Source organism: Nitrospira lenta (assembly GCF_900403705.1).
In the GTDB taxonomy this organism is placed as follows: domain Bacteria; phylum Nitrospirota; class Nitrospiria; order Nitrospirales; family Nitrospiraceae; genus Nitrospira_D; species Nitrospira_D lenta.
Genome location: NZ_OUNR01000001.1, coordinates 341,328 through 395,460, shown reverse-complemented (window position 1 = coordinate 395,460; position 54,133 = coordinate 341,328). Strand labels below are relative to the sequence as shown.

The 54,133-nt window shown below is 58.4% G+C and carries 62 protein-coding genes and 1 riboswitch (2 of these 63 only partly in view); of the genes, 29 read left to right on the top strand and 33 right to left on the bottom strand.

Going from position 1 to position 54,133, the window contains the following annotated elements; all coding sequences use genetic code 11:
* The 5 genes from NITLEN_RS01905 to NITLEN_RS01885 form a co-directional block, all read left to right on the top strand.
* On the top strand, positions 1–146 hold the 3' portion of the coding sequence (locus tag NITLEN_RS01905) for a hypothetical protein (protein WP_121987887.1). The gene continues 115 nt to the left of window position 1, outside the view; the window shows 146 of its 261 coding nt (coding positions 116–261); the start codon falls outside the window, past its left edge; its stop codon occupies positions 144–146.
* A gap of 31 nt (positions 147–177) precedes the next feature.
* Positions 178–570, top strand: a complete 393-nt coding sequence (locus NITLEN_RS01900; RefSeq protein ID WP_181416579.1) for a response regulator transcription factor — start codon at positions 178–180, stop codon at positions 568–570.
* Positions 571–631: 61 nt separating this feature from the next.
* The gene (locus NITLEN_RS01895; RefSeq protein ID WP_121987885.1) at positions 632–1,024 is read left to right on the top strand and encodes a nuclear transport factor 2 family protein; all 393 of its coding nucleotides are present in this window, start codon (positions 632–634) and stop codon (positions 1,022–1,024) included.
* 258 nt (positions 1,025–1,282) lie between these two features.
* A complete protein-coding gene (locus tag NITLEN_RS01890) occupies positions 1,283–1,516 on the top strand; it encodes an addiction module protein (protein ID WP_121987884.1) in 234 nt (77 codons plus the stop codon).
* On the top strand, positions 1,513–1,812 hold the full coding sequence (locus NITLEN_RS01885; RefSeq protein ID WP_121987883.1) for a type II toxin-antitoxin system RelE/ParE family toxin: 300 nt from the start codon (positions 1,513–1,515) through the stop codon (positions 1,810–1,812). The genes NITLEN_RS01890 and NITLEN_RS01885 overlap by 4 nt, the downstream gene beginning before the upstream one ends.
* A gap of 161 nt (positions 1,813–1,973) precedes the next feature.
* On the opposite strand, the gene NITLEN_RS17980 is transcribed toward NITLEN_RS01885, so the two are convergent.
* On the bottom strand, positions 1,974–2,210 hold the full coding sequence (locus tag NITLEN_RS17980; protein WP_181416578.1) for a hypothetical protein: 237 nt from the start codon (positions 2,208–2,210) through the stop codon (positions 1,974–1,976).
* 27 nt (positions 2,211–2,237) lie between these two features.
* Here NITLEN_RS17980 and NITLEN_RS01880 point away from each other — a divergent pair, with 27 nt between their 5' ends.
* The 3 genes from NITLEN_RS01880 (at position 2,238) to NITLEN_RS01870 (ending at position 4,666) form a co-directional block, all read left to right on the top strand.
* The gene (locus NITLEN_RS01880) at positions 2,238–3,794 is read left to right on the top strand and encodes an alkaline phosphatase D family protein (RefSeq protein ID WP_181416577.1); all 1,557 of its coding nucleotides are present in this window, start codon (positions 2,238–2,240) and stop codon (positions 3,792–3,794) included.
* 92 nt (positions 3,795–3,886) lie between these two features.
* Positions 3,887–4,144, top strand: coding sequence for a CBU_0592 family membrane protein (locus tag NITLEN_RS01875; RefSeq protein WP_121987881.1), 258 nt, complete (start codon positions 3,887–3,889; stop codon positions 4,142–4,144).
* Positions 4,145–4,183: 39 nt separating this feature from the next.
* Positions 4,184–4,666 carry a hypothetical protein gene (locus tag NITLEN_RS01870; protein ID WP_121987880.1) on the top strand — a complete coding sequence of 161 codons (483 nt, stop codon included), beginning with the start codon at positions 4,184–4,186 and terminating at the stop codon, positions 4,664–4,666.
* Positions 4,667–4,673: 7 nt separating this feature from the next.
* On the opposite strand, the gene ygfZ is transcribed toward NITLEN_RS01870, so the two are convergent.
* The 5 genes from ygfZ to thiC all read right to left on the bottom strand — a co-directional run bounded on the left by ygfZ (position 4,674) and on the right by thiC (position 9,675).
* A complete protein-coding gene (gene ygfZ / locus NITLEN_RS01865) occupies positions 4,674–5,765 on the bottom strand; it encodes a CAF17-like 4Fe-4S cluster assembly/insertion protein YgfZ (RefSeq protein WP_121987879.1) in 1,092 nt (363 codons plus the stop codon).
* A complete protein-coding gene (locus NITLEN_RS01860) occupies positions 5,762–6,145 on the bottom strand; it encodes a response regulator (RefSeq protein WP_121987878.1) in 384 nt (127 codons plus the stop codon). Before NITLEN_RS01860 ends, ygfZ begins: the two co-directional genes overlap by 4 nt.
* Positions 6,146–6,151: 6 nt before the next feature.
* Positions 6,152–6,667 carry a tetratricopeptide repeat protein gene (locus NITLEN_RS01855; protein ID WP_121987877.1) on the bottom strand — a complete coding sequence of 172 codons (516 nt, stop codon included), beginning with the start codon at positions 6,665–6,667 and terminating at the stop codon, positions 6,152–6,154.
* 155 nt (positions 6,668–6,822) lie between these two features.
* The gene (locus tag NITLEN_RS01850) at positions 6,823–7,623 is read right to left on the bottom strand and encodes a sulfide-dependent adenosine diphosphate thiazole synthase (protein ID WP_121987876.1); all 801 of its coding nucleotides are present in this window, start codon (positions 7,621–7,623) and stop codon (positions 6,823–6,825) included.
* A 147-nt stretch (positions 7,624–7,770) separates the two neighbouring features.
* The gene (gene thiC, locus NITLEN_RS01845) at positions 7,771–9,675 is read right to left on the bottom strand and encodes a phosphomethylpyrimidine synthase ThiC (protein ID WP_121987875.1); all 1,905 of its coding nucleotides are present in this window, start codon (positions 9,673–9,675) and stop codon (positions 7,771–7,773) included.
* Positions 9,676–9,773: 98 nt separating this feature from the next.
* Positions 9,774–9,876: riboswitch (TPP riboswitch) on the bottom strand.
* Between the two features lie 142 nt (positions 9,877–10,018).
* Here thiC and nadA point away from each other — a divergent pair.
* From nadA to lspA, 3 genes are all read left to right on the top strand, one after another.
* Positions 10,019–11,122, top strand: coding sequence for a quinolinate synthase NadA (gene nadA, locus NITLEN_RS01840; RefSeq protein WP_181416576.1), 1,104 nt, complete (start codon positions 10,019–10,021; stop codon positions 11,120–11,122).
* Between the two features lie 82 nt (positions 11,123–11,204).
* Complete coding sequence (gene ileS / locus NITLEN_RS01835) at positions 11,205–14,018, top strand: isoleucine--tRNA ligase (protein ID WP_121987874.1); 2,814 nt, start codon at positions 11,205–11,207, stop codon at positions 14,016–14,018.
* A complete protein-coding gene (gene lspA / locus NITLEN_RS01830) occupies positions 14,015–14,551 on the top strand; it encodes a signal peptidase II (protein WP_245924361.1) in 537 nt (178 codons plus the stop codon). Before ileS ends, lspA begins: the two co-directional genes overlap by 4 nt.
* Positions 14,552–14,664: 113 nt before the next feature.
* On the opposite strand, the gene NITLEN_RS01825 is transcribed toward lspA, so the two are convergent.
* Positions 14,665–15,540, bottom strand: a complete 876-nt coding sequence (locus NITLEN_RS01825) for an undecaprenyl-diphosphate phosphatase (protein WP_121987872.1) — start codon at positions 15,538–15,540, stop codon at positions 14,665–14,667.
* Between the two features lie 279 nt (positions 15,541–15,819).
* On the opposite strand from NITLEN_RS01825, the gene NITLEN_RS01820 reads away from it, so the two are divergent.
* The 4 genes from NITLEN_RS01820 to NITLEN_RS01805 all read left to right on the top strand — a co-directional run bounded on the left by NITLEN_RS01820 (position 15,820) and on the right by NITLEN_RS01805 (position 19,992).
* A complete protein-coding gene (locus tag NITLEN_RS01820) occupies positions 15,820–16,524 on the top strand; it encodes a hypothetical protein (protein ID WP_121987871.1) in 705 nt (234 codons plus the stop codon).
* Positions 16,525–16,672: 148 nt separating this feature from the next.
* Positions 16,673–17,959, top strand: coding sequence for an efflux RND transporter periplasmic adaptor subunit (locus tag NITLEN_RS01815; protein WP_121987870.1), 1,287 nt, complete (start codon positions 16,673–16,675; stop codon positions 17,957–17,959).
* 57 nt (positions 17,960–18,016) lie between these two features.
* Entirely contained in the window at positions 18,017–18,757 is a 741-nt protein-coding gene (locus tag NITLEN_RS01810) for an ABC transporter ATP-binding protein (RefSeq protein ID WP_121988534.1), read from the top strand.
* Positions 18,757–19,992, top strand: coding sequence for an ABC transporter permease (locus NITLEN_RS01805; RefSeq protein WP_121987869.1), 1,236 nt, complete (start codon positions 18,757–18,759; stop codon positions 19,990–19,992). Before NITLEN_RS01810 ends, NITLEN_RS01805 begins: the two co-directional genes overlap by 1 nt.
* 75 nt (positions 19,993–20,067) lie before the next feature.
* On the opposite strand, the gene NITLEN_RS01800 is transcribed toward NITLEN_RS01805, so the two are convergent.
* The 6 genes from NITLEN_RS01800 to NITLEN_RS01775 all read right to left on the bottom strand — a co-directional run bounded on the left by NITLEN_RS01800 (position 20,068) and on the right by NITLEN_RS01775 (position 23,913).
* Positions 20,068–21,315: a cyclic di-GMP phosphodiesterase gene (locus NITLEN_RS01800; RefSeq protein ID WP_121987868.1), complete on the bottom strand. Its 1,248-nt coding sequence runs from the start codon at positions 21,313–21,315 to the stop codon at positions 20,068–20,070.
* A 90-nt stretch (positions 21,316–21,405) separates the two neighbouring features.
* Positions 21,406–21,795, bottom strand: a complete 390-nt coding sequence (locus NITLEN_RS01795) for a RusA family crossover junction endodeoxyribonuclease (RefSeq protein WP_181416575.1) — start codon at positions 21,793–21,795, stop codon at positions 21,406–21,408.
* Between the two features lie 192 nt (positions 21,796–21,987).
* Entirely contained in the window at positions 21,988–22,428 is a 441-nt protein-coding gene (locus NITLEN_RS01790; protein ID WP_121987866.1) for a division/cell wall cluster transcriptional repressor MraZ, read from the bottom strand.
* A 14-nt stretch (positions 22,429–22,442) separates the two neighbouring features.
* Positions 22,443–22,640, bottom strand: a complete 198-nt coding sequence (locus tag NITLEN_RS01785) for a helix-turn-helix domain-containing protein (protein ID WP_121987865.1) — start codon at positions 22,638–22,640, stop codon at positions 22,443–22,445.
* 107 nt (positions 22,641–22,747) lie between these two features.
* A complete protein-coding gene (locus NITLEN_RS01780; protein ID WP_121987864.1) occupies positions 22,748–23,092 on the bottom strand; it encodes an FmdB family zinc ribbon protein in 345 nt (114 codons plus the stop codon).
* Positions 23,093–23,094: 2 nt separating this feature from the next.
* Positions 23,095–23,913, bottom strand: a complete 819-nt coding sequence (locus tag NITLEN_RS01775; RefSeq protein WP_121987863.1) for a ComF family protein — start codon at positions 23,911–23,913, stop codon at positions 23,095–23,097.
* Positions 23,914–24,055: 142 nt separating this feature from the next.
* Here NITLEN_RS01775 and NITLEN_RS01770 point away from each other — a divergent pair, with 142 nt between their 5' ends.
* Positions 24,056–24,754 (top strand): ABC transporter ATP-binding protein, encoded by a 699-nt coding sequence (locus NITLEN_RS01770; protein WP_219999366.1) that lies wholly within the window; start codon positions 24,056–24,058, stop codon positions 24,752–24,754.
* Positions 24,751–25,680, top strand: coding sequence for a dihydroorotate oxidase (locus tag NITLEN_RS01765; RefSeq protein ID WP_121987861.1), 930 nt, complete (start codon positions 24,751–24,753; stop codon positions 25,678–25,680). Before NITLEN_RS01770 ends, NITLEN_RS01765 begins: the two co-directional genes overlap by 4 nt.
* A 2-nt stretch (positions 25,681–25,682) precedes the next feature.
* Here NITLEN_RS01765 and NITLEN_RS01760 read toward each other — a convergent pair whose 3' ends face one another.
* A complete protein-coding gene (locus NITLEN_RS01760) occupies positions 25,683–25,952 on the bottom strand; it encodes a LuxR C-terminal-related transcriptional regulator (protein WP_121987860.1) in 270 nt (89 codons plus the stop codon).
* Positions 25,953–26,119: 167 nt separating this feature from the next.
* On the opposite strand from NITLEN_RS01760, the gene NITLEN_RS01755 reads away from it, so the two are divergent.
* A complete protein-coding gene (locus tag NITLEN_RS01755) occupies positions 26,120–28,732 on the top strand; it encodes an FtsX-like permease family protein (RefSeq protein ID WP_121987859.1) in 2,613 nt (870 codons plus the stop codon).
* A 7-nt stretch (positions 28,733–28,739) separates the two neighbouring features.
* Here NITLEN_RS01755 and NITLEN_RS01750 read toward each other — a convergent pair whose 3' ends face one another.
* From NITLEN_RS01750 to rplU, 9 genes are all read right to left on the bottom strand, one after another.
* Positions 28,740–29,249, bottom strand: coding sequence for a DUF6714 family protein (locus NITLEN_RS01750; protein WP_121987858.1), 510 nt, complete (start codon positions 29,247–29,249; stop codon positions 28,740–28,742).
* A gap of 121 nt (positions 29,250–29,370) precedes the next feature.
* Positions 29,371–30,366: a biotin synthase BioB gene (gene bioB, locus NITLEN_RS01745; RefSeq protein WP_121987857.1), complete on the bottom strand. Its 996-nt coding sequence runs from the start codon at positions 30,364–30,366 to the stop codon at positions 29,371–29,373.
* Between the two features lie 78 nt (positions 30,367–30,444).
* A complete protein-coding gene (locus tag NITLEN_RS01740) occupies positions 30,445–31,845 on the bottom strand; it encodes a tetratricopeptide repeat protein (RefSeq protein WP_121987856.1) in 1,401 nt (466 codons plus the stop codon).
* Between the two features lie 3 nt (positions 31,846–31,848).
* Complete coding sequence (gene rsfS, locus NITLEN_RS01735; RefSeq protein ID WP_121987855.1) at positions 31,849–32,238, bottom strand: ribosome silencing factor; 390 nt, start codon at positions 32,236–32,238, stop codon at positions 31,849–31,851.
* A 28-nt stretch (positions 32,239–32,266) separates the two neighbouring features.
* Positions 32,267–33,007 carry a nicotinate-nucleotide adenylyltransferase gene (nadD, locus tag NITLEN_RS01730; protein WP_121987854.1) on the bottom strand — a complete coding sequence of 247 codons (741 nt, stop codon included), beginning with the start codon at positions 33,005–33,007 and terminating at the stop codon, positions 32,267–32,269.
* Between the two features lie 16 nt (positions 33,008–33,023).
* The gene (proB, locus tag NITLEN_RS01725) at positions 33,024–34,145 is read right to left on the bottom strand and encodes a glutamate 5-kinase (RefSeq protein ID WP_121987853.1); all 1,122 of its coding nucleotides are present in this window, start codon (positions 34,143–34,145) and stop codon (positions 33,024–33,026) included.
* Positions 34,127–35,152 (bottom strand): GTPase ObgE, encoded by a 1,026-nt coding sequence (gene obgE, locus NITLEN_RS01720; RefSeq protein ID WP_121987852.1) that lies wholly within the window; start codon positions 35,150–35,152, stop codon positions 34,127–34,129. Before obgE ends, proB begins: the two co-directional genes overlap by 19 nt.
* Positions 35,153–35,255: 103 nt before the next feature.
* Positions 35,256–35,519, bottom strand: coding sequence for a 50S ribosomal protein L27 (rpmA, locus tag NITLEN_RS01715; RefSeq protein ID WP_121987851.1), 264 nt, complete (start codon positions 35,517–35,519; stop codon positions 35,256–35,258).
* A gap of 24 nt (positions 35,520–35,543) precedes the next feature.
* Positions 35,544–35,858 (bottom strand): 50S ribosomal protein L21, encoded by a 315-nt coding sequence (gene rplU / locus NITLEN_RS01710; RefSeq protein WP_121987850.1) that lies wholly within the window; start codon positions 35,856–35,858, stop codon positions 35,544–35,546.
* Between the two features lie 235 nt (positions 35,859–36,093).
* On the opposite strand from rplU, the gene NITLEN_RS01705 reads away from it, so the two are divergent.
* Positions 36,094–36,438 carry a PilZ domain-containing protein gene (locus tag NITLEN_RS01705; RefSeq protein ID WP_181416574.1) on the top strand — a complete coding sequence of 115 codons (345 nt, stop codon included), beginning with the start codon at positions 36,094–36,096 and terminating at the stop codon, positions 36,436–36,438.
* Positions 36,439–36,581: 143 nt separating this feature from the next.
* On the top strand, positions 36,582–37,496 hold the full coding sequence (locus NITLEN_RS01700) for a branched-chain amino acid transaminase (RefSeq protein ID WP_121987848.1): 915 nt from the start codon (positions 36,582–36,584) through the stop codon (positions 37,494–37,496).
* Positions 37,497–37,676: 180 nt separating this feature from the next.
* On the opposite strand, the gene secG is transcribed toward NITLEN_RS01700, so the two are convergent.
* From secG to gap, 4 genes are all read right to left on the bottom strand, one after another.
* Positions 37,677–38,027 (bottom strand): preprotein translocase subunit SecG, encoded by a 351-nt coding sequence (gene secG, locus NITLEN_RS01695; protein WP_121987847.1) that lies wholly within the window; start codon positions 38,025–38,027, stop codon positions 37,677–37,679.
* A gap of 2 nt (positions 38,028–38,029) precedes the next feature.
* Entirely contained in the window at positions 38,030–38,803 is a 774-nt protein-coding gene (tpiA, locus tag NITLEN_RS01690; protein ID WP_121987846.1) for a triose-phosphate isomerase, read from the bottom strand.
* A gap of 43 nt (positions 38,804–38,846) precedes the next feature.
* Positions 38,847–40,046: a phosphoglycerate kinase gene (locus NITLEN_RS01685; RefSeq protein WP_121987845.1), complete on the bottom strand. Its 1,200-nt coding sequence runs from the start codon at positions 40,044–40,046 to the stop codon at positions 38,847–38,849.
* A gap of 76 nt (positions 40,047–40,122) precedes the next feature.
* Positions 40,123–41,136 (bottom strand): type I glyceraldehyde-3-phosphate dehydrogenase, encoded by a 1,014-nt coding sequence (gene gap / locus NITLEN_RS01680; protein ID WP_121987844.1) that lies wholly within the window; start codon positions 41,134–41,136, stop codon positions 40,123–40,125.
* 260 nt (positions 41,137–41,396) lie between these two features.
* Between gap and NITLEN_RS01675 the strand changes: the two genes are divergently transcribed.
* The gene (locus NITLEN_RS01675) at positions 41,397–43,811 is read left to right on the top strand and encodes an endonuclease MutS2 (protein WP_121987843.1); all 2,415 of its coding nucleotides are present in this window, start codon (positions 41,397–41,399) and stop codon (positions 43,809–43,811) included.
* A gap of 55 nt (positions 43,812–43,866) precedes the next feature.
* Here NITLEN_RS01675 and NITLEN_RS01670 read toward each other — a convergent pair whose 3' ends face one another.
* From NITLEN_RS01670 to NITLEN_RS01660, 3 genes are all read right to left on the bottom strand, one after another.
* Positions 43,867–45,210 carry a sigma-54-dependent transcriptional regulator gene (locus tag NITLEN_RS01670; protein WP_121987842.1) on the bottom strand — a complete coding sequence of 448 codons (1,344 nt, stop codon included), beginning with the start codon at positions 45,208–45,210 and terminating at the stop codon, positions 43,867–43,869.
* A gap of 107 nt (positions 45,211–45,317) precedes the next feature.
* On the bottom strand, positions 45,318–46,277 hold the full coding sequence (gene queG / locus NITLEN_RS01665) for a tRNA epoxyqueuosine(34) reductase QueG (protein WP_121987841.1): 960 nt from the start codon (positions 46,275–46,277) through the stop codon (positions 45,318–45,320).
* A 5-nt stretch (positions 46,278–46,282) separates the two neighbouring features.
* A complete protein-coding gene (locus NITLEN_RS01660) occupies positions 46,283–46,657 on the bottom strand; it encodes a hypothetical protein (protein ID WP_121987840.1) in 375 nt (124 codons plus the stop codon).
* Between the two features lie 84 nt (positions 46,658–46,741).
* Here NITLEN_RS01660 and NITLEN_RS01655 point away from each other — a divergent pair, with 84 nt between their 5' ends.
* Entirely contained in the window at positions 46,742–47,299 is a 558-nt protein-coding gene (locus NITLEN_RS01655) for an SRPBCC family protein (RefSeq protein ID WP_146216065.1), read from the top strand.
* On the opposite strand, the gene thiI is transcribed toward NITLEN_RS01655, so the two are convergent.
* The 3 genes from thiI to coaE all read right to left on the bottom strand — a co-directional run bounded on the left by thiI (position 47,283) and on the right by coaE (position 50,115).
* The gene (thiI, locus tag NITLEN_RS01650) at positions 47,283–48,461 is read right to left on the bottom strand and encodes a tRNA uracil 4-sulfurtransferase ThiI (protein ID WP_121987838.1); all 1,179 of its coding nucleotides are present in this window, start codon (positions 48,459–48,461) and stop codon (positions 47,283–47,285) included. The two genes, NITLEN_RS01655 and thiI, sit on opposite strands and share 17 nt — an antisense overlap.
* A 65-nt stretch (positions 48,462–48,526) precedes the next feature.
* The gene (gene trxB, locus NITLEN_RS01645) at positions 48,527–49,444 is read right to left on the bottom strand and encodes a thioredoxin-disulfide reductase (protein ID WP_121987837.1); all 918 of its coding nucleotides are present in this window, start codon (positions 49,442–49,444) and stop codon (positions 48,527–48,529) included.
* Between the two features lie 50 nt (positions 49,445–49,494).
* Positions 49,495–50,115: a dephospho-CoA kinase gene (gene coaE, locus NITLEN_RS01640; protein WP_245924360.1), complete on the bottom strand. Its 621-nt coding sequence runs from the start codon at positions 50,113–50,115 to the stop codon at positions 49,495–49,497.
* 65 nt (positions 50,116–50,180) lie between these two features.
* Between coaE and NITLEN_RS01635 the strand changes: the two genes are divergently transcribed.
* The 7 genes from NITLEN_RS01635 to NITLEN_RS18520 all read left to right on the top strand — a co-directional run.
* Positions 50,181–51,203, top strand: a complete 1,023-nt coding sequence (locus tag NITLEN_RS01635; RefSeq protein ID WP_121987835.1) for a right-handed parallel beta-helix repeat-containing protein — start codon at positions 50,181–50,183, stop codon at positions 51,201–51,203.
* Positions 51,204–51,348: 145 nt separating this feature from the next.
* A complete protein-coding gene (locus NITLEN_RS01630; RefSeq protein ID WP_121987834.1) occupies positions 51,349–51,534 on the top strand; it encodes a hypothetical protein in 186 nt (61 codons plus the stop codon).
* Positions 51,535–51,725: 191 nt separating this feature from the next.
* Positions 51,726–52,244: a GlcG/HbpS family heme-binding protein gene (locus NITLEN_RS01625; protein ID WP_121987833.1), complete on the top strand. Its 519-nt coding sequence runs from the start codon at positions 51,726–51,728 to the stop codon at positions 52,242–52,244.
* Entirely contained in the window at positions 52,244–52,696 is a 453-nt protein-coding gene (locus NITLEN_RS01620; protein ID WP_121987832.1) for a hypothetical protein, read from the top strand. The genes NITLEN_RS01625 and NITLEN_RS01620 overlap by 1 nt, the downstream gene beginning before the upstream one ends.
* A gap of 59 nt (positions 52,697–52,755) precedes the next feature.
* On the top strand, positions 52,756–52,965 hold the full coding sequence (locus tag NITLEN_RS01615; protein WP_121987831.1) for a DUF3565 domain-containing protein: 210 nt from the start codon (positions 52,756–52,758) through the stop codon (positions 52,963–52,965).
* A gap of 139 nt (positions 52,966–53,104) precedes the next feature.
* Positions 53,105–53,707: a methyl-accepting chemotaxis protein gene (locus tag NITLEN_RS01610; RefSeq protein WP_121987830.1), complete on the top strand. Its 603-nt coding sequence runs from the start codon at positions 53,105–53,107 to the stop codon at positions 53,705–53,707.
* Between the two features lie 3 nt (positions 53,708–53,710).
* A protein-coding gene (locus NITLEN_RS18520) for a type IV pilin protein (RefSeq protein WP_121987829.1) crosses the window boundary here: on the top strand, positions 53,711–54,133 show its 5' portion. 183 nt of this gene lie beyond the right edge of the window; only the first 423 of its 606 coding nucleotides appear in the window; the start codon lies at positions 53,711–53,713; its stop codon lies beyond the right edge, outside the window.

Genomic DNA, 54,133 nt, shown 5'->3' with positions numbered 1-54,133 from the left:
AAGGATGGGTTCTGACCAATCTGTCGAGCGATGAGCAGGCCTGTTTGCGGGCTGAGTCGATGATCGGAATTTACAAAATGGCGAGGCAATTCGGCGTGGGAGTTCCCTGGCCGCCTCAAGGTCTCAATCCAGATGCGGCTGGGTAATCATCACCGCTCAGAGGGAGGCCCGGTCAGGGTGTTGGTGGTTGACGACCATCAGGTCCTCCTCCGCGCTTTGGAGGGCTGGTTGCGCGGGGTGCCCCTGGTCAAGGTCGCCGGGATTTGCGGATCGGCCAAAGAGGCCCTCGGTTGCCTTTCTGAACGGCACCCTGATCTGGTGTTGATGGATGCCAATATGCCGGACATGGGTGGCCTCGAAGCGGTCGAACTGATCAAGCAATGGAATGCGTCCGTTCGAGTGGTCATCATGTCCTTCGATGAAGTCCATCTCGCCATTGCGCGGAGGATGCCACTGGTTGACCGGGCCATCGATAAGCACCATCTGCGAGAACAGTTCCCGCTGCTGATTCAAGAGGTCGCTCGGTCCAGGCGCTCCTCTGAGCTGCCGCCTTCTGGCCTCTGGACGTGATTCTCTCCTCGCCCTCCTGCTGGTGATTGCAGTATGATGCCTCTCTCACGGAGGAGGCCGCATGCTCGAACAACGCATCGACGAAGTCACTAAAGCCAATCAAGCTTTCTACGAGGCCTTCGGGAGCCTCGATATCGCCAAGATGGATCGTGTCTGGGCGCATCAGGAATATGTCACCTGCATTCATCCCGGCTGGACGCTACGGTCGGACTGGCCCGAAGTGCGCGATTCCTGGGTGCTGATTTTTAACAATACCTTCTCCATGCAATTTGAATTGTCCGAGGTCATGATCCAGGTCGCGGGCGACATGGCCTGGGTGATCTGCGTCGAAAGCATTACCAGTCAGCAATCCGACGAGCCGCAAGAGGCCAAAGTGCTCGCGACCAACCTCTTCGAACGCATCGGCGACGAGTGGCTCATGATTCATCATCATGGGTCGGCGGTCATGGGCTAGAGGGATGCGGGTTGTTGTGTAGTTTTCTGTGCTCGCTGAGCGCGCACGCAAGAGTCTATCAAAAGCTCACATTAAGGGCGGTGCTCGCTCAATGCGCGCAGGAGAAAACCACACAACGACCCGCTTGTTTGGATGGTCAGGGAGGAGAATGGTCTGTTTGAGGTAGGCTTGAGCCATGGTTTGACATCTTTCAACCTGCTGGGTAGAGTCCTCTTCATATAGAAAATGCGGGATTGAGTTGTGAACCTGGAGGTCGCTATGTCCAGCGATGTTGCCCAGATCGAAGCAAAGATCCGGTCGTTGAGTTTCGAGGACAAGACCGAGTTGTTGAAGGTGCTGATCGGTGAACTCGATGGCCCGGCTGACACGAATGTCGAGCAGGCCTGGTTGAGGGAAGCCCAACGTCGTCATCGAGAGATCGCCGAGGGGAAGGTGCAGCCAGTTCCAGCCCAACAGGTGTTTGATCATCTTCGCGCCCGCCTGAAGAAATGACGCTGGAGTTCCACCCCGAAGCGGAGTTGGAACTCATTGAAGCCGCTGTGTACTATGAACAGCAAGTGCCAGGTTTAGGCGAGCGATTTGAAGCTGAGATTCGCCGTGCAACAGATCTCTTGCTTGACCAGCCTGAGATTGGGACTCCAGCCGATCAAAATCTTCGGAAGTTCATTCTGACCCGCTTTCCGTTTACCCTGTATTACAACGTCGCTGGTGATGTTTTGCGCATTGAGGCAGTCGCGCATCAATACCGGCGTCCTGGTTATTGGAAAGTGAGAGGTGTGGGCAAGTAGAGAAGGTGGGGTGGTGTTCTGTGCTCGCTCACCGCGCCTGCGTGATTCAATCGTATGTCTAAATTACGGGCGATGCTCGCCCAACGTGCGCAGGGGATGGCTCTGCGATTGTGTTCGACCGCGGGATAGAAGGCCTGAGACCTTTTCAGCGGACCTGTCTGTTAACTCTTCGGAGAGTTGGAGGGGACTTCGTCAATTTGGATGGTCTTCTGCCATTCGGCGGAGACGGTGTCGCGCTCTTCCATCGTCATGGCGGCGTACTTCAGGAACATTTGCGGGCCACGGCGGCGGCGCCAGGTGAGGAAATTCAGGAAATGGTCCTTGCACAGGGACTTGGTGCCCGCCGGTGCGTAGGGATTGGATTGGCAGTTTGGTGCGCAGCAGTTGACGTCATGCATAGTGTGCCTCGTGTAATAGAGCGCAGTATGCCGGTGGGTGCCTCTCATTTTCAAGGCCTCAGTGCCGGGCTTGATCCCTCCAGCTTCATAGAAAAAGGACTGTCCATGCGATTTATTACCCCGCTGATTGCCACGATTCTGCTGTCTCTTATTCCGGCCGGTTGCACGTCTGCTTCACGAGAGGGATTGCCTCCAGGCAGTCCGTTTCAGGCTGAGGTGGTGATCAAGCCGGAGACGCTTCCGCAAGGGATCGCGGTCGGCGATGTCACCGGGCATAGCGCCGCGTTATGGACGCGAACGGATGGTCCGGCGATGGTGCACATCGAATGGGCGCCTGCGTCGGCCTGGGATGCGGCGGAGAAGATGGGAACGGTGGTGTGGCCTCTCTTGCGGACGAATCGAGTGACCACGACGGCGGAGAGCGATTTTACGGCGACGATTCCGCTGTCCGGCTTGGTTCCCCGCACGCACTATCGGTATCACGTGCTGGTGGGGCCTGTGGCTGTGCCGCATGAACATATCGACGCGGTGCTGGCGGCGCGCGGGGAGTTCATGACGCTGCCGGATGAGGGGACGTCGGTCCCGGTCACGTTTGCGTGGAGCGGCGATCTGGGTGGTCAGCAGCGGTGCCGGGTCGGAGCGGACGGGTATCCGATCTTTGATGTCCTGCGGCGACAGCCCCTCGACTTCTTCCTGTTTCTGGGGGACACGATTTATAGCGATGATGTCTGTCCTGCGCCTCCCAACGAACCGGGGGCTGATTTTAAAGCTACCACGCTGGACCAGTATCGGGCGCGGCATCGGTATCAGCGCGGGTCGCTGCCGTTGCGACGGTTTCTGGCATCGGTGCCGGTGTATGTGACCTGGGACGATCATGAAGTGAAGAATAACTTCGCCGGACCGTATGAAGCGCAGATGCCGGCGGGTCGTCAGGCCTTGCGCGAGTATTGGCCGATTGCGTCGCCCTCCGACGATCCGCAGCGGCTGTATCGGACGGTGCGCTATGGCGCGGATATGGAACTGTTCATTCTGGACGATCGCCAATATCGCAGCAGAAATTCGGATCCGGACGGGCAGGAGAAGACGATGCTCGGCAAGGAGCAGTTGCGGTGGTTGTTGCAGGGGTTGCGTCATTCGCAGGCTACGTGGAAGGTAATCGCGACGTCGGTCCCGCTGTCGATCCCCAAGGGGGGAGGGGCGACGGTCCCCGGTAACGATGGATGGGCGGGCGGGCCTGATGGGACAGGGTTTGAGTATGAACGGCAGCTGATCGTCGATACGATTCTCACGCAGCATCTCAAGAATGTGGTGTTCCTGGCGGGGGATGTGCACTACGTGCAAGCCAGTGCATACGACCCGAACGGGGACGGGGTGCCTGATTTTCATGAGTTTGTGGCGGGACCGCTTTCCGCAGCGCCAGGACGCATGTCGCCTCCGACGCTGGCGCTCAACGCGACGAATCTGATTCAAGAAGGCGGGTACTACAATTTCGGTCTGGTGCGGGTTTCCAGCTCTGCATTCGATGTGACCGTGCTCGACGATAAGGGAGCCGTTCGTTTCTCCCATCACCTCTCGGCGAAGTAGCTGGCCGGCGTTAATATCCCTCTTGCATTCCCGACCACGGGCCAGTTACCGTACCAGCTCGATTCGAGCCGGTATGCAGGAGCGTCCCCACTATGCTGTTCCAGGTGTTGTCGGTTGTCGGCGCGCTCATGGTGCTGACCGCCTATGCGTTGATCCAAAGCGGGATCTGGCGCGAACTGGATGCAGGCTACCTGGCCTTGAACATCATCGGATCGCTGCTGTTGGGCGTGGTGGCGATTGAGGATCAGCGGGTGGGGTTCATTCTGTTGGAGTTTGCCTGGGCCGGGCTCGGGGTCATCGGAGTGGTGCGGGCGATCAAGGCACGGAAAATAGCGGACGCAGTTTTATAAATCACGTCGGATAGCACGACATAGAGGGGAGATCACGTTATGGCAGGGTTGATGTCAGCAGATGAAATCTATCAGCGAGCGGAAGATGCGGCGGCAGCGGCAACGAGCCCGGATGAAAAAGCGTTACAGATCGACTATCAGGCGCTGAAAGAAAAGTTCCGCGCCGCCCTGGGCGATCGCAAAGTGGCCTTGTTCCATATCAATAAGTTTTTGCCGGAGGGGTACGAAGATCAGGGCCGGTTCAATCTGGTGTTGCTCACCGCCGGCAATGTCGTGTTCGATATCGTCATCGGCGATTCCTACTTCCGGTACGACGTGGTGTCGGTCGGGCAGTTGGATAAAGTGCAGGTGATCGATGCGATGTGGGACAACAAGGAAAAGCGCAAGGAAGAGCCGTTCCTGAGCCTGCGTTTGATGCACGGCGAAGAAGCGCATCTCTTATTGGCGTTGGACGACGCAGAGCGGGCGAGCCTGTTGGCCTTTGCCAAGGCAGTCTCGGCTGCGAGAAATCCAGAGAAGTAATTGTCTGCTAGGCGCGGCGGTAGAAGGGCAGATCCGCTACCGTCGCGTCGTGTTTCCTGCCTTCGACCTCGATCGATAACATCGTTCCTGCCTTACTGAAATCGCGTAGCGGAAATCCGAACACGATGATGCCGTTCTGCTGCGGTGATGCTGTGGCGCTGCTGATCCAGCCTACTTCGCGATCTCCGCTGAACAGCTTGGCGCCTTTGGGAGGAATGGTCCCATCGCCCACTACGAGCCCCGTCAATTTTCGGCGCACATTGCCGTAGGTGTCCATCCTGGCGACAACTTCCTGTCCAGGATAGCAGCCTTTGGTGAGGCTGAACGCCTTGCCTTCGAGATTCGCTTCCGGCGGGACGATCTCTTCGTTCAGCTCAGATCCTGCTTTGGGAATGCCGGCTTCCATGCGCAAGGCTTCGAGAGCCTGACTGCCGACCGGCTTGATGCCGAGCGGCGCACCGGTTTCCATAAGGCTGGTCCAGGCCGTGGCGAGCGCATCGGCGGGAAGCAGAATTTCCAGATCGACTTCGCCGGTTTCTTCTGTTCGAATGACCAGGGCCTGGTGTCCGCCGATCTGGGCGGTCACAAAATTGATCGGCTGCAAGTCGCTGCAATCGACGCCGAAGGCGGATTTCACGGTCTGCGCGGCTTTGGGACCGCTGACGAGCAGCAACCCCCAGCTCTCCGCACAGTTTTCCATCTTGGCTTTTGTTCCATAGAGAAGAAACTTCTTGAGCGCGGCATACGTCGCGTCGCCGATTTCTCCGACGTCTTCGAGCATGACGGCGTCGGTCAACACGTAGCAGCGGAAGTAGGTGAGCATCTTCCCCTTGTGCGTCAGAAAGCTGGAGTAGCGGCCCTGGCCGGGCTGTAGGGGGAGGAGGTCGTTGCTGATGACGCTTTGTAGCCACTTCACTCGATCGTCGCCGGTGACCCTGACTTTGCCGCGGTGGGAAAGGTCGGCAAGGCCGACGGCCTGACGGACTGCGTCATACTCAGCGCGCCAGTCTCCATAGTGGTCAGGCACCTCCCAGCCGGTGACCTCTCCAAACGTCGCCCCGAGTTGGACCTGTTGCGCGTGCAGACGGGATTGTTTCATCGGGCGCCCTTCTGTACTTCATCGACCAGATCCTTGGTCCTGGCCGAGAACTCGTTGCGGGAGACAATCTTTGTGACGCCCAGTGCCTTGGCCCTGTTCCAGGTATCGACTTCTTCATGGTTGGCATAGGCGAGAATGGGAATGGACTTCGACCGCGCATCGCCTTTCAGGGTTTCGATGGCTTGAAAGGCATCGATGATCAGGTCGTTCATATCCAGGATCACGGCTGTCGGCGCCGTGGCAGTCGTTTTTTCTGCGATGTCCTGTTGAGCCCTGGCCTTCTCGATGCGGTAGCCGCCGGTGCGCAAAGCATCGCGGACTTTCGTGTAGAAGAAGATATCGGTCACGGCGACGAGGATGGTGCGTTCGGTGTGGTCCATGCAATCCTAATTTAAGGAACTGATCAGCCGCCCCAGCGATTTTTTCGCGAGCGCATAGTTGGGGTTGAGCGTGAGCGCTTTCTTGTAGGCCTCGATCGCCTCGGTCCAACGGCCTTTTTTCTCGTAGACCCGGCCGATGTTCAGGTGCGGGAAGGCCGGACTTTCATAACGCCTGGCCTGCATGGCTTTCTGAAACCAGACAATCGCTTCGTCGAAGTCGCCTTTTTCGATCAGATAGGCGCCGATGTCATTGTAGGGGTTGCCGAAGTCGGGGTCCTGTGCGATGGCGTTATGGCATTCCTCGATGGCGTCATCCAGCCGTCCCATGAAACTGTAGGTCCAACCGAGAAAGGTGTAGGCTTCAGCTGTGGGATGCACGGTCAGCGATTTCTTGTAGAGATTGACGGCCTCTTCCAGGTCGCCCTTCATCTGGCGTTCATAGGCCTGCTGAAAGAGGTGCCAGGCTTCGCGCTTGTCCTCTTCACGGCCTTGGCCTTGCTCTAAAAAATCTTGTACATCCATGGTGGTCAGGCTGATGAAAAAGGTCCCCAGCTTCGTTCTCGTTCGTGCAAACTCCTCAACGTACTGAGAAGTACGCCTGCGGGTTCGCCCTCTCTGCGGCCTCGCCGGCTGACCTGTTTGATCAGCCTGTGAGGGGGTAGGGATTTCTCCCCTGTCTATTCCGGTTTGAGTTTCTTCTTAATCAGTTCCGCTCCGTAGCGTCCTGAGAGCAGCATCGAGCCGAAGGCTGGGCCCATGCGCGGGGTGCCGTACACGGCGGCGACGGCGAGTCCGATGACGAAGCAGTTCGGATAGACTTCGCCGGTCCGGTCCATCACTTCCTGCTCGGATCGTGAAACCCACATGGCGCCGTTGCCCGGTACGGCCTTGTAGAGGCCGCGTTTGTGGAGCAGGTCGACGACGATGGCATCGTGCCCGGTGGCATCGACCACGATCTTACCCTCCAGCGCGATGGGATCGACGTGGATGAAGTCGTGACCGGCCATCTCGGCGGTGGTGTTGTTCACCACGATGCCTTCGAGAATGCCGTCTTTTCTCAAGATCAAATCAACCACCCGGGTGAGGTTCAACACCTTCGCCCCGCCCCGGTAGGCGGCGGCGACGAGCGCGCCCGTCGCATGCGGGGGATCGACCATGTACATCCCTTCGCACTCGTTGATCTTCTTGCAAGGCACGCCGATCTCTTCAAGAATTTCATTGGCCGGCTCGCAGATGGTGGCCTTGTTCATCAGATAGCCGCCATGCCAGAAGCCGCCGCCGAGTGCGAGGCTCTGTTCAACCACGAGGGTACGGAAGCCCATCTTCGCCAGGTCGTGGGCGCAAATCAGACCGGAGGGCCCGGCGCCGACGATGATGACGTCGCTCTCGATGAGTGAATCGAACTCTTTATAATATTCCCGCGCGATCTGCCGGGTAATATCTCGTTCTCGTAATGGGGCTGGTTGCGGTTTACTCATAGCTATTTCTCCGTTCAACGGATGCTGAAAACGATCCCCAGCTGCGTTCTCGGCCCATCGAAATCCTCAACGTACCCCTGAGGGTACGCCTCCGGTTTCGATTCGCCTCACGCCTTGCAGGATGACCGTTTTGAGCATCCTCGCGTTCTAGCGATAAATTTCTGAACCGGACTTCTTAAACTCTTCCGATTTTTCCTTCATGCCGATTTGGATCGCTTTTTGTTCATCGACCTGCAATTGCGCGGCATAGTCCCGGACATCCTGTGTGATCTTCATCGAGCAGAAGTGCGGGCCGCACATTGAACAGAAGTGCGACACCTTCGCGGCGTTGTCCGGGAGTGTTTCGTCGTGGAAATCCTTGGCGGTGTCGGGATCGAGCGAGAGATGGAATTGATCTTCCCACCGGAACTCGAAGCGGGCTTTTGACAAGGCGTTGTCTCTGATCTGCGCGCCCGGATGCCCCTTGGCCAGATCCGCCGCATGAGCCGCGATCTTGTAGGTGATGACACCGGTTTTCACGTCTTCGCGATCCGGCAGACCCAGGTGTTCTTTCGGTGTCACGTAGCAGAGCATCGCACAACCGTACCAGCCGATCATCGCCGCGCCGATCCCGGATGTAATGTGGTCATAACCCGGTGCAATGTCGGTCGTCAGAGGGCCGAGCGTGTAGAACGGCGCCTCGTGACATTCCTTCAGTTGCTTCTCCATATTGACCTGAATCATATGCATCGGGACGTGGCCGGGACCTTCGATCATCACCTGCACATCGTGCTTCCAGGCGATCTTGGTCAGTTCGCCCAGCGTTTCCAGTTCGGCGAATTGGCCTTCGTCGTTCGCATCGGCGATGGAGCCGGGACGCAACCCGTCACCCAGGCTGAACGAGACGTCGTAGGCCTTCATGATCTCGCAGATTTCTTCGAAGTGGGTGTAGGTGAAATTTTCTTGATGATGGGCCAGGCACCATTTGGCGTGGATCGATCCGCCGCGGGAGACGATCCCAGTCATGCGTTTCGCGGTCATCGGCACATAGGCGAGGCGGACACCGGCGTGGATAGTGAAGTAGTCCACGCCCTGTTCGGCCTGTTCGATGAGCGTATCGCGGAAGATCTCCCAGGTCAGGTCTTCAGCTTTGCCGTTTACTTTTTCGAGGGCCTGATAGATTGGGACGGTGCCGATGGGGACCGGCGAATTGCGGATGATCCATTCGCGCGTTTCATGGATGTTCTTGCCGGTCGAGAGATCCATCACGGTGTCGGCGCCCCAGCGGATCGACCAGATCATCTTCTCGACTTCTTCCTCGATCGACGAGGCGACGGCGGAGTTGCCGATGTTTGAGTTGATCTTCACCAGGAAGTTGCGGCCGATGATCATCGGCTCGGTTTCCGGATGGTTGATGTTGGCGGGAATGATCGCGCGGCCCCGCGCCACTTCCTCGCGCACAAATTCCGGGGTAATGACCTTCGGAATGTTGGCGCCCCAGGCCTGCCCGGGATGCTGCGCGATGCCGCCGCCATGCCCGTTGCGGGAGGCGAGTTCGCGCGCCACTTCGCGGGATTGGTTTTCTCTGATGGCGATAAACTCCATCTCCGGCGTGACGATGCCTTTGCGGGCATAGTGAATCTGGGTCACGTTCTGGCCGGCTTTGGCGCGGAGCGGTTTACGGATATGTTGAAAGCGCAACTCATCGAGTTTCGAATCGGCTTTGCGCATTCGGCCATATTGCGAGGTGACATCCGAGAGTTCTTCGACATCCGCCCGGTCCAGTACCCACTGGCGGCGGAGCGGGGCGAGCCCGGCGCGCGCGTCGATGGTGACGGAGGGATCGGTGTAGGGGCCGGAGGTGTCGTAGATCGTGATGGGTTCGTTGGGAGTCGGCGCGCCGCCATTCATGGACTTGGTCGGGCTGAGGCTGATTTCCCGCATCGGCACGCGCACGCCGGGATGGGCGCCGCTGACGTGGATTTTGCGCGACGCCGGGAAGGGCGCGGTCGTCAAGGTGGCTGCGTTGTCCGCTGTATTCTGACCGTTCGATCCGGTGGTCGATTTTCCCATGGGGCTACCCTTCCTCTCGTCTATTTATGGGCGGAGCATGTGATGCAAAAAAAACCGCACCTGACAGGAGGGGTGCGGCTGAAAGTCGTCCCGGTGGTCCGGCGACGTGTCCGCTTCCCTACGCTGGTATTACCCAGGTCAGGTTGTGAGGGTCGTCCGATCATTCGGACTCTCAGCCTGATGGCCCCCCTAGCTATGAGAAAGATCGTATGCTCGGCCCCGGTCGTTGTCAACGGGCTAATAGGCCTACCGAGCCGCTAGGCCTTCTTCACGAAGCCGGTTCGTTGATTGTGAGATGGGGCTAACGTAGAATCCAGTCTCTTGGATTATTGCTGAGGTGTGTGTGAAGGCGACGATAACCGTACCCAGATCCATCACTGACTACCAAGGGATTTCGTCCGAGGAACTCTTTCGCCGAACAGCTGAGGCGAAGCGCGCCTTGGGTGATCGGGTTATGATCCTGGGGCATAACTACCAACGGGACGAAGTCATTGAGCATGCGGACTTTCGCGGCGACTCGTTGTTGCTGTCGAAGCTGGCAGCGGAGCGTTCCGAGCGGCCCTATATCGTGTTCTGCGGCGTTCATTTTATGGCGGAGACCGCGGATATCCTGAGCAGGTCGCAACAAACGGTGATTCTCCCTGACATGGCTGCCGGTTGCTCCATGGCGGATATGGCGGCGATCGAACAGGTCGATCAATGTTGGGAGACGTTGGGGCGCATCTTGCCGGTGGAAGAGACGGTGATGCCGGCGGTCTATGTGAACTCCGCTGCGGTTCTCAAAGCTTTTTGCGGTGAGCATGGCGGGATTACGTGCACCTCATCTAATGCGAGAGCGGTCATTGAGTGGAGCTGGGCCAGACGCGAGAAGATTCTCTTTTTTCCCGACGAGCATTTAGGCCGCAACACGGCCAACAAGATGGGGCTGCCGCGCGAACAGATGATCGTGTGGGATCCGTTTCAACCCAACGGCGGCAATACGCGAGAAGCCATTCAGCGGGCCAAGCTGATTCTCTGGAAGGGCCATTGTAGCGTGCACCAGATGTTTCAGCCGGTCCATATCGACAATTTCCGGAAGCAATTTCCTGACGGCAAGGTGATCGTCCACCCGGAATGCCACGAAGATGTGGTGAACAAGGCGGATCTCTCGGGATCGACCGAGTTCATCATCAAGACGGTGACGGCGGCGCCGGCCGGCACCGCCTGGGCGGTAGGCACAGAGTTGAATCTGGTGAACCGCTTGAAGCGCGATCTGACCGATAAGAAGGTGTTCTTCCTCTCTTCCACCGTCTGCCAATGCGCCACTATGTTCCGCATCGATGGCGCGCATCTTTGCTGGGCCATGGAAAACCTCGCTGACGGCCATGTTGTGAATCACATCGTGGTGCCCGACGAAGACAAGCGCTGGGCGAAGATCGCACTCGACCGCATGATGTCCGTCAGCTAGTTAGCACTGGTACCATCCCCCTTCCTTCCGGTATATTCACCCGTCAATTCACTTGGAACGACCTGGCGTCTGCTCTATTGCTATGGATTATAAAGCCACACTGAATCTGCCGAAGACTGATTTCCCGATGAAGGCGAATTTGCCGCAGCGGGAGCCGGAGATGCTGGCCTGGTGGGCGCAGGAGAAGCTCTACGAGCAGATCCAGGCGGCCGGCCAGGGGCGCCCGCGTTACGTATTGCACGATGGCCCTCCCTATGCGAACGGGCGCATTCACATCGGCCATGCGCTGAACAAGATTCTCAAAGACATCATCGTGAAGTCCAAGACGATGGCGGGCTTCCAGGCTCCCTATGTGCCGGGGTGGGACTGTCACGGCTTGCCGATCGAGCATCAGGTCATGAAGGAGTTGGGCGACAAGAAAAAAGAGTTGGATACGCTGGCCATTCGCAAACTCTGCCGCGATTATGCCGAGAAGTACGTCGCGATTCAGCGTGAGGAATTTCAGCGGCTCGGAGTCTTGGGCGAGTGGCAGCAGCCCTATCGCACGATGACGTCGGCGTATGAAGCATCGATCGTGCGCGAGTTCGGGAAGTTTGTCGAGCGTGGCGGGGTCTATAAAGGCCTCAAGCCGGTGTTGTGGTGCACGCAGGATCAAACCGCCTTGGCGGAAGCGGAAGTCGAGTACGACAACCACACCTCGCCGTGGGTGTATGTGAAATTTCCGATCGTGACATCGCCGTCGGTGCTCAGCGCCACATTCCCCGGCGTCGCATTTCCCGACGGCATCACGTCGGTGTCGGTCGTCATCTGGACCACCACGCCGTGGACGCTTCCGGCCAATCAAGCGGTCTGCCTCCATCGCGATTTCGACTATGCTTTTGTCCAGGTCGGCCACGAACTGCTGATCGTCGCCGAGAAGCTCTTAGCGAGCGTCGCAAAGGAGTGCAAGCTCGAAGACTATCGCGTCATCGGCGTGAAGAAGGGCGGAGAGGGTTTCGAAGGATTGGAAACGCAACGGTCGCTGTCGACCGGGTTGTCTCCGATTCTGCTCGGCGACTTTGTGACGCTGGATCAGGGAACCGGCTGCGTGCATATCGCGCCGGGCCACGGGATGGAGGACTATATTCTGGTCCTCAACCACAATGCGAGCGCGTCGGTCGGCGAGAAGCTGGAAATCCTGGCCCCGGTCGATAACGGCGGGCGGTTTACGGATGTGGTCAAAGAATTCGCCGGACAGCATGTGTTCAAGGCCAATCCGAAAATTGTGGAATTCCTTCAGGCCAATGGGCGGCTGCTGGGGCATGGCTCGCTCAATCATTCCTATCCGCATTGCTGGCGCTGTAAGAGTCCGGTCATTTTCCGGGCCACTGAACAGTGGTTTGTGTCGATGGAGACGAACGATCTCCGCAAGGAAGCCTTGGCGGAGATCGAGCGGGTTCGGTGGATTCCGGCCTATGGCCGCGATCGGATCAACGGCATGATCCAAAACCGGCCGGACTGGTGTCTCTCGCGCCAGCGCGTGTGGGGCGTGCCGATTCCCGGTTTTACCTGTGTGGCGTGCCGCACGGTGTTGGCCGATCCGAAGATTATCGATCACGTCGCCGATCTCATGGAGTCGAAGGGCGCGGATGTTTGGTTCGAGCGATCCGCCGCGGAACTGCTCCCTGCCGGGACTGCTTGTGCCACGTGCGGCGGGACTGTGTTTGAAAAAGAGCGGGACATTCTCGACGTCTGGTTTGAATCCGGCGTGAGCTTTGCCGCTGTGCTCAAGCCCAGAAAGTGGTGGCCGGCCGATCTCTACCTCGAAGGGTCCGACCAGCATCGCGGCTGGTTCCATAGTGCGTTATTGACCGGAGTGACGACCGATCATCGAGCCCCGTATAAGGCCGTGCTGACCCACGGATTTGTCCTTGATGGGCAGGGCAAGAAGATGTCCAAGTCGGCGGGCAATGTGGTCGCGCCACAGGATGTCATCAAGCAATCCGGTGCAGAGATTCTGCGTCTGTGGGTGTCGGCGCAGGACTATCGCGATGATCTCAGAATTTCACCTGAAATCCTGACCCATCTCATCGAGGCCTATCGGAAGATCAGAAATACTTCCCGTTTTCTGTTGAGCAATCTGTATGACTTCGATCCGGCGAAAGACCGCATCCCCTACGAGCAGTTGCCTGAGTTGGACCGGTGGGCCCTGCATCGGCTGAGCGAGCTGATCCCACGGGTGCGGAAGTCCTATGACGACTTTGAGTTTCATACGATTTTCCACGCGCTCAATAACTTTTGCTCGGTGGATCTGAGCTCTGTCTATCTCGACATTCTGAAAGACCGGCTCTATACATTCCGGACCGATTCTCCGCTGCGCCGCGGATCGCAGACCGTGCTGTTCGATATCGTAATGGCGATGACGAAACTCATGGCGCCGATCCTGAGCTTCACGGCGGAGGAGATCTGGCGGGTGGTGTCTGCGCAGGTCCCCGGAGGGCTCGGCGCGCAGAGTGTGCATTTGGCCTCATTCCCGGAGGTCGATCCGTCGTGGCGCAATGCGGAGTTGGCGGCACGCTGGGAGACCTTGTTGGAGTATCGCAGCCAGGTGCAGGGGATGCTTGAGACGAGCCGCCGCGACAAGGTGATCGGATCGTCGCTCGAAGCGCATGTTCAGCTCGAGGCGGACGCCACGGCCTATCAGTTCTTGGCCCCTTACGAGAAAGATCTCGGGACGATCTTCATCGTCTCAAAAGTGACGCTTTCCCGAAGTGCTGCCGGGCAGACGGGGATTCAGATAGCGGTGACGAAGTCGTCGGCCGCCAAATGCGAGCGCTGTTGGAACTATCGCGAGGCGGTCGGCGCCGATGCGGAACATCCGACGTTGTGCGACCGGTGTCTGGAGGCCATCCGTTGAGCGGTGCAACGTTGCGCAATCTGGTTCTGGCTTCGCTGACGGGCGGCGTGATCGTGACCGATCAGTTGTCGAAATTGCACATCGTGCAAACCATGCGGCTGCACGAGTCCATCCCGATTATTCCCAATCTGTTCAGCCTGACCTATATCCGCAATCCGGGCGCCGCGTTCGGGTTACTGGCCGGGAGCAGCAATGCGTTTCGGATGGTCTTCTTCGGGCTCACGTCGATTTTTGCGCTGGTGTTGCTCGGTACGATTCTCTACCGTATGCCTGAGCGGGATTGGATGGGCCGGTTGAGCGTGTCGGCGATTCTCGGCGGCGCGGTCGGCAATCTCATCGACCGGCTACGGTTCGGGGAGGTCATCGATTTCCTGGATGTGTATATCGACAACTATCACTGGCCGGCATTCAACGTTGCGGATTCTGCGATCACGGTCGGAGTGATCTTCCTGGTCATCTACTTCATGTTTGAAAAGCAGGATGTTCCGCCGGCGGTGCCGCAGGCTCCCTCGGTGCAGACTCCTGGCGCGTAAACGTTCGTTCCTCGGCGCCTCCCGCAGTCTTCCCTGTCACCACGATCGTCCCCCCAGCGGCTCGTTCCCACTGCCTGCACCACAAACTGCCCGGCGCAGCTGGCTAGGGCTGGCTAGCGCACGACGATGAACACGAGGATGCCGAGCGCAATGCGATAATAAGCAAACACCCGCAGGGTGTGCCGCTGGACGTAGGTCAGGAACGCCGCAATGACCGCCCAGGCCACGAGGAAGGACACGACCATGCCGATGCCGAGCGCCATATAGTCGGCCTGATTGAACGTGGCGTTCGCCTTCAGCATTTGATACGCGGTGGCGGCGATGATGGTCGGCAAGGCGAGAAAGAAGGAGTATTCAGTCGCCACCTTGCGATCGAGTCCGGCGAGGAGGCCGCCGATGATGGTGGAGCCGGATCGTGACATCCCGGGAATGAGCGAAGCACACTGCGCCACGCCGACCCAGAAGGCGGACGTGATCGAGACCCGGTCCAGTTGCGTGGTGTGGATTTTCGGTTGCCGGGCTTCGACCGCGAGAATGATCAGTCCGCCGATGATTGAGGTCGCGGCAACGGTTTGCGGCGTGAACAGCACGGATTTAATCCATCCGTGAGCGAGAAAGCCGACGCTTGCGGCGGGGAGGAAGGCGAGCCCCAACCCGATCACAAACCATAAGTGCGGATGAGCCTGCATGGACGTTTGGAGCAAGGCGCGCCAGGTCGGATGGCGGCCGCTCTGTCGCAAGATGTGCAACGCGGCTTGTTCCTGCCAGGCGCCGGTGAGCAAGCGGCGGATTTTCTCTCGTTCAAAGACGATGACGGCGAGGATAGCGCCGAGCTGAATCGAGATTTCCGCATTGGCGGCGGCATCGCCCGTGAATCCGAGTGCATGGCCCACGAGAATCAGATGTCCGGTCGAAGAGACCGGCAGAAACTCCGTCAATCCTTCCACAATGCCAAGGATAACCGCTAAGGCAGGTCCCCATTCAGTCATAATGTTCCTGTAGTGAAAAGTGTGCTGGTGGTGATGGCGTCTCGGTGCGATCATCACAGAGCTATCCGCTGCCGTCAAGCTCACAGACGCTTCTTGCCGGGTGCGTCGAAGCGAGATGGAGTCACCGCACCCGCCGCAAATATGTTGACAAAGAAGGACTGATGGCATACACACAAATTGGACATGGATCGTGAGACTGGAGATACGGGTTGCGCTCTGGGTGCAGAGCGGCGAGTGATCTCACGAATGCGTAGTTTATCGTAAGAGGGGGAGGTTCGTATGAGACGTGAGTGGATCTTGTCGGTGCTGGTGGTCGTCGCGATGATGACCAGCGGTTGCGTGGTCTCGAATAAGAAATATCAGGATGCGCTGGCGGATGCGGATAGCGCGAAGATGGAGCTGGAAAAGACGCGCCAGCAGAAGAACGCGATGGAACAACAGGTGAAGACGCTGAAGGAGCTGAACGTCAAGTTCGGCGGCGAGGCGCAAGCGGCGCGTGACGAATTGCAGCGCATTGAGCATGGCCGGGATAAAGAGCGCGGGTCGCTCGATACGCGCACGAAAGAATTGGAAGATAAGTTGAAAGCGGTGTCTTCACAGAATCGGAATGTGCGCGCAGAGTATGAAGATGTGAAGCGTCACAATGAAACGCTGAAGTCGTTGGTGGCCCGGTATCAGAAAGAGCTCAAGGACCGCTCCCGTTCGGTGACCGGTTCGCTGACGCCGTCCGCGGCACTCCCTCCGCTTCCTGGCGCGGCCCCGATGGCGCCTGCGCCGAGTGCTCCCGTAGCCGGCTCGGCGGCGATGAATGTGAACAAGGCGTCTGCGAGCGATATGGTGTTGTTCCTGGGGCTGAAGAAGGACGAAGCCGATCGGATCGTCACGAACCGTCCCTATCGTGTGAAGGGCGAATTGGTGGCCAAGAATGTGGTCCCCAAAGAAACCTTCGACATGATCAAGGATCGTATTTCCGTCAGCCCCTAACCGGTTCCAGGGCTGAGGGTGTGGTCGATGAAGGCCGTTTCCCTGCAAGGGGAAGCGGCCTTCGTGTTTTCATCGCCTGTCCCGTAATGAATCGTTCCGCCACTTCCTGATATGATGATTGTTCGTCTGATCGGATAAGGACCTCCCTATGCGACGATTCGGTATCGTGCTCGGTATTTTGGCGGTGGGGCTTGCCATCGGTGGGTATGTGTTCTTCACCGGAGAACGCAAGGCGCCGGTGCGGTACCGGACCGCCGCGGTCGAGCGCGGCTCCGTTGTCTCCGTCGTGAGTGCGACAGGCACGATCAATCCGGTGGTGTCGGTGCAAGTCGGCTCCCAAGTCTCCGGGATGATCAAAAGTCTTCATGCGGATTTCAATTCACGGGTGAGGGCCGGCGACGTCGTCGCCGTGATCGATCCGGAACCGTTTAAGGCCCGCCGGGACCAGGCTGCGAGTAATCTGGAAATGGCGCGGGCGAATGTGGCTCGGGCCAAGACCGACGGAGCGCAGCGCAAACGAGAACTTGAACGGGTCCGTTCTCTGATCGATCAGAACTTTGTCTCGCAGAATGATGTGGATGTGGCCGTGACCAACGCGCAGGGCGCGGAAGCGCAGGTGCATGTGGCCGAGGCGCAAGTCCGTCAGGCGGACGCGGCATTGAACTCGGCTGAGCTGGAGCTGAAATACACCACGATTCGCTCACCCGTCGATGGCATTGTGGTGGCCAGAAATATTGAGGTCGGGCAGACCGTTGCGGCCAGTTTCGCTACGCCGAATCTGTTCCTCATCGCACTCGACCTGACGAAGATGCAGGTGGATACCAATGTGAGTGAGTCGGATATCGGCGGGATCGGGGAGGGAAAGGATGCCACATTTTCCGTGGATGCGTATCCCGGTGTGCGGTTTTCAGGTGTGATCCGCCAGGTGCGGTTGGCGCCGATCAATGTGCAGAATGTGGTGACCTACAATGTCGTGGTCGCCGTCGACAATCAGGATTTGCGTCTGAAGCCCGGGATGACGGCGAATGTTTCCATTGTCGTGGCTCAAAAAGAGCAAGTTCTCAAGGTGCCGAACGCGGCGTTGCGTTTTACCCCGCCCAAGAGCGACCGTGCGGAAGGCGGATCGGCTGAAGGGAAAGGCGTGAAGGCCGAAGGCCGGCCGGCGGCGAGCCGACCATCGTCCGGTCCCGCGGACCCTGGAAATCCTACCCGTAGGGTGTGGATGCAGGAGGAGTCCGGTGAGCTGGTCTCCGTGTCGGTTCAGACGGGGATTTCCGATGGTGTTTGGACGGAGGTCGTCGGCGGCTCGCTTGGAGAGCAGGATACGGTGATCGTGGGGCTCGACATGCCTCGGGCAAATCGACAAGGGAGCGAGCTCCCGCCCGGTTTCGGTGGCGGCGGCGGACAGCGCCGTACGCGTGATCGGGGTGTGTAGTCGGAATGCATCCTCGCTCTGTTGCGGTGGTTCCCATGCCGAAGAGACTGAATGCCCATGACTAGCGGCAATGGTCGACAGGTCTCGTTGATTCAATGCCAAGATGTGTGGAAAGTGTATCGTCTGGGCGATGTGGAAGTGCAGGCCCTTCGCGGGTTGAATCTCACCATCGAACAAGGCGAGTTTGTCGCGATCATGGGTTCATCAGGATCGGGGAAGTCGACGCTGATGAACATGCTGGGCTGTTTGGATCAGCCCAGCAACGGCCATTATTGGTTGAACGGCGTCGATGTCGCGGCGCTTCACGCCGATGAGCTGGCGGAGATCCGGAACCGGCAGATCGGGTTTGTCTTTCAAAGCTTCAATCTGATCCCCCGCACCAGCGCGTTGGAGAATGCGCAGCTGCCGCTCTTTTATCGCGGCCTCCCGCTTCGCGAACAGCGGACGCTGGCGGCGGCGGCACTCGAGCGTGTGGGGTTGAAAGGACGGGAGCAGCATTATCCGACGCAATTGTCCGGCGGGCAGCAACAACGGGTGGCCATTGCCCGTGCGCTGGTCACGACGCCATCTCTGTTGCTGGCCGACGAACCGACTGGAAACCTGGATACGGAGTCGAGCCGTGAAATCATGACCATTCTTGATCGGCTGAATAAGGAAGCGGGGATCACGGTAATTCTGGTGACGCATGAACCCGACATTGCGACCTATGCCGCCCGTGAAATTGTGATCAAAGACGGCCAGGTCCTTACCGATCGACGCACCAAGCCCGCGCCTTCGACGTCGCTGGCGAGGCAGTGATGCCGGCCTTTCTCCTTCTCACGCTGATGACTGCGATCCGTGTTCTCAGTCGCAATCGGCTGCGAGCCGGACTGACGATGCTGGGGATCGTCATCGGGGTCGGTGCGGTGATTGCGATGGTCAGTATCGGGGAAGGGGCCAAGGCCGCCGTGCAGGCGCAAGTCGCCAGCATGGGCACCAATGTCATCATCGTGCTGCCTGGGTCGACGACCGTCGGCGGCGTTCGAGGCGGGCAGGGGGGCGCGGTTACGCTGACGGTGTCCGATGCGCTGGAGATGAAGAAGCGGATTCCGCTGCTGCAGGATACCGGCTGGGCGAAACGCGATGTCATGCAGAGTGTGAACGGGAACAAGAACTGGAACGGGCCCGTGAATGGAGTGTCCCCCAGCTATCTGACGATCCGGGACTGGTCCTTTACCAGCGGGGGCCCGTTTACTCAGGCGGATTTGGATGCCGCAGTGCGTGTGGCGCTGGTCGGGCAAACAGTGGTGGAGAATCTGTTTGAGGCGGGCGAGGAGCCGGTCGGTTCGGTCATTCGCATCAAGAATGTGCCGTTTCGCGTGATCGGGGTGCTGGCTCCGAAGGGGCAATCGGCTCAAGGGTCGGATCAGGACGATATCGTGTTCATCCCGTTCAGTACCGCGGAGCGGAAGGTGTTCGGGACGCAATTTATCGGATCGGTCGGCGCGTTGTTTGCCGCCACAGAGAGGCAGGAAGATTTATTTGCCGCCGTCGACCAGATTCGTGAGTTCTTGCGGGCCCGGCACCGGCTCCAGGTTGAACAAGGCGATGATTTTACGATCCGCACGCAGGTCGATATTGGGAAAGTTCAAGAAGGCACGAGCCAGACGTTGACGGTCATGTTGCTCTCCATTGCGGCGGTTTCGCTGCTGGTCGGCGGCATTGGTATTATGAATATCTTGCTGGTGTCGGTGACCGAGCGGACGCGGGAAATCGGTATTCGGATGGCGGTCGGCGCCAAGCGGCGGCATATTCTCATGCAGTTTTTAATCGAGGCGATGACGTTGAGTGTGGTCGGCGGGACGCTCGGCATTCTGTTCGGTATTGCGGGAGCCCGGTTAACCACGGTCATTGCCGGATGGCCGACGATCATCTCCGGGAATACAGTGCTGGCCGCGTTTCTCTTCTCGCTTGCAGTGGGTCTTTTCTTCGGTCTCTATCCAGCCCATAAAGCGGCGCGCCTCAATCCCATTGACGCGTTACGCTACGAGTAGCAATCCTTTCAGCGGGTCTATCGTCTGCATGCGCAGGTGATATAGGCGACGTGCCGATGCGCGCTCTGCTGCGGGCTAGGCTGCTCGTGAAGAAGGGGCGGGATGGAGGTGTTCCGGGGAATCCAGTACCGTATCAATAACACGCTCCGGGGCGGCATTCGCTGGGTCTGACAGGTCGACGACGAGGGGAGTGGGCGGTTCACTTCCGCTGGGAGTGTGCGTGATCGTGACAACGGGCTGGTGCAGCGTCGATGGATTCAGCTCCGTCACAACCGCTCGCTCATTGGTGTTCAATCGCACGCGGCTGTGGACGGGGTAGATGCCGATCAACTTGATGAACCGCGAAAGAATTACCTGATCGAAGGCGCCTTCCTGAGATTCTCGAAAAATCCGTTGGAGCGCTTGATGGGGCGCGAGTGGCGAGGCTCCGCCGAATCCGGTAAGCAGCTCGTCGTAGTAATCGGCAATCATCAGGATGCGCGATCGCTCTGACGTAAACTCGCCTTTGGTGCCTGGGGGATAGCCGGAATCATCGAGACGGATATGGTGTTCCCCGATCATCTGTAAGACTCTGGTTCCAAACCCTCCCTGGCGTTCGAGCGCGAGGATGCCCAAGCGCGGATGTGACTGAAGAATGCGTCGGTCGTGTGCGGGCAGTGGATTGGAGGTGTTGGCGCTTCGCTGAATGATCGCGTCTGGAATCTGGACTAAGCCGATATCGTGAAGCAGTGCCGCTGTGGCCAGCTCCTGGAGTTCGAGCGGGTTGTAGCCGAACGATTGTCCCACCACAAGGGCTAAGGTGCAGGTGGACAGGGCATGTTGGCTGAGCGACGAGTCACCTGCCCGCTGCTGGCTGAGCGCCATGAAGATGGCTGAGTTGGGGAGGGTCCTGGTGACGATCGCAACTTCCTGAACCGCTTCCGCCGCTACCTGAGGATCGACAGATCCCCGTTTCGATATTGCTGAGAAGACCGTATGAACGGTTTGTTCCAGTTGTTTTCTGGCAACCAGCGCCTGGGCGTATTCTTCGTTCAGCTGGCTGAGCGGCTTGGGAGCCGATTTCAAGGGAGGGGTTTGCGGTGCCAGGGTGATCGTTTGCGAGGAGACCGGCGGATCAAGATCAATTGGCGCTGCGACATCATCTCCGCGGAGTAGATCGATGACGATCTGTTTGGCTCCGGCGCGGCGTAGTTTTTCAATTTGAGGGGTCTGTTTGATGAGCAAGGAGCGCCGGAGGAATGGTGATCGAAACCAGGAGAGGTCGATTTTGGCGACGTACATTCCAATGCGCAGTTGATCGATCGAAATAGTCTTCGTGGCCATGGCTAGGAGTAAGATCAATAGATGAAAGAGTTCACACCCGTATCGGTCGGATTTGCTGGAATCTAAAGCTGCAGGGATGAATTGGGGCGACTATCGAGCGGCCAGGGAGAGGGCAATTCGGATGCGGGGATTGGCTCGATCGACATCTTTGTAGAGATGGGTTTCCACAATACGATTGTCATTGAGGCCGATGCCTTCACAGAGGGCGTCCTGGGCGATTTTGAGCCCGCCATCGACATCGCGGCGGAGCGGCGAGGTGAAATAAAAGCGGATAGAGAGGGCCAAGGATTCCGATTGAAGCCGATGCAGCAACGCTCGCTTATGGGGCGATCGAGACAGAGCCAGCCAGATCTGTTGCCCGACATGCTCCTTGTACGTTCGACCCGCTGAAGAGAGAACCCGACGGCCTTGGACCGTGGCGTATTGGTGATTGATGCTGGGGGGAACCGGCAGCGTGATGTCGAGGGATTCGCCTGTCACGACGGCGGATGACTCAGGGATGTGAAGGGGCACTCGTGGATGGGTTTGTCGAACCGTTGGGCGTAGATCGGAGGCGGACGGTTGCTTCGACACGGGCTCAGATTTGGCTGCCGGTCGATAGGAGACGACGCGAACGGAGACTTGTGAGCGGTGGGAGCCTGTGCGACGTCGTCCGGCAGGCATGGAGTGAACTTACAGGAGGTTCTGGATCTTCGACATGTTCTGTTCGTAGCGATCTTCGGTGCGGGCAATGTAGCGGCGCCACTCACTGGGGTTCCAGACTTCCATCCGATGATACATCCCGACCAGAATGATTTCGAGATCTTCATCCAGGGGGATCTGTTTGCGTAAACGGCCTGGAATGAGGATGCGTCCGGTCTTGTCGATTTCCGACGTGCCTGCCTCGGACACGACAAAGTGCATAAAGAGACGGCTCTGGTCTTCGTCGAGCGTCGTCTTGGTTCGGTCTAACACCTTTTCCCATTCCTTCAAGGAATAGATGAGGAGGGATTGTTCCGGGCCCTTGAGGAACGTGACGGCCTGGCCGTCGGCTTCAATCTGCTCGCGGATCGGGGAGGGGACGATAAAACGTCCCTTCTCATCCACTTTGCACAGATATTCGCCAGCGAACATAGGTCGATCCTAGTTTATGACGGGAGGGCGGTTCTGGTCCGGTCGCGGATCCACTGTTCCAGATCCGAACGTACGAATCGCCATTCTTTCCCAAGCTTGAAGGCTGGAATCTGTCTGTTCTGTATATAGCGATAGAGGGTGCGGGTCGTAATCTTCAGGTACAGACACGTCTCCGACACCGTCATCAATTCGCTCTTCGGGGCTGTCCCCATCGTCCCACCTGTTCTGAGAGGGTCTGTTTCTCATAAAACTCCAGAAGGTAAGGGCCATTTTAGAGAGTGAGGGAGGATTGTCAAGTAAAAATACATGACAATGCCTGTCATAGACTGTCAGTGCTCCCGTCATGGGAGGCCCCATTGTCGGCTGAATCCATCATAGCTTCGACATCTTGTTCGACGTCCTCACCCATCTCGTCCCCCATGTGCTTCATAAAGCGAGACATGGACTCCGGATCGTTTTCATCCAGCCCGTCGAGGTTGTCGGAGTCTGAAAGGGATGCAAGCCGAGCCTCTTCGGACTTTGGAGAGGAGAATCCTGACAGGAGGCGGTCGACGGCCAGGCTCCCGCAGTGTTTGCATGCAGGTGGAGTCGGACTGGATAGGCTGAGTATGAGCAAGGTGCTTCGCTTGCGGCAATCGCGGCAGAAGTATTCATAGATCGGCATGGCTAGCCCTTCAAGACTTCGAGTAGACCGTTGGCGCGTTGGGCCAGGATTCGATCCGGCACGACGTTCGACTCGATCGTTCGCGCCAGTGTCAGGACGAAGATGGCATCCGCTCCGGCCTTCCGGAGCACCTTGGCACATTCATTCACGGTTGTGCCAGTCGTAAAGACGTCATCGATAAGAAGGATGCGTTTCTGAGCAACCAATTCAGGGCGACGAATGATAAACGCCCGGCGAAGGTTCTTCATCCGCTCTTTTCGTGACAACGTGCTTTGGGGTTCTGACGGGACGCTCCGAACGAGATTCGTAAACGAAAGAGGGAGATGGAGGTGTGTGGCCACTTGATCGGCAAGTAGCAGCGATTGATTGAACTCACGCTCTCTCAAACGGGTTGGATGCAACGGCACGGGAATGACGAGGTCTGCATCCAGCGCAGCCGGGAGGGCGTTGATCAGCAATTGTCCAAGCGGCTTGGCCAGCGAGACTTTCCCACGGTACTTGAACAGACAGATCGCGTCTTGTAGGGGAGGCAGATAGGGATACAGGGTCCAGGCCTTTGCATAGGCGGGCGGGCGAACCACGCAGTGGTGGCAGCGATGGGTGGGACTGTAGGTGAGTGCGATGGGCGAGGGCAACGGACGATCGCATTGCGAGCAGCGGGCCAGCCTGAGCGGAGCGATGGTCTCCCAGCAGGTCGTGCAAAACAGCGGGACGGGATCGGTCGTAAGCGGTACTCCGCAGGTGGCACAGTCAGCCGGCAGAAAAAATCGGACGGCGTGCCGTATCAAGCCTGGCAATTTCCGCGGCCACGATTCCATCATGCGTCACCCTCAGACAGGGAGTGATGCGGCTGGTTGTAGGGCGAGGAGCCCTCGACTGTCAAGGTTGTGAGGCTCTAAATGGTTGTGTTATACGAGGATGATCATTCTACAGACATGGCAGAATCTAAGGTGTGCCGCAGGCATGGTGAAGCTGGCCCAGTTGTCCAAAACGTATGCGCGTGGCGAGGCCACGGTCGCGGCGTTGCATGGTGTCAGTCTTGATGTCGCACGCGGCGAATTCTGCGCGTTCGTCGGACCCAGCGGATGCGGGAAGAGTACATTGCTGAATCTGGTGGGCGGTCTTGATCGGCCTTCATCCGGAGAACTCTATCTCGACGGGCGCGCGACCACCACATTTACCAGTCACGAGTGGACCTTGGCGCGGAGGGAATTGATCGGTATTGTGTTTCAAGCCTTTCACTTAGTCCCAGGGCTGACGGCCCTGGAGAATGTGGCGCTGCCATTGATGTTGCGCGGAGACGGCGGTCGGTCGGTTGCACAGCGGGCGGAGAGCGTATTGGAGTTGGTCCATATGGGGCATCGGAAGCATCACCGCCCCGGAGAGTTGTCGGGTGGTGAGCAACAGCGGGTGGCGATTGCCCGTGCGCTTGCGCACCGGCCGAAATTGCTGCTGGCCGATGAACCGACAGGAAATCTCGATTCGCATCAGGGGGCGGAAATCATGACGTTGATTCGATCTCTGGCGAAAGCAGACAGCGTCACCGTCTTACTGGTGACGCATAGCCAGACTGCCGCGGAATGTGCCGACTATATCTGGACGATGCAGGACGGGCGGCTGGTTGCGCGCACGCCATCGCCGGCTTTAACGGGGGTAGCATGACCGATCTTTCCACGACGATTGCAGGGGTGAAGTTTCCCAGCTGCGTGATGAACGCAGCCGGCGCGCTCTGTGTCACGCGTGACGAACTGGTGGCGCTGGGCAAGTCGCGCGCGGGAGCCATAGTCACCAAGTCGATGACCGTCGAGGCGCGCCAGGGGAATCCGGAGCCCCGCTACTATGGATTCCCCGGCGGCTCGATCAATTCGATGGGATTGCCCAACCTCGGCTATCGCGCCTATGCCGAACTCATTCCCGAATTGAAACAGTTCGGTAAGCCGGTGATCGCGAGCGTGGCGGGACTGTGTGAAGACGATTTTCCGACGATCGCGGCCGTGATCAACGCGGCGAAGCCCGACTTGATCGAAGTGAATCTCTCCTGCCCGAATATTCCCGGCAAGCCGCAGATCGGGTACGACCCGGAAGCGTCCGAGCGGTTGCTCAAGCGCGTGCGCAAAGTCATCACCGTTCCGATGGGCGTGAAGTTGCCGCCGTATTTCGATCCGGCGCATCACGAGGTCATGGGAAAAGTCATTGGCCGTTGCGAAGTCGATTTCCTCAATATGATTAATTCGGTCGGCAACGGGTTGGTGGTGGATCCGGACCGTGAAGAAGTTGTGATCAAGCCGAAGGGTGGATTCGGCGGGTTGGGCGGCACGATCATCAAGGCCGTGGCGCTGGCGAATGTCCGCGCCTTCTACAAAATCTTTCAGGGAAAGATTCCCATCATCGGCACCGGCGGCGTCATGAACGGTGTCGATGCCTTCGAGCATTTCCTCTGTGGAGCCTCGGCTGTGCAGGTCGGCACTGTTTTGGTTGAAGAGGGGCTGGGAGCCTTCGGACGGCTGGAGGCCGAACTCGCGGCACAGCTCAAGAAGAAGGGCTACGGATCGGTGACAGAATGTCGGGGGAAGGTCAAAGAGCTCTGACGCTACTTGAGGCCGAAGTTGCGAGGCAGTAATCCCTGCTGAAGGCCTTGGCGAAGTAACTGCGCCACGTTTCGGACGTTCAGCCGCCGCATCAGATTGAAGCGATGCACCTCGACGGTGCGGATGCTGATGGCCAGTGTTTCCGCAATCTCACGATTCGTATGGCCGAGGGCGACCATCTTGAGAATTTCCCGTTGCCGGGGGGTAATGGAGAACTCGGCCTTCGGGCCTCGGTCCAGCTGAAGTGCGTTGTTCCCTCGACTACGTGCCATGTGTAACTCCCGATCAAATGTTCCTCGTCAATCTAGCAAAGGGTCGGCGGCCTGTAAACGAAACGGCCATTCTGTGCAGCCCGTAAATCCCTCGTGTCTGTAGGTGTTTCCCTTCGCCGTGGTTCTACGTAAGTGCAGATAAAAGCCGTATCTCTAGGAGCCGCACAATGGCCTGGTTGAAAGTTGTCGCGCTCCTTCTTCTCTCTCATATGACTCAGCGGCCGTTTCGGACCGGCCTCACGATTGTGGGGGTGGCGCTGGGTGTGGCGGCGTCCGTGGCGGTGCGAACAGCCAATGTGGAAGTGCTGCATTCATTTGAGCAGGCGGTGCTGACCGTTGCCGGTCCGACCACCTTGGAGATCTCCGGAGGAGATTTCGGACTGGATGAGCAGCTGATTGCGAAGGTGCGGGAAGTGCCGGGCTTGGCTTCTGCGACACCGGTCATCGTGCAGACGGCGGTGCGGCTCGATGCCGGGCAACCGAGTGGGGCGCTGCAAGTGATTGGCCTGGATCTGCTGGCGGAGTTTGACTCGCGCGGGTTTCGAGTCATGCAGGGACAGGATGACAATCCGCTCGCTGGCTTACTGAAAGCCGACAGCCTGTATCTTGGAAGAAAGCTGGCGGCTGAGTGGCATCTTGTGAAGGGAAGTACCGTTCAGCTCCAAGTCGGGGCTCGGCAGGTGCAAGCGCGGATTGCCGGTGTGATTCAGGACCAATCCGATCGGGTCTCATCCTGGGATCATGTGGCGATCATGGACATTGCCGCCGCCCAAGTTCTGTTTGGCATGATCGGGAAGTTGGACCGAATCGATTTGGTCACAAGCCCGGAGGTCGAGATTGATGTAGCGGCGCAGGCCGTGCGCGCCGTTGTGCCGCCGCATGTCACGGTCGAGCGGCCGGCGAGCCGGACGCGCCAGGTTGAGCAGATGGTGCGGGCGTTCCGATTGAATCTCACCGTATTGAGTTGGGTCGGACTGCTCGTCGGTATGTTTCTCATCTACAACACGATGGCCTTCGCCGTGGCGCAGCGCCGACGTGAGATCGGCATCTACCGCGCGATCGGCATGACCCAGTCCCGTGTGGCATGGCTCTTCCTGACCGAGGCCGCTTTGTTCGGGCTGTTGGGTGGGATTGTCGGGAGCGTGGGCGGTATTCTGCTGGCGCAAAAACTCGTCATACTGGTCAGCCAGACGATTTCTGATCTCTACACCCCGGTGGCTCAGGGATCCGCATCCTGGTTCGACTCAGCTGAACTCTGGCAGGCATCGGGTGAAGGGATTCTGATCGGCTGTCTCGTCTCCATGATCGGGGCGATCGGACCGAGCCTCGATGCCAGCCGAACCGCCACCGTGCGGGCGTTAGCTCCCGGTGATTACGAGAGCAGCCGACAGGTGCGTGTGGGGGGATTGGCGGCTGGCGGACTCGGATTGCTCTTGATCGCCGGACTGCTTGCTCTAGCCGGACCGTTGGGCGGCGTGCCGATTTGGGGCTATCTCGCCACGTTCTGTTTATTGGCCGGACTGTCGTGCCTCGCGCCGTTCTGTATTACTGGGTGGAGAAAGCGGACGCTACAGGGCGAACGACTCGCCGGCGTGCAAGGTGCGATGCGAGAGATCGCCGTGGAGCATGCGGCGAGAAATCCAGGCCGGAACGGCGTGACGGTTTCGGCGCTGATGGTAGGGCTGGCGATCATGATCGGTGTGCTCATCATGGTGCGCAGTTTCCGGCACACCGTCGAAGTCTGGATCAACGAGACTGTGATCGCCGACATCGTCGTCGCGCCCTCAACCTGGCTGCGGGAGGCGAATAGCGGGAATGGTACGAAGAGTCTGCCCCCAGGCTGGCAAGCAGTGCTGGCCGCCATCCCCGGTGTGGCGGAGGTGGATACCTATCGGGATGTGCGGGTTGAGGTGAAGGGGCAACGTGTGGCGATTGTCTCGCGTGATTTGCGACTCCATGCCAGGCGCAGCCAGTATCTCGTCCGCCAGGGGGATTCCACCGACCTATTGAACCAGGCCGTCGATAGCGGCGGGGTTATCGTATCTGAAGTGCTGGCCAACCGGCTCGGCATTCGTGAAGGGCAGTCGCTGGAGATCATGACGCCGCAAGGAGCGCGCTCATTTCCGGTCGTGGCCGTGTTTTACGACTATGCCACCGACGGTGGAAAGCTGGTCATGGACCGCGGGCTCTATCAATCGCTTTGGCAGGATGCACTCGTGACGGTCTTCCCGATCTATCTGAACGACGGGGCGGATAGGGAGCGGGTCCGGCAGGCGATTGCCGCCGTCTTGCAGCAAGCACAGGACCGGACATTGCCACCGCTGATCATCAGCAACGGCGAGTTGCGGAAGGAGATTCTCGACATCTTTGACCGGACCTTTCTGCTGACCTATGTGCTCGAAGCGATCGCTGTGATCATCGCCATGCTTGGTATCGTGAATACATTGGTGACGTCGGTGCTCGAAAGGCGCAGGGAGTTCGCCACGCTACGTGCCATCGGCGGCAGCGAGGGGCAAATAAGACAGTTGGTCTTGTGGGAAGCGGCTTATCTAGGATTGGTGGGCATCGCACTGGGACTTGTTGGCGGCGGACTGCTGTCCTTGCTGCTGATTAAAGTGATCAACAAACAATCATTTGGTTGGACGATTCAGATGATCCTTCCCTTCGGCGCCCTCGCCCAAGCCGTCGGCTTAGCGGCAGCCGCAACGCTAGTCGCCGGTTACTTCCCCGCCCGCTGGGCAGCACAACAGCCGGTGGTGGAGGGGTTAAGGGAGGAGTAGGAGGAAATTAGTACTTAGATACTAATAATTCGATGTGGTGCTTCCCTCTTTGAACTTCGTCTTGAAAGTAGTTCCTGTCATCACTATCTTTCACGAGGTCTAAGAAATTGATGAGAACAAGAAGCTGATCTTTTTCAAAAAGACTGAATCGAGAATCCCACCACTCTATTTGCCGATCTGTCTCTTCTTTGGTTTTCCTGGTGTAGTTGAATGCCAACGCGTAGACGGTAAATTCGCATGTCGGGGAGTCTAAGTGGTCCAATGAGAAGCACATGAATGCGGGCAGAAAGAATTGAAACGCCTCAGGTGAGAGCAAGGATAACTGGTCAAAGTGGCCTTCCATGACGTCGCTACTCAGCATCCTCCAGTCTTTTTGGATGAAAGTCTCTCTTGCTTCAGCACATTCCTCGCACTGATGAGGGGCAATATTGTTTGGGGCGGGATGACTAATCTTGGCAAAGCTCAAGGCGATTGCTTCCTTAAGTTTAGCAATGCGCTGAGTCGGGATGGGGTTCAATTGGCTTTCCTCTTTGCCGATGGAACGAAGCCAAGACCTATGTGGTCGTGGGAGAGCACCCAATCGGCAATAGGTCCAATAAGGAGCAAGCGCTTGGAAAAGACGGCGGTCTAGGCTGTGCCTACCCTGCCACTGGCTGCTGGTAATCCACTTCGATTTTGAAACCCAGGTCTTCGATCATGCCCCAGACTTCGGGGGCTGGGGATCCTGGTGTCGTCAGATAGTTATTCACGAAGACTGAGTCAGCGGGGTAGAGGGAGAGGGGTTGGAGGCTGCGCAGATTGTGTTCGCGGCCGCCGGCGATGCGGATTTCCGTGCGCGGGTGCAGGAAACGGAAGAGGCAGAGGACTTTGAGGCAACGCTGCGGTGTGAGGGCGTCGATGTTCTCCAACGGCGTGCCTTCTACCGGATTGAGCATGTTCAAGGGAATCGAGTCCGGTTTCACGTCACGCAGGGCAGTAGCCAGGTCGATGAGGTCGTCGTTGCTTTCCCCCATGCCAACGATCCCGCCCGAGCAGATTTCCAATCCGGCCGCGCGCGCATTCTTGATGGTCGAGAGGCGGTCCTGGAACGTATGGGTCGTACAAATTGACTCGTGGAAGGCTTCGCTGGTGTTCAGATTATGGTTCACGCGATCCACGCCGGCGGCTTTCAACCGCTTGGCCTGTTCATCGCTCATCAAGCCGAGCGAGCAGCAGATCTGAATCGGGATTTCCTGCTTGATGGACCGGACAGCTCCGGCGATTTCATCGATTTCCCGATCCAACGGGCTGCGACCGCTGATGACGATGCAGTAGCGCTGGGCCTTCGAGGCGGCGGCTTCGCGCGCACCCTGGATCATCTGTTTCTGCGGGAGCAGATTGTAGCGTTCGATCGGCGCGTTCGAGACGGCCGATTGCGAACAATAGTGGCAGTCTTCCAGGCAGGCGCCGCTCTTGGCGTTCTGCAGCATCTGCAGGCGGACGGTACGGCCGAAGTATTTCGAGCGGACTTGAAAGGCGGCATGCAACAGCGCGAGGAGGTCGTCGTCCGGGCTGTTCAAGACGGACAGCGATTCCGCTCTCGTGAGGGGCTCGTCGTTGAGCGCTTTGTTCGCCAGTTGCATGTAATCGGTCATGACAGACACCTTTCAGTCGTGCGCGCGGGAAACGGCTATGATCAATATGAGTCGTACAGTATCGAGACGGGAGAAAACCTACACGGTTTCAAATGGAGAAGCAATGCCCTGATAGGGAACGACGCGGCCGGAGGAGGGGTCGCTCTCTGCGCCTGCGGCCGGTTGGCCGGCTTCGAGCCAGGGGAGTGCGGTGAGGGTGTTCCATCGGGCGCAACGGCGGCAGCGGCCCGACCATTCCAATGATTCCTGCTGACACTGGGTACAGATGTAGGGCACGACCACGCGCTTCTTGAAGCTGAGCGCTTTCTTGAGTTCGACGATAGTCTGCTCGAAGTGTTGTTTGCGCAGGTATAGATTGGCCATGATCTTGTGATAGTCCAAGAGATGGTCCTGCGGTCCCTCGATGGTTGAGAGCACATCGAACGCTTCGTCGACCATTTCAAGCCGATAGTAGAGCTTGCCCAGATAGAACTGGAGCACAGGATTCTGCGGGTCTTGCTGCAAGGCTTCCTGGTACACGCGGATAATCTCGCTGGGCTCGCCTTGCTCCAGGAACAGTTCCTCCAAGCGATGGAGGATGATGACGCTTCTGGTCCGGTTGTAGACCTTCTTCAGAATTTCAACAGCGTCCTTTGTCTTGCCTTCATGGATCAGGATCTCGCCGATGCCGATGTAGGCCGGCAGGAAGCTGCGATCTTTCTTGATGGCGCCGCGGAAGTACCGGCGAGCCTTGTCGGGGTGACCACGCTCCAAGAGCTGGCGACCGACTTCGTACATGCAGCCGACGAGGAGATCCGCTTCGGCCTGCTTTTCTGACTCAGGCAGATTTGCCTTTAAGAGGCGGTGTTGAATTTCGAGGGCATCGCTCCACTTTTCCAAACGGATCAGCAGGTCGCGCTTGCGAATAAGTGCCGTCAGGTTGTCCGGTTCGATCTTGAGGATCTTCTGCAAGGCCTGCAGCGCATCTTCATAGCGCTTGGCGCCTTCCAGATCTTTGCCTAGTTCCAGCAGGACTTCGATGTTCCGATCGTCGACGCGATGGGCATGCTGGTGCAGCCGGATGGCTTCGGCATAGTTGAGTTCGGAGCGGTAGATATTGCCGAGCCACAGCAGGGAGTCCACGCGATTGGGGTCCATCGCCAGTGCTTTCTCAAAGAGGCTCATGGCCTCGACCGTGCGCTTGGACATGAAGGCGTGGGTGCCTTCGCGGTGCAGGGCGTCCACTTTTTCTTTCCGCCGTGCCAGGCGGCTGCTTTGCCAGGTGGTGATGGCGTGCGCGGTTTGTTGCAAGCCCACCACGAAGGTCACGACCACGGCGCCGAGCGCCATGGAAATAAGCACCAGCGTCACCGGGCTGAGTTCAAATTCTACGGCAGAGCTGGTGCGGACCATCACCATGCCGGGATTCAGCTCACGGAAATAGCTATAAATGAAGATGCCTGCGCTGATGAGGAAAATGGTGAGCAGCAGTCTGAACATGGTCTAGACCGATTTTCGTGCTTTGGGGGTCCTGACGATAATGCGGCGTTTGGGTGCTGCAGGCTTTTCGGGTTTCTCTTCCGGCTTCTCTTCGGGAATGCTCAGTGGTTTCGCATCGCTCCAGAGACGTTCCAGCGCGTAGTGTTCGCGGGCATCCTGTCTGAAAATATGTACGACGACATCGCCGAAATCCATCAGGACCCATTGGCCTGACGTGGTGCCTTCGATACTGATCGGCCGGTCGCCCTTGTCGGTCAGGACGTCGCTGACATGGTCTGCAATGGCGCGTGTTTGCCGGTCAGATTCTGCCGATCCAATAACGAGGTAGTCTGCTACCGAAGTTAACGGACCGACGTGGAGGATCTGGACATCCAGGGCCTTCTTGTCGAGCATCGCTCGACCGATATCAATAGCTGTGACCTTAGATGTGCGTGCGATACGAATCCCCCCGATATAACTGCTGTCGAAGTATATAAGATTCCACAGGGGGCGGCAACAAATTTGCCAGCATCGTCCTGTGCTGGATGCGGTGTCTGATGTCGGAGGCAGAAATGGGCGAGGGGGGAAGTGGTAGGCAGATGATCGATTGCCCGGACGCAAGTGGCAGGTCAAGCCGATCGAGTGTCCCGGTATCCAGCGGTGCCAGCTGGTTGGGGCTGATGTGTCGAAGAAAGGGCAGTGTAGCCAACGCCTGAAAGGACTGCCCTGGCCTGGAGATGACCACGAACGAGCAGGCGGCGAGCAGCGCATCGGGCTCTCGCCAACTGGGTAGATCGAGGAAGGCGTCCAGGCCGATCAGGGAATACAGCAGGGTTTCAGATCCGTACCGGCGCTGAAGTTCCCGAACGGTATCGATCGAGTAGGATTTTCCCTGGCGCAAAATTTCAATGTCGGAGAGCTCGAATCCCGGGATGTCCGCGATGGCGAGACGCGCCATTTCATATCGATGGTGGGTCGGAGCGAGGGCTCTATCTTGCTTGTGCGGAGGGTCTCCCGTCGGAATGAACAGCGTCCGGTCGAGGGCTAGAATCGCATGCGCCTCACGGGCGATGGCCAGATGGCCGTTGTGGATGGGGTTGAAGCTGCCGCCGAAGAGACCAAGGCGGTGTGGATGTGAGTCCTGAGTATCGGGTACTGAGGAGGCGGAATCGGGGGGAATCATCGCTCAGTATCCGTGCTTATAAAATGACGAGATTGTCGCGATGAATCACTTCATCATATTCCTGAGGCCCAATCTGTTGCTGGATGTCCTGAGTCTTCAGTCCTTTCATGCGGCCCAACAGTTCTGAGGAGAAATTCACGAGACCCCTGGCAAATTCTTTTCCGTCCTGATTGATACAGCTGATCGGATCGCCCGAGTCGAATTGCCCGGTGACCTCAGTAATTCCTGACGCGAGCAGGCTCTTTCCTCGCAGGGTCAGAGCTTCGACGGCACCCTGATCGACCCGGATGTGCCCGCGTGGGCGAAGGGTAAAGGCGATCCAATGTTTGCGGCTATTCAGGCGGCGCTCTTTCGCGAGGAAGAGGCTCCCGCCGGGCTCTCCTTTCAAGACTCTCGGAAGCAAGCCGGGCTGTTGGCCGTTCACGATCAACGTGGCAACGCCGTATTCACCGACCTTCTTGGCTGCGCGTACTTTCGTAGCCATACCTCCGGTCCCCTCGAAGGTGCTGGAGGCGCCGGCTTTGCGTTCGACTTCTTCGGTGATATCCGGGATGAGCGGGATCAGTGTCGCGTCGGGATTCTTGCGCGGATCATCGGTGAACATACCGTCGACATCCGACAAGATGACAAGTAAATCGGCATCGACCAGCTGCGCGACTTGTGCGGCCAGCGTATCGTTGTCACCGACGCGGATTTCTTCGACAGCGACGGTATCGTTTTCGTTGATGATCGGCAACACGCCGAAGCCGATGAGGGCCGTGAGGGTGTAGCGGGCGTTGAGAAAGCGGCGGCGGTCGGCGAGGTCCTCGTGAGTCAGTAGAATCTGGGCGACTTGAATGCCGAGCGGCTCAAACGCTTTCTCATAGGCCCACATCAGCCGGCTCTGTCCGACGGCGGCGGCGGCCTGCTTGATGGGGAGGCTTTTCGGATATTCTTTGAGCTGTAGCTTTTTGATGCCGGAGATGATGGCGCCGGACGAGACGACGAGGACCTCTCGTCCGTCTGCGCGTAACGCGGCGATTTCGCCGGCCAATCGTTCGATCTGTTCGGGACGCAATCCGGTCGAGCGGGACGCGATCAGGCTGCTTCCCACTTTCACGACGATGCGTGTGGCTTGCTTTAGGAGTTCGTCTCGCACGGCGTCGTCCTCAGGGACTCGACTTGTTTTCCGACATACGCGATGAGTTCGGTGAGTCCTTCCCGAGTGGCCGCTGATACGGGAAAGCACTTGTACTTGCGTTTTTTGCAGTAGGCTTGGAGCTGGCTCAGGCGGTCGGATGTTCCGCTGATATCAATTTTGGTGGCTACGATCGCACAGGGGCGGTGGTTCAGTGATTCGTCGTAGGCATCCAATTCCTGACGCATGACCTCCAGGCTCTGGACTGGTTCGTCCGGCGCCCATTCAGACACATCCACGAGGTGGAGAATCATTGCGGTGCGTTCGATGTGCCGGAGAAACTGAAAGCCGAGGCCCTTCCCTTCGGAGGCGCCTTCAATCAACCCGGGAATATCGGCGACGACAAAACTGCGGTCTGTTCCCCAGCGGACAACGCCGAGGTTGGGAATCAGCGTCGTGAAGGGATAGTCCGCGATCTTTGGGCGCGCCGATGAAATGGCGGCGATGAGGGTTGATTTACCGGCGTTTGGAAAACCGACGAGCCCGACGTCAGCCAGAAGCTTGAGCTCAAGGCGGAGGTGCTTGGCTTCGCCCTCGGTACCATGTTCGAAGTGGGTCGGCACGCGGTTTGTGGGGGTGGCAAAGTGGCTATTGCCGCGTCCGCCGCGTCCGCCCTGGGCAATGACGACGCTTTCTCCGTTGGTAACCAGATCGGCCAGGACTTCGCCGGTCTCCTGATCGTAAATCACGGTGCCGACGGGGAGCGCGACGGTGACGGGCTTGCCGCGGCGTCCGCTGCAGTGGGACGCGCCGCCGTGCCGTCCGTCTTCGGCTTCATAATGTCTCTGATAGCGGAGGTCGAGCAGGGTCGTGAGTCGATGCGAGGCGGTGAAGATGACATCGCCGCCGTTTCCGCCGTCGCCGCCGTCCGGCCCGCCGCGTGGGACAAACATTTCGCGACGGAAACTACCCGATCCGTCTCCGCCTCGCCCGGCTTTTACCAAAACCTGTACTTCGTCGACAAACATGACATGTCCTCGTCCAGGGTCGAGAGTATACCTGACCCTGCCCCCGATAGGGGAGGGTCAGGGTGGTTTTGAGCCGAGTAGTGAGCGCGAAAGAGAAAGGGAATTAGGCTTTGACAGGGGTGGGGTAGACACTGACTTTTCGTCGGTCTTCTCCACCTTCGAACTTCACAACGCCGGTCACTCGCGCGAACAATGTATGATCCCGTCCGAGATCAACATTGAATCCCGGAAAGAACTTCGTCCCGCGTTGACGCACGATGATGCTGCCCGCCTTGACGGTTTCCCCGCCATAGGCTTTCACGCCCAAATACTGTGGGTTACTGTCCCGTCCGTTCCGTGATGATCCGCCGCCTTTGTTTGTTGCCATGGCAGGTCCTTCTCAATAAAGTGCTTATGCCGTTGCAATGCCGGTGATGCGCAGGCTCGTAAAGCCCTGACGATGCCCGCGTGTGCGCCGGTAGTTTTTGCGTCGCTTCTTCTTGAATACGGTGATCGAGCGGGTGCGTCCGTGCCGGACGATTTCCGCTGTGACTTTCGCGCCCTTCACCAGAGGTTGTCCGATGACCACCCCGCCGTCTCCGTGCACGAGACGGACTTGGTCGAGCTCAATCGTTGATCCCACATCGCCTTCAAGTGTGGCCACCTGCAACAGTGACCCAGACTCGACTCGATACTGTTTCCCGCCTGTTTCGATAATCGCGTACATGTCCTATGTCTCCTCCAAAGCAGAACGGCTCATATAACAGAGGGGTGATCCGAGTGTCAAGCGAATGACCGGGACTTCCCTCAAACCCTGGTCATTGTTGTGACAGGTGCAGGCTCCATCCTTCCCCCTTTTGGGGGCTAGGAGGGCGTCAGTCATTGGCTGTACCCTGAGGCTCTCTCAACCAGCCGCATGACCGGCTATGTATACCAGACTTTTACCTGGCGAGGTGAGCGACATGCCCCAAGCGACGCGATTTGTGATTCGAACCTATCATCGTATTCCGGTCCGGTGTCTCCTCTATTACATGGGGGGAGAGTTTCTCGGTAAGGGGACGGTGGTGAATATGTCGCGGAACGGGATGCGCGTCCTGGGTGATCATCAGGTGGTGCCCGGTATGGAATTGGTCCTGCGTCTCTCGCTGCCTGATAAAGACGAACCCGTGGAGATTCAGCGCGTGGTGGTTCGATGGGTTCGCGGTCTGCTGTTCGGTGCCAAGATTGTGACGCTGGCTCCGGATGGCGAGGAGCGGGTCGGGAGCTTCCTGAGCGCCAGACTGCGCTCGTATTGCGCCTCATCCTAATATCCCTTCTCACGGAGCGGGTATTCCCGCGAACACAGTACCCGAGGAGGCTAGGGCTTGCTTGACCCCTCTCAAGGCCCAGGCTATAGTTTGCGCACGTTCTCGCCGCCAGTGGTGATTCGTTTACAGAGGAGTATTTGTCGATGTTAGAGCCGGTTGACAAGATTTGGATGGACGGCAAGTTGGTTCCGTGGGCTGAAGCCAACGTCCATATTCTGACGCATTCTCTGCACTATGGATTGGCCGCATTCGAGGGAATCCGTTGCTACAAAGGCAAGTCGGGGTCCGCGATCTTTCGGCTTCAGGAGCATGTCGACCGTCTGTTTGATTCGGCTCATATCGGGATGATGGAGATGCCGTACGATCGCAAACAGATCTCGGAAGCGATTGTAGAGACGGTACGGGCGAACCGTTTGGATGCCTGCTACATTCGGCCTCTGGTGTATATCGGTTATGGGGCGATGGGCGTGCATCCCGGCGACAATCCGATCAGAGTGGCGGTGGCCGCCTGGCGATGGGGGGCCTACCTCGGTGACGAGGCGTTGGCTAATGGAATGCGCGCGCGGGTGTCGTCATTCACGCGGCATCATGTCAATGTGTCTATGACGCGAGGGAAAATCTCCGGATATTACGTCAACTCGATTCTTGCCAAGCGCGAGGCCAAAGCGGATGGGTACGATGAAGCCATCATGCTCGATCCTGAGGGCTATGTGGCCGAGGGCACGGGGGAGAATATTTTCATCGTGCGGCGCGGGAAAATCAAAACCACGCCTTTGACGTCCATTCTAGAAGGCATTACGCGAAACTCAATTATCGACATGGCGCGGGAACGTAATATTTCTGTGACGGAAGAGCGGTTTACCCGTGACGAAATGTATTTGGCCGACGAAGTGTTCGTGACTGGCACGGCAGCCGAGCTAACGCCGGTGCGGGAAATCGATAATCGACGAATCGGAACGGGCAAGCCCGGTCCAATCACTCTTGCGTTGCAGAAAGCTTTCTTTGCCATCGTACGCGGGGAAGATCCTGCGCACGAGTCCTGGATTACCCGCATCTGATAACTGTGTCGAGCTCTGCAATGGTACAGTCGATAGCCTGACTTGGTGGGCTTATCCGAGAGGTGGTTTGCCGCAGAGCTTCCGAGGAGCACAATGTAATGTAGTGAGGCCCGCCTGCGAGTCTTCGCAGGCGGGCCTCATGCTATCGACGGAACGTAATAATTATCTAAAGACGGTGGATTAGTGCGCAGCTGCCGGAGCATCTCCCGCCGGGTGCGACTCGGCGGCAGGCGTCGGAGGAGCGGCAGGAGCGGACGACGTTTCTTTGGGCTTGAGATCGATGACGGTTGACGCGAAGTTCCGTTGCTTGGCGAGAATGGCCAGGCTGAAGGATGTCAGCATAAACACGGCCGCTACGCCGACGGTCAATTTGCTCAAGAAGTTTGCAGGGCCACGGCTTCCGAAGACGGTCTGACTCGATCCGCCGAAGGACGCACCGATTTCCGCTCCCTTTCCTGATTGCAGCAAAATTGCGCCGATCATCAGGAAGCAAACAAACACATGAAGAATCACCACCAGCGTATACAACATGCTTAATGCCCCGTTCGTTTTTGTGCGAGAGCGATGATACTAGCAAAGGACTCCACCTGGAGGCAAGCCCCACCGACTAATGCTCCGTCGATTTCATCCGATGCGAGAAAACTGGCCACGTTTTGCGGGGTGACGCTTCCGCCATAAAGAATTCTGGTCCCCTGTGCAATGGTAGAAGACCATTCCTGCTGCAACAACTGTCTGATCGTTTGATGCACAGGAACCGCCTGTTCAGGCGATGCGGCTTTGCCCGTTCCGATTGCCCAGACCGGTTCGTAGGCGACTGTCAGCGTCGCCAGGTGCGTTGCCGTAAATCCTGCCAGACTTCCCTTGAGTTGTCCGGTGATGATCTCGGCCGTGCGTCCCGCTTCACGTTCACCCAATGATTCACCTACGCAGAGGATCGGCTTGAGCCCATGCCGGAAGGCGGCAGCCAGTTTCTTTTGAATCACGGCATCCCGTTCACCGAAGATGGCGCGACGCTCGGAGTGCCCGAGAATGACATACTGACAGCCAAGATCTTTCAGCATCGGTGCCGAGATTTCACCGGTATAGGCGCCGTGATCCTCCCAATGCAGATTCTGGCCGGCCAGGCCAATGGAGGAGCCTAGACCAAGCGTGCGGTGAACGGAGTCCAATGCGGTAAAGGGCGGGGCGATGACGGTTTCGACGGCCGGTGAGGGAATCGCTTTTTGAGCTAACTCACGAACGAAGGTTGCCGCTTCTGAGGCGGTCTTGTTCATTTTCCAATTGCCGGCGATCAGGGGTATACGCACGGTGTCCTTTAGTCTGGCGTACTCTGGGAGCGGATCCAGCGGTCTAGACTGCTCGATCCGGCAGCGCAACCAGGCCGGGGAGTTGTTTGCCTTCCAGGAGTTCGAGGGCCGCGCCACCGCCGGTTGAAATGAAGGAGATGCTGTCCGATTCTCCTGCACGGTGAACGGCCATGGCGGTTTCACCGCCACCGACGATGGTCAGCGCATAGGCGTTGCCGACGGCATGGGCTACCGACAGCGTTCCGCGCGCAAAGGCGTCGATTTCAAACATTCCCATGGGACCATTCCAGAGAATCGTTTTGGCATCCTGCAGGGCTTCGCTGAATAACTTGACGGACGCCGGTCCGATATCCAGGCCATACCAGCCTTTGGGGATTTCCTGCACGGGAACAATCTTCGTTTCTGCGCCGGGCTCACGGCTGGCAGCGACGACGCAATCAACGGGAAGATAGAACTTCACTCCGCGGGAGAGGGCGTGCTCTTCAATGCCGCGCGCAAAATCGAGCATGTCTTTTTCAACGAGGGAGTTGCCGATTTCCAGGCCCTTGGCTTTCAAGAAGGTAAAGGCCATGCCGCCGCCGATGATGACCTTGTCGACGCGCTTTCCCAGGTTTTCGATGACGCCGATTTTCCCGGACACCTTGGCGCCACCCAGGATGGCAACGAACGGGCGTACGGGGTTTGCCACGGCGCCTTCCAGATACTCGATTTCTTTCTTCAGGAGCGCACCGGCCGCCGAAGCTTTGATGAACTTGGTAATGCCGACGGTCGAGGCATGGGCCCGGTGGGCAGCACCGAAGGCGTCGTTCACGAAGACATCGCCCAGTGCCGCCAACGCTTTTGCGAAGGCGTCATCGTTTTGTTCTTCACCGGGGTGGAAACGAAGGTTTTCCAGCAGCATCACGTCGCCGGGATTCATTTTGGCGACCAGCTTTTCGACGGCGGGACCGATACAGTCCGGTGCAAAAATCACGTCTTTGCCGAGCAACCGGCTCAGCCGTTTCGCGACAGGAGCCAAGCTGTACTTAGGGTCAAAGGCTCCCTTGGGGCGACCCAGATGAGAGCAGAGAATAACTTTGGCGCCTTCATCGACGACGCGGTTGATCGTCGGCAGCGTGGAGCGGATGCGGGTGTCATCGGTGATTTGGAGCGACTCGTCGAGGGGGACGTTAAAGTCCGCGCGAATGATGACGCGCTTCCCGCGAAGCTTTACGTCGTCGATGGTTTGCTTTCGCAAATTCATGAGAGCTCCTTTACAGGCCTCCGCGGCAGGTCGCGCTCAGGCGGACATCCTGCGCGACCGCCGAATCGACCGTCCGCTACTTTCCTTTGGCCCGTTCCGCGGTGAACTTGATCAAGTCTCGCACGCGGCAGGAGTAGCCCCACTCGTTGTCGTACCAGGCCGTGACCTTGACCATCCGCTTATCGATCACATTGGTCAGCGGTGCATCCAACGTTGCCGAGTGCGGATCACCGTTTTTGTCGATGGAGACGATCGGATCTTCCGAATAGAGCAAGATATTCTTCAATGGGCCGTCGGCGGCTTTCTTGAAGGCCGCATTCACTTCGGCAATGGTGCAATCTTTCTCGGTTTCTACCGTGAGGTCGACCAGGGAAACGTTCGGGGTCGGGACGCGAATGGCCAATCCGTCCAATTTGCCTTTCAGCTGAGGAATGACCAGATGGAGGGCTTTGGCCGCACCTGTGCTGGTCGGAATCATGGACATGCCGGCCGCTCGTGCGCGGCGCAGATCCTTATGCGGAAGATCCAGCAGCTGCTGATCGTTGGTATAGGAGTGGATCGTCGTCATGACGCCGTGCTTGATGCCGAAATTTTCCAGCAATACCTTGGTGACCGGCGCGAGGCAGTTGGTCGTGCAGGAGGCATTCGAAATAATGTGATGGGCCTTCGGGTCGAACGTGTCGTCGTTGACGCCGAGCACGATGGTCACATCCGGATCGGTTGCGGGAGCCGAGATGATCACCTGCTTGGCTCCGGCCGACAAATGTTTGCTGGCGTTTTCGCGATCGGTGAAGCGCCCCGTCGACTCGATGACCACGTCGACGTTGAGGTCCTTCCACGGAAGTTCCTTCGGATCCTTAATGGCCAGCACCTTGATCGGCTTACCGTCGACGAATATCTGATCCCCTTTGGCTTCCACCGTGGCATCGAGAGTGCCGTGTACCGAATCATATTTCAAAAGATAGGCGAGCGTTTTTGCATCTGTGAGGTCGTTGATGGCGACAAATTCCAGAGCCGGGTCCCTCAAGGAAGCCCGCAACACATTTCGTCCGATACGTCCAAATCCGTTGATTCCTATGCGAATAGCCATGTCGTCATGTCCTTTACAGAATAGCAAACCGGTCGCAGATCACCGGCAATCGTGTTCGCGATAGTATCGGCGGTCTGAACCCTTGTCAAGCTATACGAAGGTGGGAATACGTGATGAAACCCCAGTGATTGAGGCGCTTTTTCGAAACGCAGTCTCAGTAGAAATAAGGGGGCCGCGCAGGGCAAGTCGGGTTGCTTCTCCGGATCTCTCTTCGCTAGAGTTCCGACAGGAACGATTGCTGTTTGGAAGGTGAGGTCGGGATGGTGGATTCGCTGTCAGAAAAAGCCGCGCAGGCGCTGGAGTGGCCCAAGGTCCTTGAGCGCTTGGCGGAAGGCGCTCAGTCCGTGCTGGGGGCTGCCCGTTGCCGAGGCCTGGCGCTGGACAACGATCTCGAGATCTTGGCGAGGCGTCAGCAGGAGACGACGGAGTGGTTGCGGTTGAGCGATGGGAGCGATCCGGCCCCGGTGTTGTCGTTTCCGGATACGCGCGAGGTCGTCCAACGGGCCAGCAAAGGTGGTGTGCTGGAGGCGCTGGAGCTGCGGGACTGCGGACTTGTTTTGACACGGATGGACGAGGTCGCGCGCTTTTGCGTCCGGCATGCCGACGAGGCTCCGACGGTGGTGGCCCTGGCAGCCGGCTTGCAGTCGACGCGTGAGCTTCAGCGCATTACGCAGGCGCTTGATGCCGCGATTCAACCTGATGGTGCGATCAAAGAGTCGGCGACGCCGGAGTTGCGCCGTCTCACGCATGCGGCGCAGGAGCTGAAGCAGCGTATGCGCGAGCAGCTCGATCGAATTCTGCACTCCAGTCGATATGAGGACATTCTTCAAGAATCGTATTTCGCGCAGCGGGAGGGCCGCTATGTGTTGCCGGTGAAGGCGGACATGCGCGGGCGTATGCCGGGGATTGTGCACGATGTGTCGGCCAGCGGCGCGACGGTATTTCTCGAACCGCGCGAACTGGTGGAATTGAATAATTCGATCAAGGTTGCCGATCTTGAAATCGAGCGGGAAGTGCGGCGAATCTTGCGTGAGCTGACGCTCCTGGTTGCCGGACAGGCGGACGCATTGCAAGCCGGAGTCGAGGTGTTGGCGGAGCTGGATTCGGTACAGGCGAAGGCGGCCCTCAGTCGGCGGCTCATGGCTAATCCCGTGATGTTGAATGACCAGGGGCGTGTCATGCTGAAACAGGCGCGTCATCCGCTGTTGGTTTTGGCAAAGGATGACGTCGTGGCGAACGATATTCTGCTTGATGAGTCCATCCGCGTCCTAGTCATTTCCGGTCCCAATACCGGCGGCAAGACCGTCACGCTGAAGATTGTCGGATTATTTTCGCTGATGGTCCGAGCGGGGTTGCATCTCCCCTGTGCGCCTGAGTCGGAGATGGCGATTTTTCCTGAACTCTATGCCGACATCGGGGATGCGCAGGATCTGAGCCGCGACCTCTCCAGTTTTTCGGCCCACATGTCGCAGATGGTGCAATTACTCGCAGAGTCGGCTCGCTCGGTGAGCAGCGGGGCGGATATCGGTCAGTCGCTGGTCTTGCTCGACGAACCGGTGACGTCGACGGATCCGCAGGAGGGGGCGGCGCTGGCCGAAGCGCTCTTGTGTCACTTGGCATCGCTGAACATGAAAGTCGTGGTGACGACCCACTACGGACCGTTGAAAGAATTGGCCCAGACGATGCCGGGGTTTGCCAATGCCAGCGTTGAGTTTGATGTGACGCGCTTGGCGCCGACCTATCGCTTGTTTCTCGGTGTGCCGGGAGGCTCGTCGGCGTTGGAGATCGCCGGTCGTTTAGGAATGAATGAAAAAATTTTGGACGATGCGCGGCAGCGCCTACCCAAGGATGACCGGCGGTTGGAAGACCTCATGGTCGATCTTCAACAGAAACAGCGGCAGTTGGCCGACGATCTGGAGCGGGCGGCACAGGCGCGGGCCGAAGCCGAATGTGCCGCTGTTGAAGCGAAGGCGTTGCAGGCCCGCTTGGAAGAGGCGGAATTGGATGCGCGCAAGGGATTGAAGAAAAAACTGGGCGAGCAATTTCAGCGGGCGCGGGCTGAGGTGCAGGCCACGGTCGATGCCCTCAAGCGCGAACAGAAACTGATCAAGGCCAAGGAGACGTCTCAACGCCTCAGCGAATTGGAGATTCAGGCGAAACAGGAATTGATCCCCGCCGGCGAGCCGATTCCCGTCGAGCGGCTGCGGATTGGAGCCCTCGTGGAAATCGCCGGATTGGGCATGACCGGCAGTCTGCTCGAAGATCCGCAGGGAAAGAAACGTGTTCGCGTGAAAGTGGGTGAAGGTGAAGTGCTGGCCACGGTGGCGAATCTCATTGGCGTCGCTTCCGGCGCGGCGGTGCCAACACCGGGGTCGCCCGCATCCGCAGCAACTCCGCGCAAGTTTTCAACCGGCGGCGGGCTGGGTCTTGACGAGCAGACAGTGGTTGATGTGCGCGGGCAGGCGGCCGATGAGGCGCTGGATCATGTCATTGCCGCCTTGGATCGGGCGACGTTGGACGGCGCGCCGTTTCTGCGCATCATTCATGGACATGGAACCGGCAAGCTCAAAGCCTCTCTCCGGGCCTATTTTAAAGAGTCTCCCTATGTTGCCGCCACGCGCCCCGGCGATCGAGCCGAAGGGGGCGACGGCGTGACGATTGTATCGGTGCGCTAAATTCTGTCCGGACGGGCGAAGGGGAAATGCTCCGTGCGGGTATGTTGAGCGACGGTTACTGGATGCGGTGCTTGGCCATACGGTAACGCAGGGTGTTCCGGGTGATTTTAAGGAGCCGGCTGGCTTCGGACACGTTCCCGCCTGATTTGCGGAGGGCTTCCTCCAGCATCTTTTTTTCCATGTCTTGAAACGACAGGCCGAAGGCGAGCAGCGACGGCTTGAGTTCACCGCCTGGCAGATCGGGAGCTTTTCCGGTCTTGACCGAGGACGGGAGGTGCTGCGGTTCGATGTGTTGCGCCTTGCAGGTAATCGTAAGCCATTCGACCACATTGTGAAGTTCTCGCACGTTGCCTGGCCAATGATGCCGCTGGAGTACGGCTAAGGCTTCCGGGCTGATGTCGGCGATGCGGCATCCGCGGTCGCGGCGCGCCTGCGCCAGGAAGTGCTGAAGGATTGGCGCAATGTCTTCCAGGCGTTCACGCAGCGGTGGGATACGCAGCTGATACACATTCAGCCGGTAGTAGAGATCGAGGCGGAAGCGCCCGGTCTTGATCTGCGCCGGGAGATCTTCGTTCGTCGCGGCGATAATTCGGATATTGACCGTGTGGCTGTGCGTATCGCCGAGCGGATCGACGCGATGATCTTCGAGGACTCGCAGTAACTTGGCTTGTGCCGACGCGCTCATCTCACCGATTTCGTCGAGAAACAGCGTGCCGCCTTCGGCGAGTTGGAAGCGTCCGGCCTTCGTGTGTTTCGCGTCGGTGAAGGCGCCTTGGTGATAGCCGAAGAGTTCCGATTCAAGCAACTGTTCGGGAATGCCGGCGCAATTCAGCGCAATGAGCGGGCCGAGGGCTCGCGGACTGGCGTCGTGAATGGCCTGGGCAACGAGCTCTTTGCCGGTGCCGCTTTCTCCCGTGATCAGCACCGTCGCGTCAGTCGCAGCGACTTCACGCGCGAGTTGTTTAATGAGCTGCATTTGCGGGGACAGGCTGACGATGAGATCGAAGCGATCCGCCGGCCGTTTGGAGGCGGCCGGCGGGTTCTGCGCAGACAAGGCGCGGCGAACGACGGTATCAAGCTCAGGCACGGCGATGGGTGCGCTTAGATAGTCGGTCGCGCCGGCCCGCAGGGCTTCGACGGCATCCCGCGCCGAGTCGCGCGATCCAATCAGAATGACGGAGGGGGAGCTTGGATGCAGGTTGGTGTGGTGCAATAGGGGGCGGCTGGCTTCCGGGCTGCCTTCGCACAAAACGAGTGCGAGGTTTTCGCGGGAGAGTTCCTTGATCCCTGCGGCCACATCGGGTACGGCGAGTATGGTGGTATGGGAAGGAACGACTTGCTCAAGAGCATGCCGTATCTGCGGGTCACGTGAAATCAGAAGAATTGTCGTAGGGTTCATTCGGAGAGCTCCTTAGTCGGACTCCTGGCGAACCACCGATCGACTAGTGATAGCCTACTCCTGCACCTGGCGGAATAAAAGGGGGGTGAATGATCCTTCTGTTGTGCCTACGGCGCGTGGAGCGGCTGGTTTGATCGGGCAATCGCCACATTCCGTTGGAGCCCGACAAGCTTCGCTCTGCGGATCGGACTGCGTTGAAAGGATGATTTGAACGTCGCGTCATCCATGTGGGCCAGGTGCTCCAGGGAAGGGGCTTGTGTGAGAGGAGAAGGGTAAAAGGCTGGTTCGCGGGTGAAGCCTGCCTGTAAATTGAACGGACAGACATCGAGACAATCGTCGCAGCCAAAAATATGATTGCCGAATTGCCGCTGCAGGTCGTTCGGGATCGTGGCGGCTTCCCCGCGATGTTCGATCGTCAGATAGGAGAGGCAGCGGTTGGCATCCACGACGTAGGGTTCGGTGATGGCCTGCGTGGGACAGGCCTGAATGCAGAGGGTGCAACTTCCGCAAAGATCCGTTGCCGGTTCATCCGGCTCCAATTCTAGCGTCGTGAGAATTTCCCCCAACAGGAGCCAGGATCCATGGTCCGAGGACACGAGATTGGAGTGCTTCCCGATCCAGCCCAGCCCTGCCTGTTCTGCCCAGGCCTTTTCCATGATCGGCCCGGTATCAACATAGGATCTCGTGATCGCCTGAGGGGCCAATGCGGCGATTCTTTCTTCCAGCTGTTTGAGCTTCTTGCCGAGCACGTCGTGATAGTCCTGTCCCCAGGCATAGCGGGCGATGCGGCCGTGGCCGGGCCGTTCATCGGCACGCTCATCCGTCAGATAGTTCATGCCAACGCAGATGATGGCATGACAGCCGGGTAAGACAATACGCGGATCGGCTCGTTTCTCCGGCGTCCGCTCTATCCAGGCCATGGTGGCGTGGTAACCGCGCTGGAGCCACTGATTCAGTCGTGTGGCAAGCGTTGGTTGCGGGGAGGCTGGGGTGTCTACGCGGGTGATCCCGACGGCGTCGAATCCGAGCGCGAGGGCTTCTTGTTTGATCGCCCGAGAGAGGGGCATAGCCGTCACTGCTGGGGCGAACAATCGTAGCGGACGCTGAACTGGGCGGAGCATTGTCCGGACTGGCAACGATTGCACGCGCCGGTGATCTTGGTCTTCCAGTCGGTTTGCTTGTCGTCGAACCGGCACAAGAGCCGGCCGCCGGTCGAGATGGTCGTCCAGGGTTTGGATGAGCCCGGCGCCTGAGCGACACGGCAGCCCGGCGGGAAGGGAACGGCGCAACTGTGGGCAGGCTCCCCTTTGCCCATGCCGAAACTACAGGACTGTTCGGTGGTGGCGGTTGATTCCTGCATCAGCTGCGCGGAGACGGTTTCCGCTTCGACAAGCTGGAATCCGACCAGCAGGAATAGAAGTATCAGGAGTGAGTGGGCGCGTGACATGCCGCATCCTAGCATAGAGTGATTTACCCCGGTCAATTGTGATTCCTGCTCGCGGGCGGTGGGGTCGGCCGGTATAATCGCGCCATGGTACAACGACTGGCTTTCTGTATTGCCGCCCTCTGTGTGGCGAGCCCGATGTGGTGCTGGGCCGGTGATGCTGGCTCGCTTGAGGTCACGGTGCAGGCGACGGGCGGGGTAAAGGCTACGGCCACGGTGCACTTTCCAGCCGAGCCACGCATCGTTCAGCAGGTATTGACGGACTACGCTCACTGGCCGGACCTGTTCGATGTCCGCATGCGGATTGCCGAGCTTCGAGAGCAGAACGGCACCGCCTATACGGATATCCGAATCGCACATTCCTTGCTGCCTGGCGAGCGGCGGTTGATCTGCGAGTCTCGCGTTCTTACCGGCAGCGGCTTGCTTACGGAGCTCAAAGGCGGGGACTTCAAGCAATATCGCCGGCTCTGGACCTTGATTCCCACGGAGGGGGGGAGGCAGACGAGCGCCGAATTTGAGTTGCTGGTTGAAATTGAGACGATCGTGCCGGATTGGGTGATTGCCGTAGCTATGCGGCAGGAATTGGAAGCGCACTTTCGGATCGTCAAAGACAAGATCGTGGCACGGACTACGCCGGGAAGATGAATTCCGACAGTTCGGCTTTCTCGACGCCCTGTTTCACCAAGCGGGGGATATCCAGTGCGCGTTCGACGTGGAGGAGTTCTTCAAGGCGTGTTTTGGTGCTGGGGTGTGGCGGAGTGAATAATTTACAGCAGTCCTGGTCCGGTTCGATGGAGGTCTCGTACGTGCCGATGCGTTTGGCGTCGTCCGTAATCTCCAACTTATCCATCCCAATGAGCGGCCGGAGGATCGGCAGACCTGCTGCTTCTTCGACGACCGACAAATTCTCCGGAGTCTGAGAGGCCACTTGGCCTAAGCTGTCTCCGGTGACCAGCCCCCAACATTGCTCTCTCCTCGCGAGCTCTTCCGTAATCCTGAGCATCATGCGGCGATAGAGCACCACACGAAACGGCGCCGGGGTGTTCAGGACGATCTCGCGTTGAATTTCTCCGAAGGGAATGACGTAGAGCCGGGATTTGTGCAGGTACGCCGTGAGCGTCTGTACGAGATCGCGAACCTTATCCTCCGAGTCGCGGCTGACGAGCGGCCGGCCCGAGAAGTGGACGAACAAGGCGCGGCAGCCGCGCTTGATCATGCGGTAGCTGGCTACGGGCGAATCAATCCCGCCGGAGATGAGGCAGGCGACCTTGCCGCTGACGCCGACCGGCATGCCTCCGGGGCCTGGAATCTTTTCGACTGAGAAATAGACGTCTCGGGAAAGCATTTCCAAATAGACGGTGATGTCGGGATCTTTGAGCCTGACGGCTTTGCCCGTCTGCTCGTGGATGGCCGCGCCGACGATGCGTTCCGCGTCCGTCGATGTCAACGGGAGGCGCTTGTCGGCGCGTTTCGCCGTCACGCGGAAGGTTGAATAGGACTTCGTGCGAAGCTCTTCGATGATCGCGGCGCTGAGTGCCTCGAAGTTGGGGTTGGCCAGATCAAGCGGCACGGAGTCGGCCAGTGAGAAGTTTGCAATGCCGCAGACGCGGGAGAGCCGCTGACGAATGATCTCGTAGTTGGCTTCTGACGGAAGGATGACCCGAATGCGGCTGCGGAGATTTTCAACCTGTCTGACTCCAAGATCACTGAGGGCTAACTGGATATTGTGAACCAAGCGATCTTCAAAGTAGTCGCGATTACGGCCTTTGAGGGCAAGTTCGTGGTAATGGACGATGGCGCAGCGCATTCGTAGCTTTCTGTCTTCAGCTTTCAGCCGTCGATATTGGTCGATTACTGTAGGCTGATTCCGTATCAGTGTTGGCTTTCTAGGAATCGTTCTGCGTCGATGGCGGCCATGCAGCCGGATCCGGCTGCGGTGACGGCTTGGCGATAGGTCGAGTCCTGCACGTCGCCAGCGGCGAAGACTCCGGGGACATTGGTCGTTGTGCCGCGGTATGTCCGGATATAGCCCTTCTCGTCCATGTCGACCTGTCCGGCGAAGAGCGAGGTGTTGGGCCGGTGGCCGATGGCGACAAAGATGCCGGCGCAGGGGACCTCAGATATTTTCCCGGTTACGACATTCTTAAGCCGTGCGCCGGTGACAACCTCTGAACCCAGGATGTCTTCGACAACGGTGTTCCAGATAAAACTGATCTTCTCATTGTGCAGCGCCCGGTCTTGCATGATCTTTGAGGCGCGCAGCGTGTCCCGCCGATGGACGAGGGAGACTTTCGTGGCAAATTTTGTGAGGAAGATCGCTTCTTCCAGTGCGCTGTCGCCCCCGCCGACGACGAGGAGTTCTTTTCCTTTGGAGAAGAAGCCGTCGCAGGTCGCGCAGGTGGAGACGCCGTGGCCGGTGAGCCGTGACTCGTTCTTGAGCCCGATCGGAATGGCCGAGGCGCCGGTCGCAATGATGACTGTCTGAGTGTAGATGGTTTGCTCCCCATCGACGGTCAGGGTGAACGGCCGCTGTGCGAAATTCACGGCGGTGACATCGGCGGTGAGAAATTCGGTGCCGAACCGTCCGGCCTGTGTCCGCATGTCCTTCATCAGCTCCGGGCCCATGATGCCTTTGGCAAAGCCGGGATAGTTTTCAACCTCGGTCGTGGTTATGAGCTGACCGCCGGATTGCCACCCTTCGATAAGGAGCGGTGCCAGATTGGCTCGGGCTGCATAAATCGCGGCGGTCAAGCCAGCAGGTCCCGAGCCGATGATGACGACGTCACGCATGGAGGGGGAATCTAACACAGTGGGAAAAGGGAATGCATGGGGAGCGGACATCAAGTCGATGCACGCAGTGATTGGTACAGTGACCGGATCTGTTGCTTGAGCTGAAGACGCGGGAGTCTGCCGTCGACCGTGTGGTCTGCGCGGCGGCGTTTCTCTGCAAGCGGCATTTGACTGGTGATTCGGCGGAGGGCTTCGGCGCGGGAGAGCCCGTTGCGCTGCTTGAGGCGGACGACCTGGGTTTCACGATCGGCGGTCACGACGATGGTTGTGTCGACGCGCGTGTCGATACCGGCTTCGAAGAGCAGGGGGACGTCATAGATCACCACGGCCTTGGGATCGTTTCTGGCCGCTTGTTTCGTTAGCCTGATTTGCTCGCGCGCGACCCGGGGATGGATGATTCGTTCAAGCCGACGCAGCTTGGCGGGATGTCCAAAGACTTTCGCGCCCAAGACCGGGCGATTCAGGGTGCGATCAGGGTTCAGTGCAGTCTTGCCGAAGATGCTCACGATTTCCCGCCAGGCCGGTTTGCCTGGTTGGACGACCTCCCGCGCCAGTGCGTCGGCATCGATCACCGTGGCGCCGCATTCCTTGAACATACCGGCGACCGTGCTTTTGCCTGTGGCGATACCGCCTGTGAGTCCGACCAGGATCATGCCGATGGAGCTTATCACGGGGGTGCCGGGCTCACAAGAAAGTCGGTTGACAGGCTGCCTTGCCCGCCTGTAATACCTAGCACATGCGTAATTGGTTGTTTGTCATGGCCTGTCTGGTAGGGCTGAGCGGGATGTCCTGGGCGGAGGAGCCTTCGGTGGTGGCTCCTCGGACCATTACGGTCGCCCTCGATGGCACGGGCGACTTCACGTCGATTCAAGAGGCCGTGGATGCGGCCAGGAAAGGCGACACGGTCTTTTTGAAACCCGGCGCCTATCCTCAAGATCTCACGATCCATAGCAAGGAAAAAATTAAGCTGATCGGGGCCGGCGTGGACAAGGTCACGATGTTGGGCCGCGAAGATCTTGTGGGTGTATTGCACGTGGGAAAGTGGCCGTACGGAGCTACGGATATTGAAATCAGCGGGTTGACGATCAATGAACATGGCGGTCACGCACTCGGTATTTTTAACGGCAAGGGCATCACATTGCGCAACCTTCATGTGAAGGGGATGCTCTTTGGGCAGCAAGTGGAGGCCGTGCGTATCGAAGATTGTGTGATCGGCGGCAGCGAGACGACGGGGGTGCAGTTTTCCGATTCACAGGCTCTGTTAGTCGGCAATGTGATCCATGATAACGATCACGGGGTCAATGTTGCCGGCAAGTCGGATGTACGGTTGGAACGGAACCTCATCCTGCGCAGTTTATTTGAAGCCGTTGTGGTGAATGACAAGGCGAAGGCCTCGCTGGTCGGCAACACTCTTGTGAAGAACGGTGGCGGAGTGGCCTTTCTCGGTGCGTCCCAGAGCGATGCGTCAGGGAATATCATTGGCCTGAATAAGATCGGTTTTCTGGTTGCCCCGTCCAGCCGGGTCACGACCTCGTTTAATGCCCTGTTTAACAGTGAAGGCGACTATATGCGAGCGGGATCTCCGAATACCCCCGCGCCTGATTTGAGGCAGGCCTCGGATGTGGTGGGGGATCCTCGCTTCGTCGATGCCGAGCGAGACGATTTCAGGCTTCGCGCAGATAGTGGGGCGCTCAATAAAGGGCAGTTTCCGTTTCTCGGTGCTCTTCCTCCAGTGCAGAAACTCTCTTCTACTCGCTAAAGTCGTTGAAACATCACGCGTTGATCCGTCGCCATGACAGATCGAAACCGTGTGGTATGCTTTCTCTACGGTTTTGCTTTCCGGCGTGCACTCCTCTCAAGGAAACCGGGGGCGGGGCCGATAAGGATGCACCAGGAGGTTTTCATTGGCCAGTTTCCGACAAGACGTCGATACCAGATCCGGTGACGGAATCCCTTCTCTGGAAGACATGGAGTCGGGAAAGCTCGTCGGTGCCGTCCTTCCCATGTCTGATAAGGCGCAAACCCAGATGCGTGAGAGTATCGAAGTGATCGACTATCTTCTCAACCAGGAACGCGTAGTCTGGATGTAGGCGTGCGCGTTCTCCGCTCTTCTTTTTTCGTCCTCGGCAGTATCTTCTTCCAATCGCTTTCGTGAGAGATCTCCGTTGAAGGTTCGAGGCCCTCCTGTCTTGTGATGCGGACTTGACAGTCTTCGGTCGCCTTACTACTCTCCGGGTTGACTCTCGCTTGCGTTCATTGCCTGCACATAAAGGAGTGCCTAATGGATAAAGTGTTGCTGCAGCGCGCTGTTCTGGTTGGGAGTTTGATGTTCGGCGCCGCGAGTGCAGTCGCTCAGGAGTTGCCGAAGGAATCGGTCTTATCCTTGAGCCTCGCTCAACGGGCGGCACAAGCGGCGATCGATGCCTGTAAGAAAGACGGCTATCGCGTCAGCGTGTCGGTCGTTGATCGCGCGGGTCTATTGCGGACGATGGGACGGGCGGATGGCGCTGGCCCGCATACCATCGATAGCAGTCGAAAGAAGGCGTACACTGCGGCGAGTTTGCGTCGTGCGACGAGTGAATTAGCCGAACTCATGAGCCGGACCCCGACGCTGCAAGGATTGCGGGATATGAATGAGCAGATTTTGATGCTGGGCGGAGGGTTGCCGATTGAGATCAGCGGAGAAGTAATTGGTGCGATCGGTGTCGGCGGTGCGCCCGGTGCCCACCTTGACGATGCGTGCGCCGAAGCGGGCTTGGATGCCATTGGCGCTGCTCCAAAGATTCCGGCGGCGAAGTAATGAGGCTCCTGCGACGGTGTCTGCTCGTCGCTGCGATTGGTGTGTTGAGCGGATGTAACAGCGGTGTGCCTGAGCCGGCCTCGACCGAGATTCCGGGGACTGGGCTTCGGCTGACCATCGTGCGGGTGGCCACGGATCCGTTTCTGTCACGGCATAACCTGGCCATGTCGATTGAGCGTGCGGGTGGCTGTGCGCAAACGGTAGACCTCTTCCCCGATACCGGATACACGAGCCGCCGCAATGTGTATGTCACGGCCAAGGCCCAGATCTATGTTGTCGGACAATTCGATGCCCGTGTGATCGATATTCGCCAGTGCAGCCTGACACTCGCGGAGTTCAGGCACCTCGATAGAGACGTCATTTTCGTCGGAAGTTTTGACGAAGATGCTGAAGAGCATTGGGGGTTTGTATCGGCCGCTGTACGTCCGGAGCGTCCGTTTGAGAAGCGATAACCGACACTCACGGGCGAATTGGAATAGCTGGTGACGAACGTGCTGCAGGATGTAGGACCATGAACCAACCGATCGTCGGGTATCACCTGGACGAGTATAGCGACTGGGTTGCTGACCTGGCCTGTGGCCATGGACAGCACGTGCGCCATCACCCGCCGTTCTTCTCTCGTCCCTGGGTGCTCACGCAGGAGGGACGGACGCGCCAGATCGGCCAGCTGCTCTTTTGTAAACGCTGTCATGAGCCGGACCTCTCTCCCCCGGGCGCGTGATCCTTCGGGCCGATATCAGGGTTGTCTTCCCTCCACTCAAACAGCTGATTTACTTGGTGAGGCTGCATACTGGTGATAGCCTTCCGATACGCGCCTGGACTCCAGGCGCGTATCGCTGTCGCCGTTTGAAGGAGGGGCTATGCCTGCCACGACATTGATCGTATCGTCCCCGCCGGAGCGTCGGAAAGGTTTTTTTCTGCATCGCGTGCAAAAGGGATATGCCGCCTGGATTGGCGTCATTCTTTTCTTGTATTCCGCCTTGTTTTTTACGCTGGCCTTTTATGGACCGCATCTTGGTCCGATGATGACCCTCTATAGCGGTGGTTCACTCGCAGAGCGTCAGGCCGCCGCCAGCGAGATGCTGCTGCTTAGCGAAACCGTGTCGGTGGCCGTACCGGTTCTGTTTCTTGGGGCGGTCATTTTCAGTCTGATCCTGACCCGGCGGGTGGCCGGCCCACTGGTTCAGCTAGATCGGAGCATGCAGGAATGGGCGAAGGGGAATCTGAGTTGGCGCGTACAGTTCAGGCCGTCCGATCGTTTGGATGAGCTGGCATCGACGGCCAACCAGGCGATGGCCAAGATCGACCAGGCATTTGGAGATATGCATCGCCAGACGGCAGTGATTCGCGCGGCGCTGGCATCGAACCAACTGGAGAATCCGGAGTCCCTTCAAACGGCGCAGCAGGCGGCTGCGTCCCTTGAAAAGGTTCTTGGCGAGTTCTCGTTTACGCGGGCCCGCTGATCGATGAAGGCGACGCACTTATCCCGGAAGGGTTTCACGCTCATCGAGTTGATGCTGGTCGTCACCATCGTGGGGATCCTTGCGTCGGTGGCGCTCCTGTCCTACCGACATTTCACCAAGAAAGCGCAATCGGTGGAAGCGGAAGTCGCGATCGCTGAGATCCATCGGTTGCAGCAGCTTCACCAGGCTCAGAGCGGATCCTTCGCCGGCGATCTGCGGGCGATCGGCTTCAATCCCATTCCTCCGTTGAAATTCTATTCAGTCGAAATGCGATTTCTTGGAGGAACCGATGGGATCGCCTATCAGGCCTATGCCTATGCGAAGGAGCAGGTGGATGGATCGACGTCGCTTGTGTTGACGCAGTATCAGGATGGACACATGACGGTGGACAAATCTCTTGTGTCGGCACCGGCAGCGTCCTCCGGG

What these genes read in the sequence shown, in the direction of transcription:
- NITLEN_RS01670 (WP_121987842.1), bottom strand. Translation starts at nt 45,210, where the DNA reads ATGAACCCTACGACAATTCTTCTGATTTCACGTGACCCGCAGATACGG.
- NITLEN_RS01800 (WP_121987868.1), bottom strand. Translation starts at nt 21,315, where the DNA reads ATGGCCACGAAGACTATTTCGATCGATCAACTGCGCATTGGAATGTAC.
- rsfS (WP_121987855.1), bottom strand. Translation starts at nt 32,238, where the DNA reads ATGCTCGACAAGAAGGCCCTGGATGTCCAGATCCTCCACGTCGGTCCG.
- NITLEN_RS01740 (WP_121987856.1), bottom strand. Translation starts at nt 31,845, where the DNA reads ATGTTCAGACTGCTGCTCACCATTTTCCTCATCAGCGCAGGCATCTTC.
- NITLEN_RS01885 (WP_121987883.1), top strand. Translation starts at nt 1,513, where the DNA reads ATGACGCTGGAGTTCCACCCCGAAGCGGAGTTGGAACTCATTGAAGCC.
- NITLEN_RS17980 (WP_181416578.1), bottom strand. Translation starts at nt 2,210, where the DNA reads ATGCATGACGTCAACTGCTGCGCACCAAACTGCCAATCCAATCCCTAC.
- NITLEN_RS01685 (WP_121987845.1), bottom strand. Translation starts at nt 40,046, where the DNA reads ATGAATTTGCGAAAGCAAACCATCGACGACGTAAAGCTTCGCGGGAAG.
- nadD (WP_121987854.1), bottom strand. Translation starts at nt 33,007, where the DNA reads ATGATTCCCCCCGATTCCGCCTCCTCAGTACCCGATACTCAGGACTCA.
- NITLEN_RS01810 (WP_121988534.1), top strand. Translation starts at nt 18,017, where the DNA reads ATGACTAGCGGCAATGGTCGACAGGTCTCGTTGATTCAATGCCAAGAT.
- NITLEN_RS01655 (WP_146216065.1), top strand. Translation starts at nt 46,742, where the DNA reads ATGGTACAACGACTGGCTTTCTGTATTGCCGCCCTCTGTGTGGCGAGC.
- NITLEN_RS01855 (WP_121987877.1), bottom strand. Translation starts at nt 6,667, where the DNA reads ATGGATGTACAAGATTTTTTAGAGCAAGGCCAAGGCCGTGAAGAGGAC.
- NITLEN_RS01775 (WP_121987863.1), bottom strand. Translation starts at nt 23,913, where the DNA reads ATGATGGAATCGTGGCCGCGGAAATTGCCAGGCTTGATACGGCACGCC.
- NITLEN_RS01805 (WP_121987869.1), top strand. Translation starts at nt 18,757, where the DNA reads ATGCCGGCCTTTCTCCTTCTCACGCTGATGACTGCGATCCGTGTTCTC.
- NITLEN_RS01700 (WP_121987848.1), top strand. Translation starts at nt 36,582, where the DNA reads ATGTTAGAGCCGGTTGACAAGATTTGGATGGACGGCAAGTTGGTTCCG.
- gap (WP_121987844.1), bottom strand. Translation starts at nt 41,136, where the DNA reads ATGGCTATTCGCATAGGAATCAACGGATTTGGACGTATCGGACGAAAT.
- NITLEN_RS01785 (WP_121987865.1), bottom strand. Translation starts at nt 22,640, where the DNA reads ATGGGGACAGCCCCGAAGAGCGAATTGATGACGGTGTCGGAGACGTGT.
- NITLEN_RS01760 (WP_121987860.1), bottom strand. Translation starts at nt 25,952, where the DNA reads ATGGCACGTAGTCGAGGGAACAACGCACTTCAGCTGGACCGAGGCCCG.
- NITLEN_RS01820 (WP_121987871.1), top strand. Translation starts at nt 15,820, where the DNA reads ATGAGACGTGAGTGGATCTTGTCGGTGCTGGTGGTCGTCGCGATGATG.
- rpmA (WP_121987851.1), bottom strand. Translation starts at nt 35,519, where the DNA reads ATGGCAACAAACAAAGGCGGCGGATCATCACGGAACGGACGGGACAGT.
- rplU (WP_121987850.1), bottom strand. Translation starts at nt 35,858, where the DNA reads ATGTACGCGATTATCGAAACAGGCGGGAAACAGTATCGAGTCGAGTCT.
- NITLEN_RS01765 (WP_121987861.1), top strand. Translation starts at nt 24,751, where the DNA reads ATGACCGATCTTTCCACGACGATTGCAGGGGTGAAGTTTCCCAGCTGC.
- NITLEN_RS01610 (WP_121987830.1), top strand. Translation starts at nt 53,105, where the DNA reads ATGCCTGCCACGACATTGATCGTATCGTCCCCGCCGGAGCGTCGGAAA.
- NITLEN_RS01615 (WP_121987831.1), top strand. Translation starts at nt 52,756, where the DNA reads ATGAACCAACCGATCGTCGGGTATCACCTGGACGAGTATAGCGACTGG.
- NITLEN_RS01755 (WP_121987859.1), top strand. Translation starts at nt 26,120, where the DNA reads ATGGCCTGGTTGAAAGTTGTCGCGCTCCTTCTTCTCTCTCATATGACT.
- NITLEN_RS01815 (WP_121987870.1), top strand. Translation starts at nt 16,673, where the DNA reads ATGCGACGATTCGGTATCGTGCTCGGTATTTTGGCGGTGGGGCTTGCC.
- NITLEN_RS01895 (WP_121987885.1), top strand. Translation starts at nt 632, where the DNA reads ATGCTCGAACAACGCATCGACGAAGTCACTAAAGCCAATCAAGCTTTC.
- NITLEN_RS01880 (WP_181416577.1), top strand. Translation starts at nt 2,238, where the DNA reads ATGCCGGTGGGTGCCTCTCATTTTCAAGGCCTCAGTGCCGGGCTTGAT.
- NITLEN_RS01625 (WP_121987833.1), top strand. Translation starts at nt 51,726, where the DNA reads ATGGATAAAGTGTTGCTGCAGCGCGCTGTTCTGGTTGGGAGTTTGATG.
- NITLEN_RS01770 (WP_219999366.1), top strand. Translation starts at nt 24,056, where the DNA reads ATGGTGAAGCTGGCCCAGTTGTCCAAAACGTATGCGCGTGGCGAGGCC.
- thiC (WP_121987875.1), bottom strand. Translation starts at nt 9,675, where the DNA reads ATGGGAAAATCGACCACCGGATCGAACGGTCAGAATACAGCGGACAAC.
- NITLEN_RS01825 (WP_121987872.1), bottom strand. Translation starts at nt 15,540, where the DNA reads ATGACTGAATGGGGACCTGCCTTAGCGGTTATCCTTGGCATTGTGGAA.
- NITLEN_RS01635 (WP_121987835.1), top strand. Translation starts at nt 50,181, where the DNA reads ATGCGTAATTGGTTGTTTGTCATGGCCTGTCTGGTAGGGCTGAGCGGG.
- NITLEN_RS01875 (WP_121987881.1), top strand. Translation starts at nt 3,887, where the DNA reads ATGCTGTTCCAGGTGTTGTCGGTTGTCGGCGCGCTCATGGTGCTGACC.
- ygfZ (WP_121987879.1), bottom strand. Translation starts at nt 5,765, where the DNA reads ATGAAACAATCCCGTCTGCACGCGCAACAGGTCCAACTCGGGGCGACG.
- bioB (WP_121987857.1), bottom strand. Translation starts at nt 30,366, where the DNA reads ATGACCGATTACATGCAACTGGCGAACAAAGCGCTCAACGACGAGCCC.
- NITLEN_RS01660 (WP_121987840.1), bottom strand. Translation starts at nt 46,657, where the DNA reads ATGTCACGCGCCCACTCACTCCTGATACTTCTATTCCTGCTGGTCGGA.
- ileS (WP_121987874.1), top strand. Translation starts at nt 11,205, where the DNA reads ATGGATTATAAAGCCACACTGAATCTGCCGAAGACTGATTTCCCGATG.
- NITLEN_RS01790 (WP_121987866.1), bottom strand. Translation starts at nt 22,428, where the DNA reads ATGTTCGCTGGCGAATATCTGTGCAAAGTGGATGAGAAGGGACGTTTT.
- queG (WP_121987841.1), bottom strand. Translation starts at nt 46,277, where the DNA reads ATGCCCCTCTCTCGGGCGATCAAACAAGAAGCCCTCGCGCTCGGATTC.
- NITLEN_RS01860 (WP_121987878.1), bottom strand. Translation starts at nt 6,145, where the DNA reads ATGGACCACACCGAACGCACCATCCTCGTCGCCGTGACCGATATCTTC.
- NITLEN_RS01620 (WP_121987832.1), top strand. Translation starts at nt 52,244, where the DNA reads ATGAGGCTCCTGCGACGGTGTCTGCTCGTCGCTGCGATTGGTGTGTTG.
- trxB (WP_121987837.1), bottom strand. Translation starts at nt 49,444, where the DNA reads ATGCGTGACGTCGTCATCATCGGCTCGGGACCTGCTGGCTTGACCGCC.
- NITLEN_RS01675 (WP_121987843.1), top strand. Translation starts at nt 41,397, where the DNA reads ATGGTGGATTCGCTGTCAGAAAAAGCCGCGCAGGCGCTGGAGTGGCCC.
- NITLEN_RS01850 (WP_121987876.1), bottom strand. Translation starts at nt 7,623, where the DNA reads ATGAGTAAACCGCAACCAGCCCCATTACGAGAACGAGATATTACCCGG.
- secG (WP_121987847.1), bottom strand. Translation starts at nt 38,027, where the DNA reads ATGTTGTATACGCTGGTGGTGATTCTTCATGTGTTTGTTTGCTTCCTG.
- NITLEN_RS01870 (WP_121987880.1), top strand. Translation starts at nt 4,184, where the DNA reads ATGGCAGGGTTGATGTCAGCAGATGAAATCTATCAGCGAGCGGAAGAT.
- NITLEN_RS01890 (WP_121987884.1), top strand. Translation starts at nt 1,283, where the DNA reads ATGTCCAGCGATGTTGCCCAGATCGAAGCAAAGATCCGGTCGTTGAGT.
- obgE (WP_121987852.1), bottom strand. Translation starts at nt 35,152, where the DNA reads ATGTTTGTCGACGAAGTACAGGTTTTGGTAAAAGCCGGGCGAGGCGGA.
- NITLEN_RS01780 (WP_121987864.1), bottom strand. Translation starts at nt 23,092, where the DNA reads ATGCCGATCTATGAATACTTCTGCCGCGATTGCCGCAAGCGAAGCACC.
- thiI (WP_121987838.1), bottom strand. Translation starts at nt 48,461, where the DNA reads ATGCGCTGCGCCATCGTCCATTACCACGAACTTGCCCTCAAAGGCCGT.
- NITLEN_RS01705 (WP_181416574.1), top strand. Translation starts at nt 36,094, where the DNA reads ATGCCCCAAGCGACGCGATTTGTGATTCGAACCTATCATCGTATTCCG.